The organism is Psychrobacillus soli (assembly GCF_006861775.1).
GTDB lineage: Bacteria > Bacillota > Bacilli > Bacillales_A > Planococcaceae > Psychrobacillus > Psychrobacillus soli.
Genome location: NZ_VDGG01000013.1, coordinates 1 through 57,671 on the forward strand (window position 1 = coordinate 1; position 57,671 = coordinate 57,671).

Annotated in this window: 52 protein-coding genes, 2 tRNA genes, 1 pseudogene, 1 riboswitch and 1 other annotated feature (1 of these 57 running past the window's edge); of the genes and pseudogenes, 4 read left to right on the forward strand and 51 right to left on the reverse strand. The window is 37.0% G+C overall.

The genetic code is table 11. The annotated features are described in order from the left end of the window. Window positions 1-151: 151 nt before the first annotated feature. From FG383_RS07480 to FG383_RS07605, 25 genes are all read right to left on the reverse strand, one after another. A complete protein-coding gene (locus tag FG383_RS07480) occupies window positions 152-2,794 on the reverse strand; it encodes a valine--tRNA ligase (protein WP_142606506.1) in 2,643 nt (880 codons plus the stop codon). 163 nt (window positions 2,795-2,957) lie between these two features. Continuing rightward, window positions 2,958-3,184 (reverse strand) — a binding site (T-box leader). 227 nt (window positions 3,185-3,411) lie between these two features. Next, the gene (locus FG383_RS07490) at window positions 3,412-4,050 is read right to left on the reverse strand and encodes a hypothetical protein (RefSeq protein WP_142606510.1); all 639 of its coding nucleotides are present in this window, start codon (window positions 4,048-4,050) and stop codon (window positions 3,412-3,414) included. A 60-nt stretch (window positions 4,051-4,110) separates the two neighbouring features. After that, complete coding sequence (locus tag FG383_RS07495; protein WP_142606512.1) at window positions 4,111-4,686, reverse strand: 5' nucleotidase, NT5C type; 576 nt, start codon at window positions 4,684-4,686, stop codon at window positions 4,111-4,113. Beyond that, window positions 4,683-5,789 (reverse strand): bifunctional diaminohydroxyphosphoribosylaminopyrimidine deaminase/5-amino-6-(5-phosphoribosylamino)uracil reductase RibD, encoded by a 1,107-nt coding sequence (ribD, locus tag FG383_RS07500; RefSeq protein ID WP_142606514.1) that lies wholly within the window; start codon window positions 5,787-5,789, stop codon window positions 4,683-4,685. The genes FG383_RS07495 and ribD overlap by 4 nt, the downstream gene beginning before the upstream one ends. Beyond that, complete coding sequence (locus tag FG383_RS07505) at window positions 5,782-6,540, reverse strand: GTP cyclohydrolase II (RefSeq protein WP_142606516.1); 759 nt, start codon at window positions 6,538-6,540, stop codon at window positions 5,782-5,784. The genes ribD and FG383_RS07505 overlap by 8 nt, the downstream gene beginning before the upstream one ends. A gap of 266 nt (window positions 6,541-6,806) precedes the next feature. Beyond that, window positions 6,807-8,099 carry a glutamate-1-semialdehyde 2,1-aminomutase gene (gene hemL, locus FG383_RS07510; RefSeq protein ID WP_142606518.1) on the reverse strand — a complete coding sequence of 431 codons (1,293 nt, stop codon included), beginning with the start codon at window positions 8,097-8,099 and terminating at the stop codon, window positions 6,807-6,809. After that, window positions 8,099-9,082: a porphobilinogen synthase gene (gene hemB, locus FG383_RS07515; protein ID WP_142606520.1), complete on the reverse strand. Its 984-nt coding sequence runs from the start codon at window positions 9,080-9,082 to the stop codon at window positions 8,099-8,101. The genes hemL and hemB overlap by 1 nt, the downstream gene beginning before the upstream one ends. Next, the gene (locus FG383_RS07520) at window positions 9,079-9,843 is read right to left on the reverse strand and encodes a uroporphyrinogen-III synthase (RefSeq protein ID WP_142606522.1); all 765 of its coding nucleotides are present in this window, start codon (window positions 9,841-9,843) and stop codon (window positions 9,079-9,081) included. The genes hemB and FG383_RS07520 overlap by 4 nt, the downstream gene beginning before the upstream one ends. Beyond that, window positions 9,836-10,765, reverse strand: coding sequence for a hydroxymethylbilane synthase (gene hemC / locus FG383_RS07525; protein ID WP_142606525.1), 930 nt, complete (start codon window positions 10,763-10,765; stop codon window positions 9,836-9,838). Before hemC ends, FG383_RS07520 begins: the two co-directional genes overlap by 8 nt. A 17-nt stretch (window positions 10,766-10,782) precedes the next feature. Continuing rightward, window positions 10,783-11,613: a cytochrome C assembly family protein gene (locus tag FG383_RS07530; protein WP_142606527.1), complete on the reverse strand. Its 831-nt coding sequence runs from the start codon at window positions 11,611-11,613 to the stop codon at window positions 10,783-10,785. A gap of 86 nt (window positions 11,614-11,699) precedes the next feature. Further along, window positions 11,700-13,064: a glutamyl-tRNA reductase gene (gene hemA, locus FG383_RS07535; protein WP_142606529.1), complete on the reverse strand. Its 1,365-nt coding sequence runs from the start codon at window positions 13,062-13,064 to the stop codon at window positions 11,700-11,702. A 390-nt stretch (window positions 13,065-13,454) separates the two neighbouring features. Further along, a complete protein-coding gene (gene yihA / locus FG383_RS07540; protein ID WP_142606531.1) occupies window positions 13,455-14,036 on the reverse strand; it encodes a ribosome biogenesis GTP-binding protein YihA/YsxC in 582 nt (193 codons plus the stop codon). Beyond that, on the reverse strand, window positions 14,033-16,357 hold the full coding sequence (gene lon, locus FG383_RS07545) for an endopeptidase La (RefSeq protein WP_142606533.1): 2,325 nt from the start codon (window positions 16,355-16,357) through the stop codon (window positions 14,033-14,035). Before lon ends, yihA begins: the two co-directional genes overlap by 4 nt. A gap of 174 nt (window positions 16,358-16,531) precedes the next feature. Then, the gene (gene clpX / locus FG383_RS07550; protein ID WP_142606534.1) at window positions 16,532-17,800 is read right to left on the reverse strand and encodes an ATP-dependent protease ATP-binding subunit ClpX; all 1,269 of its coding nucleotides are present in this window, start codon (window positions 17,798-17,800) and stop codon (window positions 16,532-16,534) included. Between the two features lie 158 nt (window positions 17,801-17,958). Then, entirely contained in the window at window positions 17,959-19,239 is a 1,281-nt protein-coding gene (gene tig / locus FG383_RS07555) for a trigger factor (protein ID WP_142606536.1), read from the reverse strand. Window positions 19,240-19,362: 123 nt separating this feature from the next. Continuing rightward, window positions 19,363-20,367, reverse strand: a complete 1,005-nt coding sequence (locus tag FG383_RS07560) for a hypothetical protein (RefSeq protein ID WP_142606538.1) — start codon at window positions 20,365-20,367, stop codon at window positions 19,363-19,365. 175 nt (window positions 20,368-20,542) lie between these two features. Further along, window positions 20,543-21,100, reverse strand: a complete 558-nt coding sequence (locus FG383_RS07565) for an integrase (RefSeq protein ID WP_142606540.1) — start codon at window positions 21,098-21,100, stop codon at window positions 20,543-20,545. Between the two features lie 626 nt (window positions 21,101-21,726). Then, entirely contained in the window at window positions 21,727-22,023 is a 297-nt protein-coding gene (locus tag FG383_RS07570) for a KGG domain-containing protein (protein WP_142606542.1), read from the reverse strand. Window positions 22,024-22,124: 101 nt separating this feature from the next. Further along, window positions 22,125-22,598 carry a VOC family protein gene (locus FG383_RS07575; protein ID WP_142606544.1) on the reverse strand — a complete coding sequence of 158 codons (474 nt, stop codon included), beginning with the start codon at window positions 22,596-22,598 and terminating at the stop codon, window positions 22,125-22,127. 541 nt (window positions 22,599-23,139) lie between these two features. Next, on the reverse strand, window positions 23,140-24,630 hold the full coding sequence (locus FG383_RS07580) for an aldehyde dehydrogenase family protein (RefSeq protein ID WP_142606546.1): 1,491 nt from the start codon (window positions 24,628-24,630) through the stop codon (window positions 23,140-23,142). A gap of 26 nt (window positions 24,631-24,656) precedes the next feature. Then, the gene (locus FG383_RS07585) at window positions 24,657-25,622 is read right to left on the reverse strand and encodes a PDR/VanB family oxidoreductase (protein WP_142606548.1); all 966 of its coding nucleotides are present in this window, start codon (window positions 25,620-25,622) and stop codon (window positions 24,657-24,659) included. A gap of 5 nt (window positions 25,623-25,627) precedes the next feature. Beyond that, window positions 25,628-26,143: a hypothetical protein gene (locus FG383_RS07590; RefSeq protein ID WP_142606550.1), complete on the reverse strand. Its 516-nt coding sequence runs from the start codon at window positions 26,141-26,143 to the stop codon at window positions 25,628-25,630. Between the two features lie 14 nt (window positions 26,144-26,157). Then, entirely contained in the window at window positions 26,158-27,147 is a 990-nt protein-coding gene (locus FG383_RS07595; protein WP_142606552.1) for a heme-dependent oxidative N-demethylase family protein, read from the reverse strand. A gap of 21 nt (window positions 27,148-27,168) precedes the next feature. Next, window positions 27,169-28,599 carry a purine-cytosine permease family protein gene (locus FG383_RS07600; protein WP_185907873.1) on the reverse strand — a complete coding sequence of 477 codons (1,431 nt, stop codon included), beginning with the start codon at window positions 28,597-28,599 and terminating at the stop codon, window positions 27,169-27,171. 69 nt (window positions 28,600-28,668) lie between these two features. Beyond that, window positions 28,669-28,872 carry a hypothetical protein gene (locus FG383_RS07605; RefSeq protein ID WP_142606556.1) on the reverse strand — a complete coding sequence of 68 codons (204 nt, stop codon included), beginning with the start codon at window positions 28,870-28,872 and terminating at the stop codon, window positions 28,669-28,671. A 175-nt stretch (window positions 28,873-29,047) separates the two neighbouring features. Between FG383_RS07605 and FG383_RS07610 the strand changes: the two genes are divergently transcribed. Continuing rightward, window positions 29,048-30,850: a sigma 54-interacting transcriptional regulator gene (locus FG383_RS07610; protein ID WP_142606558.1), complete on the forward strand. Its 1,803-nt coding sequence runs from the start codon at window positions 29,048-29,050 to the stop codon at window positions 30,848-30,850. An 84-nt stretch (window positions 30,851-30,934) separates the two neighbouring features. On the opposite strand, the pseudogene FG383_RS07615 reads toward FG383_RS07610, so the two are convergent. The 3 genes and pseudogenes from FG383_RS07615 to FG383_RS07625 form a co-directional block, all read right to left on the reverse strand. Further along, window positions 30,935-31,430 (reverse strand): annotated as a pseudogene (locus FG383_RS07615) (hypothetical protein); the annotation flags it as partial. Further along, a complete protein-coding gene (locus FG383_RS07620) occupies window positions 31,403-32,842 on the reverse strand; it encodes an aldehyde dehydrogenase family protein (protein ID WP_185907874.1) in 1,440 nt (479 codons plus the stop codon). The pseudogene FG383_RS07615 and the gene FG383_RS07620, both read right to left, overlap by 28 nt. A 19-nt stretch (window positions 32,843-32,861) precedes the next feature. Further along, window positions 32,862-34,181 (reverse strand): aminotransferase family protein, encoded by a 1,320-nt coding sequence (locus FG383_RS07625; protein WP_425467636.1) that lies wholly within the window; start codon window positions 34,179-34,181, stop codon window positions 32,862-32,864. A gap of 196 nt (window positions 34,182-34,377) precedes the next feature. Between FG383_RS07625 and FG383_RS07630 the strand changes: the two genes are divergently transcribed. After that, complete coding sequence (locus FG383_RS07630) at window positions 34,378-35,775, forward strand: sigma-54 interaction domain-containing protein (RefSeq protein ID WP_142606562.1); 1,398 nt, start codon at window positions 34,378-34,380, stop codon at window positions 35,773-35,775. A gap of 63 nt (window positions 35,776-35,838) precedes the next feature. On the opposite strand, the gene FG383_RS07635 is transcribed toward FG383_RS07630, so the two are convergent. Continuing rightward, window positions 35,839-36,060, reverse strand: coding sequence for a tyrosine-type recombinase/integrase (locus FG383_RS07635; protein ID WP_246096903.1), 222 nt, complete (start codon window positions 36,058-36,060; stop codon window positions 35,839-35,841). 131 nt (window positions 36,061-36,191) lie between these two features. Between FG383_RS07635 and FG383_RS07640 the strand changes: the two genes are divergently transcribed. Continuing rightward, window positions 36,192-36,265, forward strand: a tRNA-Arg gene (locus tag FG383_RS07640). 358 nt (window positions 36,266-36,623) lie between these two features. Here FG383_RS07640 and FG383_RS07645 read toward each other — a convergent pair. From FG383_RS07645 to FG383_RS07700, 12 genes are all read right to left on the reverse strand, one after another. Then, window positions 36,624-37,949: a hypothetical protein gene (locus tag FG383_RS07645; RefSeq protein WP_221887515.1), complete on the reverse strand. Its 1,326-nt coding sequence runs from the start codon at window positions 37,947-37,949 to the stop codon at window positions 36,624-36,626. A gap of 635 nt (window positions 37,950-38,584) precedes the next feature. After that, window positions 38,585-38,658: transfer RNA gene (locus tag FG383_RS07650), tRNA-Arg, on the reverse strand. Between the two features lie 74 nt (window positions 38,659-38,732). Continuing rightward, window positions 38,733-39,236, reverse strand: a complete 504-nt coding sequence (locus FG383_RS07655) for a metallophosphoesterase family protein (protein WP_142606564.1) — start codon at window positions 39,234-39,236, stop codon at window positions 38,733-38,735. 8 nt (window positions 39,237-39,244) lie between these two features. After that, window positions 39,245-39,847, reverse strand: coding sequence for an XTP/dITP diphosphatase (locus FG383_RS07660; protein ID WP_142606566.1), 603 nt, complete (start codon window positions 39,845-39,847; stop codon window positions 39,245-39,247). Beyond that, window positions 39,844-40,605, reverse strand: a complete 762-nt coding sequence (gene rph, locus FG383_RS07665; protein ID WP_142606568.1) for a ribonuclease PH — start codon at window positions 40,603-40,605, stop codon at window positions 39,844-39,846. The genes FG383_RS07660 and rph overlap by 4 nt, the downstream gene beginning before the upstream one ends. Before the next feature lie 72 nt (window positions 40,606-40,677). Continuing rightward, window positions 40,678-41,475 (reverse strand): glutamate racemase, encoded by a 798-nt coding sequence (gene racE, locus FG383_RS07670; protein ID WP_142606570.1) that lies wholly within the window; start codon window positions 41,473-41,475, stop codon window positions 40,678-40,680. A gap of 9 nt (window positions 41,476-41,484) precedes the next feature. Further along, a complete protein-coding gene (locus tag FG383_RS07675) occupies window positions 41,485-41,943 on the reverse strand; it encodes a MarR family winged helix-turn-helix transcriptional regulator (protein ID WP_142606572.1) in 459 nt (152 codons plus the stop codon). Between the two features lie 77 nt (window positions 41,944-42,020). Then, window positions 42,021-42,245 carry a helix-turn-helix domain-containing protein gene (locus FG383_RS07680; RefSeq protein ID WP_142606574.1) on the reverse strand — a complete coding sequence of 75 codons (225 nt, stop codon included), beginning with the start codon at window positions 42,243-42,245 and terminating at the stop codon, window positions 42,021-42,023. Window positions 42,246-42,310: 65 nt separating this feature from the next. After that, window positions 42,311-42,760 carry an acyl-CoA thioesterase gene (locus FG383_RS07685; RefSeq protein WP_142606576.1) on the reverse strand — a complete coding sequence of 150 codons (450 nt, stop codon included), beginning with the start codon at window positions 42,758-42,760 and terminating at the stop codon, window positions 42,311-42,313. A 101-nt stretch (window positions 42,761-42,861) separates the two neighbouring features. Continuing rightward, window positions 42,862-43,638 carry a succinate dehydrogenase iron-sulfur subunit gene (gene sdhB, locus FG383_RS07690; RefSeq protein ID WP_142606578.1) on the reverse strand — a complete coding sequence of 259 codons (777 nt, stop codon included), beginning with the start codon at window positions 43,636-43,638 and terminating at the stop codon, window positions 42,862-42,864. 2 nt (window positions 43,639-43,640) lie between these two features. Then, entirely contained in the window at window positions 43,641-45,398 is a 1,758-nt protein-coding gene (gene sdhA, locus FG383_RS07695) for a succinate dehydrogenase flavoprotein subunit (protein ID WP_142606580.1), read from the reverse strand. A 48-nt stretch (window positions 45,399-45,446) separates the two neighbouring features. Beyond that, window positions 45,447-46,058: a succinate dehydrogenase cytochrome b558 subunit gene (locus FG383_RS07700; RefSeq protein WP_142606582.1), complete on the reverse strand. Its 612-nt coding sequence runs from the start codon at window positions 46,056-46,058 to the stop codon at window positions 45,447-45,449. A gap of 291 nt (window positions 46,059-46,349) precedes the next feature. On the opposite strand from FG383_RS07700, the gene FG383_RS07705 reads away from it, so the two are divergent. Beyond that, window positions 46,350-46,763 (forward strand): YslB family protein, encoded by a 414-nt coding sequence (locus FG383_RS07705; RefSeq protein ID WP_142606584.1) that lies wholly within the window; start codon window positions 46,350-46,352, stop codon window positions 46,761-46,763. A 658-nt stretch (window positions 46,764-47,421) separates the two neighbouring features. Here FG383_RS07705 and FG383_RS07710 read toward each other — a convergent pair. The 10 genes from FG383_RS07710 to FG383_RS07755 form a co-directional block, all read right to left on the reverse strand. After that, window positions 47,422-48,642, reverse strand: a complete 1,221-nt coding sequence (locus tag FG383_RS07710) for an aspartate kinase (RefSeq protein WP_142606586.1) — start codon at window positions 48,640-48,642, stop codon at window positions 47,422-47,424. Between the two features lie 92 nt (window positions 48,643-48,734). Beyond that, window positions 48,735-48,914: riboswitch (Lysine riboswitch) on the reverse strand. A gap of 57 nt (window positions 48,915-48,971) precedes the next feature. Continuing rightward, window positions 48,972-50,747, reverse strand: a complete 1,776-nt coding sequence (gene uvrC / locus FG383_RS07715) for an excinuclease ABC subunit UvrC (RefSeq protein WP_142606588.1) — start codon at window positions 50,745-50,747, stop codon at window positions 48,972-48,974. Window positions 50,748-50,797: 50 nt separating this feature from the next. Next, a complete protein-coding gene (trxA, locus tag FG383_RS07720) occupies window positions 50,798-51,112 on the reverse strand; it encodes a thioredoxin (RefSeq protein ID WP_093266742.1) in 315 nt (104 codons plus the stop codon). Window positions 51,113-51,225: 113 nt separating this feature from the next. Next, complete coding sequence (locus FG383_RS07725; protein ID WP_142606589.1) at window positions 51,226-52,203, reverse strand: electron transfer flavoprotein subunit alpha/FixB family protein; 978 nt, start codon at window positions 52,201-52,203, stop codon at window positions 51,226-51,228. A gap of 198 nt (window positions 52,204-52,401) precedes the next feature. Then, window positions 52,402-53,175: an electron transfer flavoprotein subunit beta/FixA family protein gene (locus FG383_RS07730; protein ID WP_142606591.1), complete on the reverse strand. Its 774-nt coding sequence runs from the start codon at window positions 53,173-53,175 to the stop codon at window positions 52,402-52,404. Window positions 53,176-53,201: 26 nt separating this feature from the next. Further along, window positions 53,202-53,975 (reverse strand): enoyl-CoA hydratase, encoded by a 774-nt coding sequence (locus tag FG383_RS07735; protein ID WP_142606593.1) that lies wholly within the window; start codon window positions 53,973-53,975, stop codon window positions 53,202-53,204. Window positions 53,976-53,993: 18 nt separating this feature from the next. Continuing rightward, entirely contained in the window at window positions 53,994-54,575 is a 582-nt protein-coding gene (locus tag FG383_RS07740) for a fatty acid metabolism transcriptional regulator FadR (protein ID WP_142606595.1), read from the reverse strand. A gap of 178 nt (window positions 54,576-54,753) precedes the next feature. After that, window positions 54,754-56,466, reverse strand: coding sequence for a long-chain-fatty-acid--CoA ligase (locus tag FG383_RS07745; RefSeq protein ID WP_142606597.1), 1,713 nt, complete (start codon window positions 56,464-56,466; stop codon window positions 54,754-54,756). A gap of 440 nt (window positions 56,467-56,906) precedes the next feature. After that, window positions 56,907-57,320 carry a DUF350 domain-containing protein gene (locus FG383_RS07750; protein WP_142606598.1) on the reverse strand — a complete coding sequence of 138 codons (414 nt, stop codon included), beginning with the start codon at window positions 57,318-57,320 and terminating at the stop codon, window positions 56,907-56,909. A gap of 68 nt (window positions 57,321-57,388) precedes the next feature. Further along, window positions 57,389-57,671 carry the end of an endonuclease MutS2 gene (locus tag FG383_RS07755; protein ID WP_142606600.1) on the reverse strand. It continues 2,081 nt past the right edge of the window, so the window shows 283 of its 2,364 coding nt (coding positions 2,082-2,364); the start codon falls outside the window, past its right edge; it ends in the stop codon at window positions 57,389-57,391.

Here is a 57,671-nt window from a genome sequence, read left to right on the forward strand (position 1 = left end):
ACAACTCAGAACGAAAGCAATGGGATTTAAAAAAGATGGCTCCGGAAGCATACCGAAACCATCTCATCGCAGCCTAAACTGCAAACTCTCTTTTTATTAAACTGTCTACTTTAAAGGGCTCAGTTCACTCATCTCCACTCACTCTTTTTTCTTACAAGTTTTTCAATTCTTCTAAACGTTTTAATACTGTTGCATGTTTTTCTAAATAATCTTGTTCTTTTGCACGTTCTTCCGCAACTACTGCTTCTGGAGCTTTGGATACGAAGCGTTCATTTGATAGTTTTCCTTGAACTAGCTTCACTTCTTTTGCCCATTTCTCTAGTTCTTTTTCTAAACGAGCTTTTTCTGCATCAATATCGATTAATCCTTGTAGTGGAAGATATAAAACTGCTCCAGTTACAACTGCTGACATCGATTGACCAGGTGCATCTAAATCTTGACCGATTACAAGAGGTTCTGGGTTACAGAAACGCTCTAAATATTTTGCGTTTGCTTCTAGTACAGCTAACGTTTCTGTATCTTTTACAGATATATATAATGGTACTTTTTTGCTCATTGGTGTTTGTACTTCTGAGCGAATATTACGTACAGAACGAATGATTTCTGCAAGTAATTTCATGCTAGCTGCTTCTTCTTTATTGGAAAGGGCTTCGTTCACGGTTGGCCAAGCGGCTACTGTAATAGACTCCCCTTCATGCGGAAGGTTTTGCCAAATTTCTTCTGTGATGAATGGCATAAACGGATGTAATAGTCTCATTGTCTGATCAAGAACATATGCTAATACAGAACGAGTTATTTTCTTCGCTTCTTCGTCGTCTCCGTTAAGCGGAAGTTTGGACATTTCAATATACCAGTCACAGAAATCATCCCAGATGAAGTTATAAAGAGCGCGCCCAACTTCACCAAACTCATATTTGTCTGAAAGTCTTGTTACTTGCTCGATTGTTTCGTTTAGACGAGTTAAAATCCATGCATCGGCAACTGATTTTTTACCATCTAGATTAATCTCTTCAAATTTCAAGCCATCCATATTCATCAATGCAAAACGAGATGCATTCCAAATTTTATTGGCAAAGTTCCAAACAGCTTCTACTTTTTCCGTCGAGAAACGTAAATCTTGCCCAGGTGATGAACCAGTACTTAAGAAATAACGTAGAGAATCGGCACCGTATTGGTCGATTACGTCCATTGGGTCAATACCGTTTCCAAGTGATTTAGACATTTTACGCCCATCTTCTGCCCGAACAAGTCCATGGATTAATACATCTTCAAATGGACGAGTTCCTGTAAATTCGATTCCTTGGAAAATCATACGAGAAACCCAGAAGAATATAATATCATAACCAGTTACAAGTGCATTCGTTGGATAATACTTTTTCCACTCTTCGTCTTCAGCATTCGGCCAACCAAGTGTTGAAAATGGCCATAGTGCTGAGGAGAACCAAGTATCTAGCACGTCTTCGTCTTGTTGCCAATTCTCAGCGTCCGCTGGAGCGTCGTGTCCAACGTATACTTCGCCTGTTTCTTTATGGTACCAAGCAGGAATTCGATGTCCCCACCATAATTGGCGAGAAATACACCAATCATGTATATTTTCCATCCAATTTAAATATGTTTTTTCAAAGCGATCAGGTACGAAGTTTACTTTTTCTTCTGCTTGTTGTAACTTAACTGCTTCTTCTGCAAGCGGCTGCATTTTAACGAACCATTGTAATGAAAGATATGGTTCAACAACTGCTCCACTACGCTCTGAATGCCCTACTGAATGTAAATGTTCTTCAATTTTGAATAACACACCTGCATCTTGTAAATCTTTTACGATTTGTTTACGACAAGCAAAACGATCCATACCGTCATAAGATGCTGCGTTTTTATTCATCGTACCGTCTTCATTCATAACTAAAATTCGTTCTAAATTGTGGCGGTTACCGATTTCAAAGTCATTCGGGTCATGCGCAGGTGTAATTTTCACTGCTCCACTACCGAATTCCATATCTACGTAATCATCCCCAACGATTGGAATTTCGCGACCAACGATTGGTAGTTTAACTGTTTTTCCGATTAAATGTTTATATCGGTCATCTTCAGGATGTACGGCAACTGCTGTATCTCCAAGCATCGTTTCCGGTCGAGTCGTCGCAACGTCGATGGAACCAGTACCATCTGTCAGTGGGTAATGCATATGATAGAATGCACCCTGTACATCTTTGTGTATTACTTCGATATCGGAAAGCGCCGTTTTAGTTGCAGGATCCCAGTTAATAATGTATTCACCGCGATAAATTAGTCCTTTATTGTAAAGCTTAACGAATACTTCTTTTACCGCATTCGATAAGCCTTCGTCTAATGTGAAACGCTCACGTGAGTAGTCTAGACCAAGACCAAGTTTTGCCCATTGTGCACGGATATGGCCAGCATACTCTTCTTTCCATTTCCATGTTTCTTCGACAAACTTTTCGCGACCTAGATCATAGCGAGAAATATTTTCCGAACGCAGCTTTTCTTCTACTTTTGCTTGTGTAGCAATACCTGCATGGTCCATACCAGGTAACCAAAGTGCATCGTACCCTTGCATACGTTTCATACGTGTCAGAATATCTTGTAAAGTAGTGTCCCAAGCGTGACCTAAATGTAATTTCCCAGTTACGTTTGGTGGTGGTATTACGATTGTATACGGTTTTTTGTCACTTTCAGGGTGGGCTTCGAAGAATTTCCCTTCCAGCCACCACTCATATCGACCTTTTTCAATCGATTGAGGATCGTACTTAGTTGGCATCGTCGTCTCATTTGTCATATTTTTTCCTCCTAAAAAAAGAATATCAATTACGCCTCGGTGTAATTGCGTCCAGATTTTGAATCGAGCTTGCTCGATTAACTCCTTTCAAAATCTGCGACATCCGCCGGAGGCTTTATATTCATTCAACTCGTGAATGAATATAAAAAAACTCCAGTCGTCACTAAAGGACGAAGGAGTTTGTTCGCGGTACCACCTTTATTCGCAGATGCAAAAATGCACATCACGCTCTCAATTAGATAACGGCTTCAAACCGGCAATTGCTACTATAAGTTCACAAATGCTGCTCATGGGCTACCTTCAAATGGTGATTAACAGAAACATTTCAGCAAGTTGTTTCCTTTCTTTTGATAACCAAGTCATTTTACTCTTCCCATTCATTGCATCCATATTCAATTGTTTGTTCATATTGTACCTAATCTTATGATATGTCGTCAAGTCAAGTCTCGTGAAAGGAGAATATTATGAAAAGAAAAGGCTATAACCCATATTTATTACCTGATTGGCTGCGTAGAACGCGTTTTTACTGTAAAGGTGTTATTATTCCTATTTGCGGTTTTCAAGTAATACGTGTTTTAATTGTCCCAACCACTTGGGACATTTTAATACTTGTTTTATTACTGTTCCTCTGTTTTTTGTTTTACAGAGACATAATTTGATGGATATGAAATTTTGGAGTAGCCATCATCCAAATCCAAAATGAATTGAAGTTCTGACTCTTCTTTATTTGTACTCTCTAATTTAGTTGTGTTCTCTAGTTTATTTGTTTCTTTCGTGTCTCTTTCATCCGATATGGGTTCCAGTTCTATTTTCTTTTCAATCTCAATTTCGAATTCTACTTCTTGCTCATTGGGACCTTCAAATTGGCAATGAACAGACCATGCAATTTCAATCGCTGCATGCTCTGTTGTCTTCGCATTCACATGTTGAACGTTCAAAGTAGGTGAGCTGCCTGCCCGTATTTTATCCTTGGCAATTTCTACACTCATTGGAACAGCGTATTCAAAATAACCTACTTCACCTTGTACATCTAAATCCTCAATTTGTGTTGCTTCACTCGTAGCATGATGTGCATGTTCACCTTTTTCGAACTCAACATGACAGGTAATATGGTAAATCCCCACAATTTGGATCGATTCTGCTGTTTCACTTTGTTCAAATTGTGGAGTAACTGCCACCGTTCTTATTTCTTTTGGCACACCAAAGCTTGCAGGAAAAAGAAATTGTTCTTTTACATCCCAATTTTTCGCTTGCATTTGTCATCCTCCTTCATATAGGACAACTTATGAAAAATTAGGTAAGAATAGAACCGCGTTTTACTTGTGGTTCTGTTCCTTTCCGAGTTGCTTCCATTCCGACCAATCTGAAAATCTTGGAATTGTTAGATGCTTGTTATAGGATTGTGTTTTAACATATACTTTCGTTTTGCAATCAGTTAATGTGTTTAACACATCCGGCTTGTCATCAAAATAATAATCTAACTGCAACTTTTGAATTATAGTTACTTTTTCTTGATCTTTCATTCCACAATAGAAATTTTCGTCTTTTACTGGAAAGCCTTGTTGTATTAACCAAGCTTTTGTTCGGTCCCCATGTTCTGTTGGCCTAGCAGTTATATAAAAAACTTCATGCCCTTCATCCGTCAATTGTTGCAATATTTCTACTGCATTTGGGTAAGCTGGGCAATTCGTATAATATATTTCCTCCAAAGAGTCATTCCACATTTGTGAACCTTCCACAGCAGTCATTCCAAAAGGCTCATGAATTTCCACTTTTTCTAAAGTGTGAAAAATTTCAAGCGGAATCGTTTGATTCAACTTTTTATTGTAAAGTTGAAAAGCATGTTCACGAAGATTAATCAATGTGTCGTCAATATCAAATCCAAATCTCATTCCATGATCCCTCTTTTATATACTGGATATCCGACGAACTTAAAATCTTTCCCGATTTTAACAATGTCTGTATCCTCTAGTTCCACTGCGTCGTCCATACTTTCAATTCCAGTGCCTGCCATAAACGAAGGTGCATGTTTTCCACCGATTAATTTTGGCGCGATATAAATAATTGCTTTATCGATTAATTGGTTTTCTAAAAATGCTGCGTTAATCGTGCCTCCACCTTCTATTAATAAAGAAGAGATCGATTTTTCTCCTAAAATGGTTACTACTTCAACCGGATCTACATGTTTTGGAGCAGTAGTATGGAAAACAGAAATACCTAGTTTCTCTAAAGCGACTTTCTTTTCTTCGTTGTAGTTTGCACTTGTAAAAATCCATGTATCCGCTAGCTTATCTGTGACTAATTTCGATTCGAGCGGTATTTTTAAAGTCGAATCTAGGACAACCCGAAGCGGATTTCGTCCATTTGGAATTCGAGTCGTTAACTCGGGATTGTCTGCAATCACCGTATTAACTCCTACTAATATCGCCATATGTTCATTTCGTAAATGATGCACATCGAGTCTTGCGTCTTCCGATGTAATCCATTTACTATGACCTGTATGAGAAGCAATTTTTCCATCAAGCGTAATGCCTGATTTCATTGTCACAAATGGTTTATTTTCCACTATGAATTTATTAAACACTTCATTCATCTTACGAGATGCTTCTTCTTCCACACCTACAATTACCCCAATACCTGCATCTTCTAAGATTTTGACTCCTCGTCCCGATACGACAGGATTAGGGTCTAGCGTCGCAATAACAACCGTTTGAATGCCAGCTTTCACGATAGCTTCTGCACATGGGCCTGTTCTGCCGTGATGAGAACAAGGCTCAAGCGTCACATAAATCGTAGCCCCTTTTGCTTTGTCCCCTGCCATACTTAGCGCATGAATCTCCGCATGAGGTTCTCCTGCTTTCATATGAGCACCTATTCCAACAATACGATTATCATTCACGATCACTGATCCAACGAGTGGATTTGGATCTGTTTGTCCTTTCATCGCTTGCGCATTTTGAAGGGCAAGATCCATATAAAATGCATGATTAGTCATGTAGAAATGTACCTTCTTCCTCCAAATGTCCTGAGCGGTTGATCTTCGTTTGTAAATAGCTTTCATTATATTCAGAGACATCGCCCCATAGAGGCGTGCGACCTGACACAGACAATCCAGCATCTTTCAATGCTTTTAGCTTTTTCGGATTGTTCGTTATTAACGTTACAGGTTTTGAGCGTAATGCTTTTAGTACTTCAATTGCATCACTATAATTTCTAGAATCATCGACAAAACCTAATTTTTCGTTTGCTTCTACTGTATCTGAACCGTTTTCTTGCAAGATGTAAGCCATTGCTTTACTGAATAAACCAATCCCTCTACCTTCGTGATTTGCTAAGTAAAATAGAGCACCCGAACCATTTTCTACGATCATTTGCATGGACTGTTTCAACTGGAAACCACAGTCGCATCGTTTGCTTCCAAAAATATCACCTGTATGGCAAATAGAATGCATACGGATTAACGCTTCTTCATCCTGATGAAAATCACCATAAACGAGTACACTCGATTGTTGATACTCAGCCAAATTAGCAGAAGATAAATTGTCAATGATTTGCCCGATATCCTCTGTTTCTTCTTTGCTATTTAACCAGCAATACCATTGGAAAACGACTGTTTCTCCGTGTAAATTAACAGGAAGTCGGACAGGACCAACTAAATAGATAGAACCTTCTTCAGCTTTCAGTATTTGTATTTTATCTTTTAAAACATTAATGGCGTCATTTGTAGCAGTTTGTATATTAACCATGCTATATTCCTCTTTTCTTGTAACTAAATTGCGTTTTCATCTATATTATTCGTTATAGATTACTTTTCGTAAGCAATTATATTTTAGTAATCTAATTATGTCAAATATGTTGGACTAAATGACCCTCACGTATTATAGGGATACTGCGTGGTAAAAGAGCTATTAGGTGACGCATTACCACGCAGTATCTCTATATGATGACGTACCATCTACTTCATATTCCTCTTAAGATAAAAAGAGCCTTGCATGTACAAGGCTCTTCGTTATTACTTGGCTAGTTTTTCAAATACAGTGTGGAATGCTTGTATTGTTTTTTCGATATGCGCTTCTGTATGTGCACTGGATAAGAACAAGCCTTCATATTGAGAAGGTGGTAAATAAATACCCTCTTCTGCCATTAGACGGAAATACTTCGCGAATAGTTCCAAATCCGACGTTTTCGCTGTATCAAAATTAATTACGTCTTCATTTGTTAGGAAAAATCCAATCATCGACCCAGCACGATTCACCGTATGTGGAATATTATATTTTGTTGCTGCTTCACGGAAACCTTTTTCTAGTTGGTCACCTAGTTTAATGAAATATTCATATGACTCTTCATTTAAACGAGAAAGCGTTTCATATCCCGCCGTCATTGCAAGTGGATTCCCTGAAAGTGTTCCAGCTTGATAAACAGGACCACTTGGAGCGATCATCTCCATTATTTCACGTTTCCCACCGAAAGCACCAACAGGTAGACCGCCACCGATTACTTTTCCAAGACAAGTTAAATCTGGTGTAATCCCAAAATAACCTTGTGCACAATTGTACCCAACACGGAATCCTGTCATTACTTCGTCAAAGATTAAAACAGTTCCATTTTGCTCGGTTAACGCGCGTAATCCTTCTAAAAAGCCTTCTACTGGTGGAACAACACCCATATTTCCTGCTACTGGTTCCACAATAACAGCTGCTAAATCATCACCAAAGTTCTCAAACACATGGCGTACGCTTTCTAAATCATTATAAGGTACCGCAATCGTGTTCTTCGCAATTGACTCAGGAACACCAGGACTATCCGGTAAACCTAGCGTAGCGACTCCAGAACCCGCTTTAATAAGCAAGCTATCCCCATGACCGTGATAACTACCTTCAAATTTCAATATTTTATTTCTTCCTGTATACCCACGCGCTAAACGAAGTGCACTCATTGTCGCTTCCGTACCAGAAGATACCATACGAACCATTTCGATAGATGGAACTCGTTCCATTACGAGTTTGGCAAGTTTGTTCTCGATTAATGTCGAAGCCCCAAAACTTGTACCAGTTTCCGCTACTGTTTGAATCGCTTTCACTACATTTGGCTCCGTATGTCCTAAAATAAGTGGACCCCAAGATAATACATAGTCGATGTATTCATTGCCATCGATATCCGTTAAAATAGCACCTTTACCACTTGCCATGAATATCGGATCCATATCCACTGATTTAAATGCACGAACTGGACTATTTACGCCACCTGGCATTAATTCTTTTGCTTCTGTAAAAGCTTGTTTAGATAAGTCATATGATTTTGTCATTATTTCTCCTCCAACCAACGTGCTACGTCTTTTGCATGATACGTTAAAATAATATCTGCTCCAGCACGTTTCATTCCTGTTAACGTTTCTAGTACCGTTTCTTTTTCGTTAATCCAGCCGTTAATCGCAGCTGCTTTTACCATAGCATATTCCCCACTTACGTTATAAGCAACGATTGGTGCATCAAAGTTATTTTTCACATCGCGAATAATATCTAAGTAAGCAAGTGCTGGTTTCACGATTAGCATATCCGCACCTTCTTCGATATCAGAAGTTGCTTCACGGATTGCTTCTGAACGATTCGAATAATCCATTTGATACGTTTTACGGTCTCCAAATTTTGGTGCTCCATCTGCCGCTTCACGGAATGGACCATAATACGCAGAAGCATATTTCACCGCATAAGACATAATGGGCACATCTGCAAATCCTGCTGCATCTAAACCATGACGGATAGCAGTAACAAAGCCGTCCATCATATTTGAAGGGGCAATAATATCTGCACCTGCTTCCGCTTGGCTTATTGCCGTTTTAGCTAATAAATCAAGGGACGGATCATTTAAAATTCGCTCATCTGCATCCACTACACCGCAATGCCCATGATCTGTGAATTCGCATAGACAAGTATCTGCAATGACTACTAACCCGGGATGACGTTCTTTTATAAAACGAATTGCTTGTTGAACAATGCCGTGATCATGATATGCTTGCGTGCCAACTGCATCTTTCTCTGCAGGAAGTCCAAATAAAATAACAGAAGGGATTCCTAGTGATACAACTTCATCTATCTCTTCTCTTAAACGGTCTAAAGAAAATTGAAATACACCAGGCATAGAAGCTACTGGGTTTTTAATATTTTCCCCATCTATGACGAAAATCGGATAGATTAAATCTTCTTTATGTAAATATGTTTCTTTGACCATTGCTCTAATACCAGCTGTTTTTCTTAATCTACGGTGACGTTGAAATACTAACTCTGTCATTGTACTCTTCCTTTCCAATCCGCTAATTTATTCACTACATCTAATAATGTATATGTGTCTGGCATGACTTGAACGGTCGCACCTAATAATTCCAAATAGTTTTTCGTAATATGTCCAATCGTACAAATGGTAAATCGATCATAACCTGTATGAACGCCTATACTTCGATGAAATACATTCGCAGTAGAAGGACTTGTGAAAATGAGCGAGCAGCTTTCTCCACTTTCTAGAAGTGCTCGAACTTGTTCCGTATTCTCATCTACTTCAACTGTTTCGTATATAGTCCATGTATCGATCACATTTGGTAATCCATCAACAATAGTATTTTTTGCAAGATTCCCTTTGAAAAATAGACAACTTTCGTGTGCAGCTGAAAATGTTGGAAACTCTTTCACAAATACATCTGCACTAAAAATAGTAGGAGTGAAACTGACGTGAAGACCTAAACTTTCTATTGCACATGCAGTTTTCGAACCAACCGCAGCAATTTTAGCTTTAATAGTAGATACGTCTATTTCATGTGTTTCTATTTTCGAAAAAAATGCATGTACGCTACTTTGACTCGTAAAAATAAGCCAATCGTATTCGTAACAAGCAAGTAGTTTCTGTTTATCTTCTAGTGAAACAATTTCTTGCGTCGTTATTAGAGGAGCAATTACAGGAATACCCCCTAGTCGTAAAGTGAGATCCACCGCGGCGGATGATCGTAGTATTCCAGTAAAAATGACGTGCTCATCTTGTAAAGGATGCTGATTAGACATTTAAATCTGCCTTTACTTGTTGGATTAAATCATATGCTCCTTGCTCTGTAACAAGTCGTGCTACTTCTTTTCCTACTGCTTCCGCATCTGTCCCTGTTACTACTTCTTTAAATACGACAGATGCATCCGGAGCTGCAACTAACCCCGTCATGGTAATTTCTTCGCCATTCATAACCGCATATCCAGCTATAGGAACTTGACATCCGCCATCCATTGCAGCTAAAAACGCACGTTCTGCATGTACAGTATCCCAAGTTTCTTTATCCGAAAGCTTCGCAAGCTCTGCCAGTAATTCAGCATCATCTTCGCGACATTCAATCGCTAAAGACCCTTGCCCTACTGCTGGCACACAATCTTCCGTAGATAAATATTCCGTTACTACTTCATCACTCCAGCCAAGGCGTTTAAGTCCTGCTGCAGCTAAAATAATCGCATCATATTCGCCATTTTGAAGCTTTTGAAGTCTCGTATCCACATTTCCTCGAATCCACTTAATCTCGATATCCGAACGCATTAATAGCAGTTGAGCACTTCTTCGTAAACTACTCGTTCCAACTATTGCTCCCTTTGGTAGATCCGCAAACTTTACATGGCCTGTTGAGATAAATGCATCGCGCTCATCCACTCGTTTAGGCGTACATCCCATTACTAAACCTGGAGGCATGACAGAAGGCATATCTTTCATACTATGTACCGCAAAATCGATTTCTTTGTCGTATAATGCTTGTTCAATTTCTTTAACAAAAAGACCTTTTCCGCCAACTTTAGATAATGTCACATCTAAAATTTGATCCCCTTTTGTAACGATTTCTTTTACTTCAAACTCAAAAGGTGCACCCATATCTTTCATTTGTTGTATAAACCAATTAGTTTGTGTTAAAGCTAACTTACTTCTTCTTGAACCTACAATAATTTTACGCATAACTTCGCTACCTTTCTTTAATACCATAGATGGAATTGTGAGAATTGACTACCTAATAGAAAATTGATCAATACAAATAAAAATGCATATATATGAACCCAAGCATAGTTTGTCCCTATAAATCTTGCTCGTTTTTTGATTACTAAGACGACAATATACATAACTAATAAGAAGAAAGAACTAACTATTTTAAAATCAGCAATAGAAAATACCTCTAAGGATACATACGCCCATTCTAACCCAAGAACTAAACTTACAAACAATAGCGGGACTCCTACTAAAATAGATAATGTCATCCCAGTTTCTGCTTGTTTTAAAGAAGGCAATCTAGAAAATTGCTTCGTCCATTTTTTCTTTTTAAGTACACGATATAAGATTAAGTATAATGTCGAAAAAACAAATGATAAAGAAAAAGCTACATATGCTAATAGAGCAAACGTAATATGAATAAATAGTAACTCCGATCGCAGTGTATCACCAACTGCAGACTGTTCAATCTGATTTGGCGCAAAGGTATGAATTGTCATAAAGATAAATCCAATCACATTCAAAAAGAATGCGGGTAAATCTAAGCGAAATATAATTTGCAAAACTAAAGACAATATGATGATCAACCATGCATAAAAATAGATTCCCTCAAACAAAGAGAGTATTGGAAATCGCTTCGTTTCGACTATATATAACACTAAAAACACCGTTTGCAATAACCAAACAATGGAGAGCAGCCGAACGGCAATTCGGTGTGCATGACGATCTTTATTCAAATAATCGATAAAATAAAAAACAAGACTAACGGATTGGAGGACGACCATTATCTCGTGCAGCCGTGTCATCGTCAAATCAGCCATATCTAATCTCCCTCTACATAATAAAAAGGCGTTTTATATATCTATTAGTTTCCACACAGATATAAAAAACACCTCCTTTTTCTTTGTTAAAACGACAAATTTCCTTTTAAATTTTGAGACTCCATTAAAGAATGTTTTAGACTGATTTTTGCTTTTTGAGCTTGATCAACTATTTCATTTTGTACATCTTCTTCAATTCCAAAAATTTGTTGGAATAGTTGAAGTTGTTCAACCGAGTCTTTTGCTGTGGATAATTCTTTCACTTGCAAAATAGGCTCTTTTAAAAGCTGATTGATAATGGATTTTGTATGTTTGTTTAAAATTTTTCGTTCACGTTCTGTTAAATCTGGCATTTTATTTTCAATGGAAGCCATTGTTTCACTTTGTATTTTGTTTGCTTTTTCGCGAAGTGCTGAAATAATTGGCACTACTCCAAGTGTTGTTAACCAATCATTAAATTGTTCAATTTCAGTTCCAATCATTTGGTTAATTTGACTAGCTGCTCGTTCTCGCTCCACTAAGTTCGCTTCGACAATTCCTTGCAAATCATCGATATCATATAAAAACACATTTGGTAAATCACCAATCCGTGGATCTAAATCACGTGGTACAGCGATATCTACCATAAATAGCGGTTTTCCTTTACGTAAACGTTCTACTAACTGCATTAACTCATAATCAATGACGAATTCTGTCGAACCTGTTGAACTGATTAAAATGTCCGCTTCCAATAAGGCACATTGTAGCTCGTCCATTGGTTTTGCATTTCCATCAAACTTCTCTGCAAGCTCTTTCGCTTTTACATATGTCCGGTTAATAACCGTCACTTTTTCTGCACCACTACCGTGCAAGTTTTGAATGGCAAGTTCTCCCATTTTTCCAGCACCTAAGATGACTACATGTTTATGTTTTAACGCACCGAAAATTTTCTTTCCTAGCTCTACTGCTGCATAGGAAACAGAAACTGCATTTTCACCAATAGCCGTCTCTGAATGTGCACGTTTGGCGAATGTAACCGCTTGTTTAAATAATTGATTGAAAACAGTACCGGTTGTTCCATTTTCTTGCCCGTTTAGAAAGCTTTTTCTCACTTGACCTAATATTTGTGTCTCACCAAGTACCATCGAATCTATCCCTGCTGTAACTCGAAATAAATATTTATTCGCTTCATTATCCTCATGGATAAATAAATAGCTAGATAAGTCTTCTAATGGTATATCAAACCAATTTGCTAAAAATTGCTTCACATAATATTTGCCTGTATGCAACTGATCAACAGTCGCATAAATTTCTGTTCGGTTACAAGTAGATACAATGACATTTTCTAGTATGCTTTTTTGCCCTTGTAATGCTCGCATTGCGTTCGGAAGCTCTGTTTCGACAAATGATAGCTTTTCTCGAATTTCAACTGGAGCAGTACGGTAATTGACACCTACCACGATTGTATGCATGGAATCATGTCTCCCTTTCACGTTCATTTCATATGTCCAATTATAACATAGCTTCCCCTAAGGTTCTTACCCATTTGTGAACAAGCTATGAAATCTTAATTAGAATGATTATAAAATAATATTAACAAACAACCTGACCTATTACAAGGCAATAGCTTGAATGCGAAATATGCAGAAAATTAGCAATAAAAAGCGTGAACTTGTTGTTTTACGAAACTTTCCGCTTGCTTTCTGAGCAAGAGTTTGAGCGGCCACTTCTCCATTCAGTACAAAACGCCCCCTTATATTATACAGACTTTTATTTACTGCACAAAAAAAAGATTATGTAGCGTTATATTACCCTACATAATCTTTTTTAATCAACTAAGCAACCTGGTTGCTAAAAAATGGTTACATTCTACTTTCAATCTCAGCCCAAGCTGCGTCGAAGCCGAGTCCTTTTTCAGAGGAGAATACGACTAGCGGGTCACCTTTTTCCATTTGTAATTCATCTGAAACAATTTTTTTGTGTTTATCCCATTTACCTTTTGGAATTTTATCTGCCTTTGTTGCAATTACGATACAAGGGATATTATAATGCTTTAAAAAATCATACATCATGCAATCATCTGCTGTCGGCGGATGTCTTAAATCGACGATTAATATTACCGCCTTTAGCACCTCACGTGAGGTAAAATAAGTTTCAATCATTTTCCCCCACGCCGCACGTTCTGTTTTAGATACTTTCGCATAACCATATCCAGGTACATCCACAAACAGTAAATCTTCTTCTAATTTATAAAAATTTAACGTTTGTGTTTTCCCTGGCTTAGATGAAATACGCGCCATGCTTTTTCGACCAATCATTTTATTGATGAAAGACGATTTCCCAACATTCGAACGTCCAGCTAACGCGAATTCTGGTAAGTCCCCTTCTGGATATTGCGCTGGTCTTACAGCACTTATAAGTAGCTCTACGTTGTTAATTTTCATTTTTTTGTCTCCTCCAATGCTAATTGAAGCACCTCTTGAGCATCGGAAACAAAATGAAACGTTAATACTTCTCGAACACTTTCTGGAATATCTTCAATATCGCGCTCATTGTCTTGTGGACAAATAATAGTTGTTAACCCAGCGCGATGTGCACTTAATGTTTTTTCTTTTAATCCACCAATTGGTAATACTCTTCCTCTTAACGTTACTTCACCAGTCATTCCAATTTCTCGTTTGATCGGACGTTTGGACAAAGCGGATACAAGAGCCGTAACAATTGTAATTCCCGCAGATGGTCCATCTTTCGGAACTGCACCTTCTGGTACATGGATATGAATATCTTTGTTTTCATAAAATGATGCATCTAATCCAAATTCCTCTGCTTTCGAACGGACATATGATAATGCAGTTTGTGCAGATTCTTTCATCACATCCCCGAGCTTCCCAGTTAGTTGAAGTTTTCCAGTTCCTGCTGATAAAGATACTTCAATTTGCAATGTATCGCCACCAACCGTTGTATAAGCTAGTCCTGTCGCTACACCTATTTGGTTTTCTGTTTCTGCTAAACCGAATCTGAATTTCCGTTTACCAATTGTATCTTCTAAATTTTTCGTTGAAATAGTTATCCGCTTTTTGTCGCCAGAAACAATTTGGAGTGCCGCTTTTCGGCAAACATTTGCTAATACACGATTTAACCCACGTACCCCTGCTTCTCGCGTAAAATGGCGGATAATATCAATAATCGCATCATCTTTCAATTGAAGCTGAGATTTTGTTAAGCCATGCTCTTTAATTTGCTTTGGTAGTAAATGATTTTTAGCAATTGAAAGCTTTTCCATTTCCGTATATCCAGCAAGAGAAATAATCTCCATGCGATCTCGTAATGGACCAGGAATCGTACTTAAATCGTTCGCAGTAGCAATAAATAATACATTAGATAAATCATATGTTTCTTCAATATAATGGTCACTAAATGTATTATTTTGCTCTGGATCCAATACTTCTAGCATAGCAGCAGAAGGATCTCCTCTGAAGTCATTCGACATTTTATCGATTTCGTCCAGTAAAAATAGCGGGTTTATCGTCCCTGCTTTTTTCATCCCTTGTATAATGCGCCCCGGCATTGCACCTACGTATGTTCGACGATGCCCGCGAATTTCGGACTCATCGCGCACCCCACCTAATGAAATACGAACAAAATTACGGCCCAATGATTCAGCAATAGATTTCGCAAGAGAAGTTTTCCCAACCCCAGGAGGTCCTGCTAAACAAAGGATTGGTCCACGTAAGGATTTCGTCAATTGGCGAACGGCTAAATATTCTAAAATCCGTTCCTTCACAGACTCTAATCCTTCATGGTCTCGATTTAATATTTGTTCCGAACGTTTAATATCTAATTGATCTTCTGTTGATTTCGACCAAGGAATGGACACAATCCAATCGATATAATTCCGAATAACGCCACTTTCTGGCGCCTGGGATGGTAATTTTTCATATCGATTTAATTCTTTTAATACATTTTTTTTAGTTGTTTCTGGTAGACCTGCTTCTTCAATTCGCTTTTTTAACTCTGCTACTTCCCCAGTTTTACCTTCTTTTTCTCCAAGCTCGGTTTGAATCGCTTTCATTTGCTCACGCAGGTAAAATTCTTTTTGTGTTCGTTCCATTGCGTGTTTGACACGCGTGTTAATCTTTTGCTCTAAATTGAGTATTTCCTGTTCATTGTATAATCGTGCGATTAACACTTCTAATCGCTCTTTTACATCCATTATTTCTAAAATTTCTTGTTTACCAGCAATTTTAAGAGGTAAATGGGACGCAATCATATCTGCTAATCGACCAGGTTCCTCAATATCAACTACGGAGTTATATGTTTCTTCTGATACACTTTTAGATACCTTTGAATACTTTTCAAAATTATGTAGTAACGTGCGCATGAGCGCTTCGTCTTCCTGATCTGCTTTTTCTGGTTCAATATATGCAGATACAGTTACTTCATCAAATGTATCAGTTTTTCTATAATCGTCCCAAATTGCGCGCTGCACTCCTTCTACTAAGACACGCATTGTCCCGTTTGGCAGCTTCACCATTTGCTTTACAGTTGCAATAACCCCGACATCATATACATCTTCCATTACCGGTTGTTCCAAAGCCATATCTCTTTGTGCAGTTAAAAACAACTTTTCTTCACGCAACATAGCTTCATTTAACGCTGCAATTGAACGCTCACGACCAATATCGACGTGAAGAATCATTGTAGGAAATACTAATAACCCTCTAAGGGGTAATACTGGATAGTATGTCATATTTTCGTTTGCCATTTCGGGAAGTCACCTCCAACTTATTCTGTCCGAATCATATGAGAAAATACAATTCAATCTTGCTATAACCGCTCTTCCCTATTTTCTCCAAGAGGAAACGTAAGAAGAAAAAGCTGACATCCTTGCTTGCGCTAAGCACGCGCAGATTGGAAGCCAGCTTATATCAACATCCGGTTACGCAGATGTTTTCTCGTTATCTTTTTCTACTTCAGTGCCGTCTTCTAACAATAGTCTTGGACGTGCTTTTTCTGTAATAGCTTCTTTCGTAATTACACACTCTACAATATCTTCGCGTGATGGCAACTCGTACATCACATCTAACATAATGTTTTCAATAATTGATCGAAGACCACGAGCACCGGTTTTACGCTCAATCGCTTCTTTCGCAATTTCAATTAAAGCGTCATCTTCAAATGTGAGCTTCACATTATCCAATTCAATCATTTTTTGATATTGCTTCACAAGTGCGTTTTTAGGTTCCGTTAAAATTTGGACAAGCGCTTCATTGTCTAACTGCTCTAAGCTTGCAAGCACTGGTAAACGACCGATAAACTCTGGAATTAACCCAAATTTCAATAAATCTTCTGGGATTAACTGACCAAGCACAGAACCTGCTTCGATTTCCACTTTGTTTGGATCTGCACCGAAACCAATTACTTTTTCACCTAGACGGCGTTTAATAATTTGTTCGATTCCGTCAAATGCACCACCAACGATAAATAAAATATTCGTTGTATCAATTTGAATGAACTCTTGGTGTGGGTGCTTACGACCACCTTGTGGTGGAACACTAGCAACGGTACCTTCTAATATTTTAAGCAGTGCCTGTTGCACACCTTCACCTGATACGTCTCTTGTAATTGAAGGGTTTTCAGATTTACGTGCTACTTTATCTATTTCATCGATATAAATAATCCCTTTTTCTGCCTTTTCAATATCATAGTCCGCAGACTGAATCAGTTTCAAAAGAATGTTTTCTACATCTTCTCCAACATAGCCCGCTTCTGTTAAGGAAGTAGCATCTGCAATAGCAAATGGCACATTCAAAATACGTGCTAATGTTTGAGCTAGTAATGTTTTCCCACTACCAGTAGGTCCAATCAGTACTATATTCGATTTAGATAATTCTACTTCGTCGATTACGCTATTTGAATTAATGCGTTTGTAATGGTTGTAAACAGCAACTGCAAGTGATTTTTTTGCTCTTTCCTGGCCAATTACATACTCATCTAAAATAGTTAAAATTTCTTTTGGTTTTGGAACTTCTTTAAACTCTACTTCTTCTTCGATACCAAGCTCTTCTTCTACAATTTCAGAACATAAATCGATACATTCATCACAAATATAGACACCTGGTCCTGCAACTAGCTTACGAACTTGTTCTTGTGGTTTTCCACAAAAAGAACATTTTAAGTTCCCTTTTTCATCATTGAATTTGAACAAAATATTCACCCCTATTCAAGCAATTATCTTACAAGATTCTCATTAAGTAATCAAATAATACGTTTATGTTTTATATCCTAATAACCTATGTATGGTATAAAACAAGGCACAGACAATTTGCTGTACCTTGTTTTATATTATAACGCTTTTTTCAACTATTATGAAATTTTAGCGTTTTCTACTAAGAACTCAACTGTTTTTTGGAAACGAATATCGTTTTCAAGTACTGCTGTACCACCAAGTGCTTTTTTAATGTCTTCAGCAGCCATATTGAATTGTGCAGCCATTTTTTCAAGTTCTGCATTTACATCTTCTTCTGTAGATTCCAAACCTTCTTTTTCAGCAATTGCTTCAAGTGTTAATGAAACTTTTACGCGGCTGTTTGCATCTTCTGCCATTTGTGTGCGTAAAGCTGCTTCATCTTGACCAGAGAACTGATAATAAAGATCTAGGTTCATCCCTTGTTGCTCTAAACGTTGACCAAATTCTTGAAGCATACGATCAGTTTCTGACTCAATCATTGCTTCTGGAATGTCGATTGTTGCATTAGCTGCAGCAGCTTCTACTAAGTTGTCGCGAAGCGTTTGTGCTGATAGTTGTTTTTTCTCTTCAGCAGTTGTTTCTTTTAATTTTGCACGTAATGCGTCAATGCCTTCTACTTCAGCATCTACTTCTTTTGCAAAATCGTCGTTTAGTTCAGGAAGTTCTTTTCCTTTAACTTCCTTCACTGTTACTTTGAAGATCGCTTGTTTACCAGCTAGTTCAGCAGCATGGTATTCTTCTGGGAAAGTTACTTCAACGTCTTTTGAATCCCCAGTTTTTACACCTACTAATTGCTCTTCAAAACCTGGAATGAAAGAGTTAGAACCAATTTCTAGTGGGTAGTCAGTTCCTGCTCCACCTTCAAATGCAACTTCGTCTACGAAACCTTCAAAGTCGATTACAGCAGTATCGCCTTCAACGATTGCATCTTCTTTTACAACTAACTCAGCTAAACGAGTTTGTTGGCTTTTTAGTTGCTCATCGATTTCTTCGTCTGTTACAGTTTCGTCTAATTTACTTACTTCTAAACCTTTGTAGTCCCCTAAAGTTACTTCTGGTTTTACAACAACTTTTGCAGTAAATACTAAAGGTTGTCCTTTTTCCATTGTAACGATGTCGATTTCTGGTTGATCTACTGGATTAATATCCGCTTCTTCAACAGCAGCTGAATAAGCATGTGGAAGAATGAAATCTAATGCATCTTGGTATAAAGACTCTACACCGTACATTTTTTCGAACATTTGACGTGGCATTTTCCCTTTACGGAAACCAGGTACATTAATTTGTTTTACTACTTTTTTAAACGCTTGGTCTAAACCATTAGCTACTACATCTGCAGCAACCTCAATTGTTAATAAACCATTGTTACCTTCTTGTTTTTCCCATTTAACTGACATATATTCTACCTCCAAAAAATAAATTACAATATTTTAGCAGCCTGTATAAAGTGACAGGACAGGTTTTACACTAATTATATTGACAACTTGTATATTATAGCATAGTTGAATAGACTTTCAACATTATTCATGCCCTATTGCTTCTGTCGACGCTTCCAATAAACTAATCAACTCATACAACTCGTTCGATTGCACACTTTCGTTTCCAAATAATGTATCAATAAAGTTTACATATGCTTGTGCTACCGCTTCGTCGCTATATCCTGCCCAATCGAATGGAAATAATGCATACGCATGGCTATGTACTAATCCTACTGTTAACTGCAATTTAGAAGGATCTTTTTCTAATATGTCTTGGATATATCTATTGACCAACTCTATTCGATCAATTGCATTAGGTCTAGGTGGTGAAACTGGATTCACCATTTGTTTAAAACCAAATTTTTCAATTTGTATCTCTGTTGACTCACCATTAGCACTTAATAGTAATAAGGCGAGCGTTTGTATAGCAGGAGATACTTTTTTGCTTTGAACAATTTCAATAATATTAAGTATTGCTTCGCTTACATCTTGATGAAAAGCTTCTTGTAACAATGCTTCTTGCTCTAGTAAGTTTAATTTCACAAACTCATCCAGTACAAATCTTTCTTTATCGACGCTGGGAATGATTTCATTGTCTTCGGCAAGAAAGCTATCCTGTTCTCTTGCAAGTCGCCCACTTAGTTCTTTTAATTGTAAGAAGTTTTTCTTTCGTTCATTAGTAAACCTTTTATCCACGAGTAATTTGTTTAATACACTATCAACTTCATGATAAGCTTTTAGGTCTAGTAAAATAGTTAAGTAAAGTTCCACGATTTGTTCGAACAAAGATGATCTTTTCTTCAATAAATCCTCACATATTACTTTCGCTTCTTGTTGACGCTGAGTTTCTAACAGAGAGAGTATGTATACAATTAATATCGTGTCGTCTAGCTCAATATGTTCTTTTGCTTGATCGAAGCATTTTGCTGCTTCTATATGATTATTTTGTTCCGCAAAGGCTAATCCATCCGCAATCAGCTTTTCAACCATCCCTGGAAAATAAATAATATTTTCTTTCGTTCTTGGAACATGTTGTTTTTTTTTCATTTTATTCGCCTGCCTTTACCTTCAATATATACCTATATACTATATCATGTTGTATATTTTTTCTATATCTTATTAACTTTTTCTTCTGAAAATTTACACATTGAACCTAAAAACAACTGGATAAACAGAATCCAGCTGTCGATTTATATCATATAAAGTGGAGAGATAGAAGCGTTTAGGCTATTTGTACATGTTGTGAAGCCATAAGTTCTTCATATAAGTGCAAATCTTCTTTATATAAATTCATATATGTTGAAAGGCTATGTGCTTTCACAATTTCAAAACTTCTCTCATCCACAATTCTGAATTTTTTATTAAGTGTTTCGGCATTTTCCCAAGCAGTTTCTTCAAAAATAATATTCATCTCATGCTCTTCCATAAGCATAGCAAGTAAATCTAAATTATTATAAAGCTCATACAAAGAATGATTATTCTTTGTGTTAAAAATCTCCAACGTCCGTGTTAATGAATCTAATAATGCGTGACGGTCCATTGCATGCCCTAATTCATGTATAGTAATTATTTTAATATATAATTCAAGAGAAATCAGTGTTTGCATTTCATTACTTACTTCTAGTAAACGGTTCACATCAAATCCAACATAATTACCAATGAAATTATAACTCATATTTATGCCAGAATTATCTTGTTTCAATTCAACATTCATCCCGACAGCTTGCATAGTGGAATTGATCAACTGGTGAATATACGTCTCTGTGAATTTATTTTGCATTATTTATTCTGCTTCTCCTCGCTCTTGGTGTTAAAAACTTTATCTAGTATATGGTAAAACCCAAAATATGATTTAGTAAAATTTCCGACAAGAGTTACTATATAATAATATTAATTTGAATTCAAGAGAGACGTCCCGAGTATTAAAAAGCATTGTACTTACGAAGAAGTTACCACCTAGATTTCCGCTGTAGGGCGGACGCTTTTTAGCGGGTGAGCAATGATCCTTCACCGCCCTTTCGCTCCAATCAAAAGAAATCGCTAACTTATCAGGAACGACTCGCTAAAACCAAATATTATGCATTTTTCTACATGTGTAAACCAGAAAATGGCTTAGGGCAACTAACCGGTAATGGAAAGCAATCTATTCTTTTCGAAAAGCAACCATTTCAACCCGAGAGCAACCAAATTATTGGTGAAAGCAACCAATTCCTAAAATAACAAGTTCCCTTGAACTGATACGTTAATGATTGCAACGCATTATCCGTAAAAGGTGACCTACATTATGTTAGGGAGAGAAATTTATAATTACTAAAGGACCAAAAACACTCTTTAGTCGCTACTACGACTAAAGAGTGTTTCCTTTAAATTCTATTTAATTGTAAATCTTCATTTTATCTTGTCATTTTAATTGTTTTTATTGTTACGTTGTCTACTACGAGCTTCTCCGCCCTTAGATCCAATTTCTTCATAAAAGTCTCTGTCATGATTTTCAGAAGTAGCTTCTCCACCTTTACGACCGATTTCCTCGTTAAAGTCCCGGTCATGATTTTCAGAAGTAGCTTCTCCACCTTTACGTCCAATTTCCTCGTAAAACTCACGATCATGATTATTAGAGGTAGCTTCTCCGCCCTTACGTCCCGCTTCTTCGACAGTCATGTTTTCATCATTGTTTCTGTTGCGATTGTTCTGTTTGTTAGCCATTAATAAATTCCTCCTCTAAATTTTTTCGAGCTTGTAATCAAGCTTACTCTTTATGTTCCCACCAGAAATAGAAATAAACATATTAATTTCATATGTTCAAATCAATCTTTATTAGCATACATAGTTTCCGTACTATGATTATAGAGTTCAATAATATTTCCATATGGATCTTCACAATAAACCAAGTAATAAGGCTTGCCTTCCCAAACGTTCCATATATCACTTCGTCTTTTCCCACCAAAACTCTCTATTTTTTCCGCTAATCGCTCTATATCGTCCGCAATTAAACAAATATGAAAGTAGCCTTTATAATCCTTCATATTTCTATTTTTTATACTCGGTTCTTGAAATTCAAACAACTCAATTCCAACTTGATTACCCGCCATCATATGGGGATTTCTCATTTTTATAATGTTATCGCCAAGTAGATCATTCGTCATATTATCCTTGCTTTCATTCCTTGAGTTAAACGAATAAGGACCTGCTATTAACTTAAAATCCAATATTTCTTCGTACCATTTAATAGCTCTCTCAATATCTGGCACCGATAAACCTATATGTGTAATTGCTATCATTTGTATCCCTCCTACATAACTGTTCCCTTTCTTAATGGAATGATAAACAATTACATTGGGCAGATACTCAAACTACAAAACTTCCCTATAAACAAAAAACGCTTCAAATCCTTACTAAATAAGGATTTGAAGCGTTTTATTGTCGGTTTTAAGTAAGTTTTTAGTACGTTTAAACCCTTCTATATCAACTCTCTTCTAGAATTATCTAGTAGTGGTGTCCCCTGGAACTCAATGTATTTTACGTTAGTAGTCTATGGATATTAATAATAGAAAATATCCACTCGTAACTGTAGTGTAGTAACTTTAATATAAAAAAGACTAAAAGAGGACTGCCTTAAAAATCATTTTTATGATTCTTGAGACAGTCCTTAAGCAATAATATATAAACGCTTCCATCTGTGTAGATTTCAATTGACAGAAATCTCGCGAAAATCCCCTGACCAAGCATATAGACTAAACGCGAAGTAGTAGCGTATAGAAAAGTTAATTCAAAATGGCTTCAGAGTAGATCTATCCCTTGACTCAATAATAAGCTCTTATTTTAGCTAGGGAACCAGCCTACCGGTTCTACGTTTAGTCGCGTATTAATTTGCTTAATTTCTTGGAAATCCTCTATTCCATACTTTCCTAGACTTCGACCAATTCCACTTTGTTTGTACCCACCCCACGGAGCCTCTACATAAGTTGGGTGATAATCATTAATCCAGGTAATGCCGGCACGAATTTTCTTGATAACGCGAAGAGCTTTTGCCCCATCATTTGAGAAAACACCGCCAGCAAGACCAAAGTCCGAATCATTCGCCAATCGAATTGCTTCTTCTTCTGTACTAAATTTTTGAATTGTGACAACTGGACCAAAAATCTCTTCTCGAACAATACTCATATCATTTGTAACATCTGTAAAAACGGTAGGTTTAATAAAAAAGCCTTTATCTAAACCATTTTCAGTTAAACGGTAGCCGCCTGCTGCTAATGTTGCACCTTCTTCTTTACCTATTTCAATGTATTTTAATATACTATTCAACTGTGCTTCACTAACAATTGCACCTACATCATTACCTTCTTCCAAACCGGGACCTACTTTAATTTTATTTGCACGTTCTACGTACCGCTTAACATACTCATCATAAATACTTTCTTCTACTAAAATACGACTTCCAGAGGAACAAACTTGACCCGCTCCGTAGAAAATACCAAATAATCCATAATCAACTGCTATTTCAAAGTCTGCATCTGCAAAAATAATATTAGGAGATTTACCACCTAGTTCAAGCGATATTTTCTTTAAATTCCCAGCTGCTGCACGCATTATTTCACGCCCCACCTCTGTACTTCCAGTGAATGAAACGACATCTACATCTTTACTTTCTGCTATTGTTTGACCAACAATCGAACCACGACCTAGCACCATATTCGCAACACCTTTAGGAACCCCTACTTCTTCCATAATTTCGAATAACTTCATCGCAGTTACAGGTGTTACTTCCGCTGGTTTATAGACAATCGTATTTCCAGCTGCAAGTGCTGGTGCAATTTTCCAAACACTCATTAAAAGTGGGAAATTCCATGGAACAATCAAGCCTGCCACGCCTACTGGTTCTTTTACAACAATTGCTTGCACGTTATCGGGTACCTGATATGTTTCACCATCTGGATGTAAAATTATCCCCGCATAGTAACGAAAGCATGTCGCTGCATCAGCAATATCAAATACTGCTTCTGCCTTACGCTTTCCGTTATCCATTGTCTCTAAAATCGTTAGTTCTTCTGCACGCTCTTCGATTTTATCGGCAATCGCGTTTAATATAGCTGCACGTTCATGCGTCGTTTTACCAGACCAAATCCCACTCTCAAATGCTTCACGCGCAACACTAATTGCCTCTTCTGTTTCTTCTTTACTAGAGCGCGGTGCATGCGCAATCACTTCCTGGTTCGCTGGATTAATGACAACACTTATATCTCCCGAAGCTGCTGATCTCCACTCACCATTAATATAATTTTTTAGTTCTAATACGTTTGTTAATACTGTCATTTCTATTCCCCCTAAATAATTTGATATTAAATTTTAATAGCAATTTTTTCAGATTTAGCTCTTGAACAACAAGTTAAAATAGAATTACGTTTTTTACGATCTTCCGCTGTTAAAAATACATCGCGATGATGAATTTCACCTTCAGCCACATCTAATTCACAACTGCCACATCCCCCTATTTTGCAAGCATGTGGTGCATCAATACCAGCGTTTAATAATGCTTCTAATAGTGATTCATTCTCACTTACACGAATCGTTTTGTTACTATCTACAAGCTCTACAGTGAACGCATTTTTTGGTTGATCATCTTTACCAGCAGAAAACAATTCAAAATGAATTGCTTTTGAAGGATACCCATATGATACTGCCGCATTCCGGTAGTCTTGAACCATTTTTATCGGACCACAGAAATATACATGTGTACCAATACGATGAGTCACCATAGAAGTCGGAAACATCTTTTTTGGATCATCTCCACGAGAAAAGTAGAAGTGACATCGATCGCCATACTCATCTTTTAGCTGTTCATAAAACGCACATTGCTCAGCAGTTCTAGCAGCATAGTGAAGTTCAAACGTTTGCCACTCTTGTAAATCTTTCATCATTGTTAGAAATGGTGTTATACCTATACCTGCTGCATAAAAAACATGATGCTTTGCTTGGTAGCTTAATGGGAAATGGTTCTTTGGAAAACTGATATCAAGTGTAGTACCAACAGTAATTTCCTTGTGCCAGTAAATAGAACCTCCTGTGGAGTAGTCATCTTGTCTAATTGCAATTTCATAGAAATTCCGTTCTGTCGGTAAGCTCACAAGAGAATATGTTCTCTCTAAAATATCGTCATCTTTATGGAGAAAAGTTTTTATATGAGCTCCACCCGTGAAAGCTGGCAATGGTAGTTTGTCTATTGGACTAAATCGAAATCGTTTTACAAATTCTGTTTCTTGTATAATTTCATCAACTTTGACTGGAATATTCCCAACAACTCTCATCTTAATCAACTCCCTACTTTTTGCCGTTGCACGACTGGTATAAATGGATAGCCAATATAACCTTTTCTGACTACTGAAAAGAATGATCCTACTTCTAAATGAGTACCACAACTACACTTTACAGTTTGCTCATCCAATGAAATTTCAGATGCATTAAAGCACTTCATACAGTAGACATAGCGCTTTTTCTCATCCGTTATGAACGTTTGGATTTCTTCTTCTGAGGCACCTTCTTCAACTGACATTGAAAAAATCTTGCATGCAGTATCCCATTTGGCAGCGATATATATTTGCGTACCTATTTTTTGAGAGCTAATAAATTCACGAATTGTTTCATCCTGCAGCCACTCTGTAACTAATAGTGAACTAGTTGGTAGATTATTGACTTCTTTAAGAAATGCTTCCGCTTGTAGTTTTCCACTTTCATCGAACATTACAGCAATTTTCGAACGCTCTTGAAGTAGTGAAAACTCCTTGACCAATGACGTGGATTGGTCAAATAATACGGGGCGGTTATACATCAAAATTCTCTCCTTTACGCTTTATTTTCTACTGCCTTTAATTTTTCTTTTTCTCGACGTAAATATTCCACAGATTGCGGTAAGTAAGGGGCAATTCCTTTATACTCAGCCATTTCTTTTGGGATATCCTGAAGTACGCTATACGTTAAGTCGAACCATTCTTGTCGTAATTTCAAATCTTCTAATGGTAAAAATTGTGTATTTAAAACAAATAAGATGGCATTACTTCTAGGCATACGATAGAACTTTTGCTCCTCTACTCGAAGACGAACAAGCTCACCCGCATTTTCTGGAGTGATTAAATCTCTTTCCGGTCCCCATACATCCATCGTTTCGTAGTTAACATCCCAACGATTCGCCATTAAGTTCCAATTTATTCGTGTCCATGGTTCACCTGGCTCAACGGAGAGCAGAAATCTACGAATGCGATCCGCAAGTTGATCTCCTTTTCGTGAAACAAATGGAACAGGCCCATGAATCTCATTAAAAGACATCCCTTTATTCCAATGTGCTGAAAATAATGCTGCATAAGACACTTGTCCAACTTCTAAGTAAAAGTTGTCATCACGATGAACCATCAGAACAAAATCATTATGAAAATGACGCCCAATATAATCAAAAGGCTCTAATTCTAATGTGGATGAATCACCAAATATAAAAGAATCCACTTCACCTAAAATATTGTTTTTAAAGGTCCAATTTTGACCATCCTTAATAACTTCAAAATGTTGAGGATAACGACTAACCGCCATATCAACAAGCATTTCAAGCACTTCCCATTGCATCTCATGGGTATGGGGGTAGGACTGGTAACGCACTTCTGGTTGTTCTTCTAATAGACGCCTCTTCGTACGTACTTGCAGTTCATATTCCGGTGTAATTTCTACACAGTTAATATTTTGTAATTTGCGTAAATCATTTGAATAACGATAATTACCTGTAGTGAAGGGAAACGGAAATGTCTCTAAATCAGTTGTTTTAAAATCTAGTTTCTGTGTAAACATATTAATTTGCTCCTTTCGGGATTAAAGTGCTTTATTTTTAAGATCTTCAGATGATAATGCAATTGGTTCACTAATCTGATCAACTTCATATTTAAATACATATTTGGCTGAAATATAGTAGGAAATCAATGCTGCAAAATAAGTTGGAATACCTGCTGACATATATAAAAACAGCCCACTCGACTCAAACGTAAGCGGGTTGTACAACCCCCAGTAAACAATTACTCCTACAATAATTGCGACAATGGCAGAAGGATTTATTCCTTTCCAGTACGTATAAGATCCTTGTGTATCATAAAGCTGCCTAAGAGAAATGTTTTGCTTCTTAACGAAGAAATAATCCGCAATAATAATCCCGCCAAGACTCGCCATCGTGAAGGAAATAATGGACATGAATGATCCAAAGGCATTATAGAATGTGGAACTTAGTAATAGGAATACAGTTGGAATAGTTGTTGACATTGAAAAAAGCCATGTTTTTTTAGAAAACAAAGTTTTAAAGCTCACCGCTTGAGAATACATAAGAAAAATAGTTGCCCCTACATTAGCGACTGTTAATAAAATCAAACCAATTAAACCGCCGTATGTACCTGCAATAGCCATCATCCAACTTGCTGGATCTAAGGAACCTACAACTAACGCAGCAAAGGCACCTACAACTGCTGCTAAACAAACAATGACACCATAACTATAAAAGCTAGCTTTAAATGCACTACTTTCTTTCTTAGCTAGCCTACTATATTGCCCTAAATAAGGTAGCCATGAAAATCCTAAACCAATATTAATCTCAAGGGCAGTTACAAACGAGCGTGAACTTGTCTCAAATGGTTCTGCAGGAAGAAGAGTATTTAAAGCAGGAATATGTTTACCAAACAAAATAATCCCTAATAGCCCAACTAAAAAGAGAATAAAAGCCGGTACCGCAAAAAGATTAAATTTTCGAATTGCAGCTGGTCCGCGAGCTGTTATTACAAACGCAATTCCAAAGAGTAAAATAGCAAAAAACGGTGCACCTGTAGTCTGATTACTAAAGAAAGACGGTGTATTAAGCCACGCTGCAATTTCCACCACTGCTTGACCTGCCATAAACAAAGCAATCGACATATAACCAAGTGTTAAAATTAAAAAAATAAAGAAAAAAGCATTAGCACCTTTATAGCCAAGTGAACTACGGAACCCAACAAATGTATCAATACCATACCTTGCAAAGTAAAGAACGATGGGCGCAATTAAAAACATTGGAAATGCATTACCAAAAAATATAGCTGCAAGGGATTCTTGTGGCCCTAGCATAGTACCCGTATAGGCACCTGTTAAAAGACCGAATGCAGATAACCCAATCACAACTTGTACAAGCATCAAATCCCAAAAACTGAAAATACGTTCTTTTTTATCAGTTGGTAAAAATCCAAATGCAATATCTTGTGTAACAGAAGAACTCTGTTTTGACATAAAATCCTCCTCTAATATCATTCTTATCGCCAGTGTTGGAAAAATACTTTCCGCATGGTATTCTAAAAGTTATAGAATCGTTAGGATTAGTAATGTTGTGATCAAGCCCATTATTAAAGTTACTCCACTAAGGTCTCTCAAATTAATATGTGCTGTTTTATCCTCTTGGTTCCTTTCGAAATATTGAATTCGTTCTTCTAAATCTTCGTACATGCCACGAATAAATGGATCCTTAGATTGTAGATTCTTATCGATTTTAGTAACCGCTTTCATTTTCTCCCCCCTTTATTAAAATATTAATAAAATTTTCTGTCTTATACTAATCTATTGCAAGTATCATGCCAACTATGAAATAGTCATAAATCTTAATTTAAATCCAAAAATACAAGATTTAATATTCAAAAATGAAATTAATTTTCAATTCTGAAATTTTGACAGGGGTGATTTTATGATAGAACATTCTATTTTACTTCAGATTTACGATCAACTAATTTTTACAACGACTGACGGAGTAATTTGTCATATTGTTGGAAATCATTCAGAACTATTTGAAACGCCATCTACTAATAAAACAAAAACAATTAAGGACTTAGAAACCCAGTTATTTACGGAAAGTATATTTTCACAGATAGAAACGAATCCAAAAAAACAAATTTTCCTCCAAACAGCATGGGTAGGACTCGAAATACTCACAACTATTTACAAGGATAAAAATCATTTTATTTTTGCGTATAAGATTCTTAATTCTACCTATAGAGAAATAGGTGAATCTCAACAAGTTGATTTCAAATATTTTCCCTTTATTGTTAACAGTAGAGAGATGGAAGATGTAGCTTTTAAATTACAGAAGATAGCTACTGTTGGAGCAACAGTACTTTTACTTGGTGAATCAGGAGTAGGTAAGGGAATGGCAGCAAAAGCGATTCATAAGATAGGCGCTCGTCAAAACAAGCCATTTATCTCTATTAATTGTGGGGCAATACCAGAGAACTTAATTGAGAGTGAATTATTTGGATTTGTAGACGGCGCGTTTACAGGAGCCAAAAAAGGTGGCATGGAGGGAAAATTCCGCCAAGCACATACTGGTATTTTATTTTTAGATGAAATTGGCGAACTATCACTTACGTTGCAAGTCAAGTTATTACGAGCAATTGAAGAACGTGTAATTACCCCTATTGGAAGCACTATTTCTTATCCAGTAGATATACAAATTATTGCAGCTACAAACCAGCTTCTTGAAGAAGCAGTAGCAAAAGGTGAGTTTCGTGCAGATTTATATTATCGATTAAACGTTATTCCTGTTAATATTCCACCTTTACGTGATCGGGTAGAAGAGATTCCATCTCTTATCCATCATTTCACGCTAAAATACAATAAGCTTTACCAAAAACAAGTTAAGTTTTCTCCAGATGCAATTGATTATTTATGTATTCAACCGTGGCCAGGAAATATTAGGGAGTTAGAAAACATGGTGGATCGTCTAATTGTATTATCTAATACATCCGTTATTACAAGCCCAATAATAGAAGCGATAGTTCCTCCAAAACCTATAATTAGAGCTAACCGACCTATAATTAATCATTTAATGCCGCTTCAAGAAGCTGTAGAAATGATAGAAGAAGAATTGATAACAATGGCTATGGAACAATACAAATCTGTGAAATTAGCTTCCAATGTACTAGGAATTAGCCAACCAACCATGAGTAGGAAATTTAAAAAAATTAGGGAGTTACAAACAAAAGATGGTAGCTTAATGAGTAAACGAAGGATTTTAGAAGAGCAATTAAACAAACAGTTACGCTCCATTACTATAGTTACAGCAGTTACAATTTTACCTGAAGAAGTAAGAATGGCTATGAAAGATACATCTAATGCAGCACTTCGTGCACCTTTAGTCCAAAAGTTCACGGCGATTTATCAACAAGAAGGCGGAATCAAATGGGTGTTTATTTTTCAGATGCTACCTGATGGGAGAATCATTCAAATAGCTTCAAGTGATGATTTCGTAATAAAACCCGGCGAAGAATATATTGGTCCACCAGAAATGATGAAAGTTATTTATGATGCATTTAAAGGCAAGGACGGTGTGACTCCTTTATATGAAGATAAATACGGGGAATGGAAAACAAGTTTTGCTCCATTGTATGATGAATTAGGAGAAATCATTGCAATCATTGGCTATGATTACAGTAAAGAGTATATTAATAGCGAATTACAACGCCTCAGCAGGCAACTTAATGTAACAATTTAATTCTCTCTAAAAATTCACGGCAAAAATAAGGTAAAAGATTACTTTCTCTACCAATCTTTTACCTTATTTTTATTTCAATTAATTCTATTTTGCTACCAACTTCTTGGTTATATCTGATGCCAATTCTACTTGAAGATCCGTATATGGTAGTGCAGCTTGGCGATAGCCTTTATTAGCAATTTGCAAGCCGTACGGAACAGTTACATTCGACAAACCTATAGTTGATGTACGCGCAACAGCACCTGGCATATTTGCCCACTGCGTAATGTACAACACCATATACTTCATAAGTAGGATTACTATGGGTAGTAATTCAATCAATTGTTTCAATGGAATCACCCTGATCTACCGCTACATCCACTACAACAGATCCCTTTTGCATCGTTTGTATCATTTCTTTTGAAACTAATTGTGGCGCACGAGCACCTGGAATTAGCACAGCACCAATTAACAAATCTGCTGTTTTAACTGCCTCAGCTATATTGTAGGTATTTGATGCACGTGTACGAACACGTCCTTGGAACAAATCATCTACCCCACTCATTCTTATAACTAGTTTTGATTTATTACTACCAGCTTCATTTCTGTCATTTCCTCAATTGCATATTTTAGACCTTCTCTACCCATACCACTTTCCTTCACGCCACCATAAGGTAAATGATCTAAACGGAATGTTGGTATATCATTTACAATGACACCTCCTACGTGAAGTTTTTGCGTTGCCTGTAAAGCAACATGGATATTATCTGTATAAATACCTGCTTGCAACCCGTATCTTGAGTCATTTACTTGATTAAATGCTTCTTGAATAGATGTGAACTTCATAATAGATACTATTGGTGCGAATACCTCCTGACAGGAAACCTTATGCGCCGACTTTACATTTAATAGTACAGTAGGTTGTAATATATTCCCTTCGGATTCACCACCAGTTGCAACAATTGCCCCTTGTTCTTTTGCTTCTTCAATCCAACTTAAAGCACGTTTTACATCTTGTGGACTAATTAGGGCCGAAACATCTGTTGCGGGATCAAGCGGATCACCTAGCTTCAATTCTTTTGTAGCTGCTATAAATTTATCTACAAACAAATCGTACATTTTTTCGTGAACATATATTCGCTGTACTGAAATACATACCTGTCCTTGGAATGCAAATGCCCCGGATACAACACGTGGGATTAATTTATCGATATTAACATTTTCATCAATAATAACGGCCGCATTAGAACCCAATTCAAGCGTTACTTTCTTTAAACCTGCCTGATTGCGTATGCCAATACCTACAGTTGGACTACCTGTGAACGAAATCTTTTTCACTCGCTCATCCGTTACTAGTTTATTTCCAATCAAGGAACCTGCACCTGTAACGATATTTAACACACCCTTTGGCAATCCTGCCTCAGCTAATAATTCACCAATAAAATAGGAAGTTAATGGTGTTTGACTTGCAGGCTTTAATACAATTGAGTTACCAGATGCTATTGCAGGTCCTAATTTATGCGCTACTAAATTCATCGGGAAATTAAATGGCGTAATAGCTGCAACAATACCTAATGGTTCACGAACTGTATAAGCAATGCGCCCTTCTCCTCCTGGCGCAGCATCTACTGGAATTGTTTCCCCATGTATACGCTTTGCTTCTTCAGCAGCAAATTTATATGTTTGAATAGTACGTAGAACTTCCACTTTTGCGGTTGAAATAGGCTTCGCTGCCTCCAGTGCTATAAGCTCTGCCGCTTCCTCCACACGTTGTTCTAATAAAGCAGATAATTTTTCAAGAATAACCGCACGCTTATAAGCAGGCATGCTTGCCATCGTTTCACGAGCAGCATCGGCAGCAACTAAAGCCGCTTCTACTTCCTCCACTGTTGCCTTCGGTATTTCTGCAATGACTTCACCACTATACGGTGAACGTAATTCTGTATACTCTGTCGCTTCTACCCATTCTCCATTTATAAATAAATCTTTCTTTATGATTGTTTTCTTCAACATTATCACCCCACCTTTCTAGTTACAGCGTAGTTGCTGTTATCTTATTCTCAACTTCTTGAATCGCTTTATCTAAAAGATTTAATAAATCTTTTAATTCTGCTTGGCTTATTGATAAAGGCGGTGAAAATACAACAACATCCTGACCATCAAGTACAACCGCACGGCATATTAAGCCTACCTTAGCTGCCTCCAAAACTATTTGTGGGGCTAGTAGACTTCCTTCAGAGAAGACTTCAAGACCTGCCATTAAACCTAAGCCTCTTGCGTTCACAATAAATGGATACTTCGCTTGTAATGCTTTTAACCCTTCTAAAAGCTCTTGACCACGAGCGGCTGAATTTGCTACTAAATTTTCTTTTTCAATAATCTCAATATTTTTCAATCCAACTGCGCAAGCCATTGGATGTCCACTATACGTATATCCATGCAATATTGTTCCTACTGATAGTTCAGAAAATTCTCTGTGTATTTTCTCAGAAATCATTACGCCACCCAATTGTGCATATCCACTAGTAACACCTTTTGCAAAGCACATCATATCTGGTACCACGTTATAATGTTCCATAGCAAAAAACTTACCTGTTCTACCAAAACCAGTAATAACTTCATCAGTTATCATCAATATTCCATACTCATCGCAAATTTCACGAATTTCTTTGAAGTAATTTTCCGGGGCAACATGCACACCCCCAGCACCTTGTACTGGCTCCGTTATGAAAGCAGCAATTGTTTCAGGTCCTTCAGTTTCAATTAAGTCACGTAATGCTTTTGTTGAGAAATGATCTACGTATAAAAAATCCGGTGCATTTGAATTGGTAAAATCACGAAATGCTTTTAAACCCGTGGCACTTGTAGCACCGATTGCTACGCCGTGATAAGATTTTGACCTTGAAATTATTTTCTTACGAGATACTTCCCCTTTTAATATCCAATAATGACGAGCCAATTTATAGGCACTATCATTGGATTCAGAACCACCAGAAGTAAAAAACGTTGTACTTAAGTCACCCGGTGCTAGTCCTGCTAACTTTTCTGCTAATAGAATGGCAGGTTCATTACTAAACGTTGCAAAACAAGAGCTGAAGGCTAGTTTATCCATTTGCTCTTTTGCTACTTCACCAAGTTCTGTTCTGCCATGGCCGATATTCACATTCCAAAGTGATGACATACCGTCAATTACTTTTTTGCCAGTAATATCATACAGATAAACCCCTTTTCCTTCTGTAAAAATGAATGCTGGTCCATTTTCCGTCTTTACCGGTGAAGTAGGGTGTAGAAAATGCTTTTGATCTAACGCTCTAAGTTCTTCAATAGAATAATTTCTTTTCATAAGATACATCCTCTCAGTTAATTGTTATGGAACTATACACATAAGTAATATGCAAGAAGCGTGCCAACTATTAAAATACGACTTACTTGTATTTCGAATATGAGTTGATTTAATTTTAAATTAATTCTTAATTTTAAGTTGATTTAATTCTTAATCTTAATTAAGATATTGATTAAGATTATTCAATATCTAAGGGGTTCATGGGATGGAAGACTTAATTTTAAATAAGATTATTGAAACATCAAATAATAATATTACAGTTATTGATAGTGAGGGAATAATTGTCCATTCTAATCCAGAGCATTGGGTGAACTATGGTATGAAGCCTGGAACATATAAAGGTACATCCATTTATGATCTTGAAAAGGAAGGTTTATTAGCTCCATCTATTGGAGCAATTGTATTAAATGAAAAAATAAAAAAAACCATTTTACAACATACCAAAACTGATCGAGTAATCATGTCTACAGGTTACCCTGTCTTTGATGAAAAAGAAGAATTATTATTCGTCGTAAGTTATAGTCATGATCAGACTGAAATACTAGAGTTACAGCAACAATATGAAAAAATGGAAAGGAAAGTGAAAGGTTATCAAACCGAGGTTGAAGAATTGCGTGAAAAGGAATTTGAACAAAATGGTATTATCGCCCGGAGTAGTGCAGCACAGCATATTTTAAAAACAATCTATAACATTTCCAAGACTGATGCAACAGTGCTCCTTTTAGGTCCATCAGGTGTTGGAAAAAGTACATTTGCACGTATTTTGCATAGCCATAGCAATCGTAAAAAGGAGCAATTTATTGAAGTGAACTGCAGTACGATTCCTGAGGGGCTATTTGAATCTGAAATTTTCGGCTATGAAACTGGAGCTTTTACCGGTGCGAATAAACAAGGAAGCGAGGGATTAATTGAACAGGCGGATGGCGGAACATTATTTTTAGATGAAATCGGGGAACTACCATTATCTATGCAAGCGAAATTATTAAAAGTATTACAAGAAAAAAAAATAAAACGGCTTGGTGGTAAAAAAGAACGCACAATCAATTTCCGTTTAGTTACGGCGACAAATCAGGATTTAGAAAAAATGGTACAAGAAGGACGATTTCGTTTAGATTTATACTATCGTCTAAATGTCATTCCATTACAAATTCCCTCTTTAGAAGAACGAAAAGAAGATATTTCTTATTTGGTTCAAGATTGTCTTCAAAAATTCAACAGTGCCTATAATGTAAAAAAAAGAATTCATCCATCAACGTATGATGTCTTCACCAACTATAACTGGCCAGGTAATATCCGAGAGTTAGAGAACTTGATGGAGCGCCTTATCCTTACTATTGAAGATGAAGTCATATATCCTACTCATCTACCTGCAAACTTTAACACTTTCCAAACAAATAGTAGTTTCTCTTTAGATAATATAGAACAACCATTAAAAGTAACAAATAATTTAAAGGAAATATTAGAAAATACGGAAATCCAAATCATTCTTAAAGCTTTAAAAAAATGCAAAACAACTTATGAGATGGCCACTTATTTAGGCATTAGTCAGCCTACCGTTATTTATAAGTTGAAAAAATATAAAAATAAACTTGATCACTCTTAGGCCAATTCAAACCATGGAAATAACATTAAAAAACAACCACAATTAAGTGATTGCTTTTAGTAATTACAAATAGTTTCTCAATGAAACAACTACTTCGTCAGTACTAATATCCAAATACTGAGTTGTGGTAGCCAAATTAAAATGTCCCAATACTTTAGAGACTAGGGCAATGTTAGCACACTTATCATATAAACTCTTTGAGTACGCTCGCCGTATTGCGTGAGCGTTGATATTAAGTAAATCAGATCTTTTAGAATACTTGCCTCCGTTGTTTAGAAATAGCATTGTTGGTAGAGTTGGTATTTATAGTGGTTCTTTAAAAAGTTTATTTTAAGGGTTGATTTATGAAAAATTTCCTTTATAATAAAAAAGAAGCTAATTTTGGTCATTAAACTAAATGCTTCTACAATACATAGGTCTCAGTAGCTCAGCTGGATAGAGCAACGCCCTTCTAAGGCGTCGGTCGGGAGTTCGAATCTCTCCTGGGACGTAATAATAACTTAGAGCAACTTAATAGTATCAACGGTTTGCTAATTGTAGGTATTTCTAACGGTATTCTAACCTGTATGAAATATCCCCAATAAATCGTTGCAATCAACTTCCAATTACTAATAATTGGAGGTTTTTTGTTTTGATCAAGAAAAAAGGAGTCTTTGATGCCTAGTGTAACTTGCGTTTTTAAGTGTGTTTAAACCCTTATATAGCAATGATTCAGTGTATCTAATATGTGTAAAGGCTTATCTGATAGCCCTTTATTCTCTATATGTATCATAGAAAAAAAATAAAAAACAGATCAACTGACATAGAAAAGCAGATACACACTCGTATCTGCCATTGTAATATCGTAATTACAAGTCAATGCCGTGCCATTTTTTCAAATGCTCTGCATGAGTTGATAAATAAGAGTTTTCTCCAAATAACTTATCATAATAATCCAAATCAAGATGGTGTGATTGTAAATACATTAATGAATACACGGAAGGTATGGTAGCTGGAAATTTACCAAAAGTCTTATAGATATATTCTGCTTGTATGGTCATAAGTTCTATAAACTCTTCATCGTGAACTTGTGCGTTCCCTCTAACTTTTTCTGTATCTTTCCACACACCTTTTGTTTTACTATGAAAAGGCCCCCCTTCGCCAAACTTTCGTTCCACTAATGCTTCAACGGCATCACGCATCGTAGGAAAATGTGGCGGCGTAAATGAAGTAAATACTCCTTCGAGTCCAGTCGGATTCGGCATTGCCCAACGTTCATCTGTATCATAACGAAAACCTAGCCCTGGAACATCCGGATCACCACTTGCTCCTAGCACAGTTAGCCGATCAATTCCATCAAACATCCAACCACCTAGACCAATCGCTTGTTGCAAAAGCATACCTGAATACGTAGCTGTTGCTAATTCGGCAGACAGTTCAGCAAGAGAATACTGATCAAGGAAGCTAAGTGGAACTGGATTATCTACGTCAACTAGGTGACTATACTTCTCCACTCCCGGAATTTTACGTTTATTAATATCGTCATAAATTACGAGTCCATTTTGAATATAGAAAGCTAAATTTAATAGTGTATGCTGCGCCAAGTCTCCGACAGGAAAAGCTAAAAAAGTACCTGGTTTATTAGCTACCCAAGAGTTATGACCTTCCATATACGGTTCGTAATTAGGTATATGAATTCGATTATCAGATATTTTTTCAATTCGTTTTTGGTGAGCTAGTAAAAGTTCTTTTGTAGATAATTTTCCGTCATCATTTCGCCTAGTTTCAGGAGCAAAATCACGCGTTCGGAAGATGTATGTCCCTGTATCATCTGTAAAAAATACTTCCGAAGTATGGAATCCGGCAGCCGATGGATGGGTTCTTCCTGATGCGGATCCAGAATAATTGGATAAGTTAGGCTTATATCGGTCATGTCTAGTAATTGAATGATGCCATCCAGTCACACCACTTATCCCTAGCAAAACAAGCAATTTTTCTACATTGTTTAGAGGTATTGGCTCATGCTTAGATTTGTAAGCAAGCGGACCATCGGGAACTTCTGCACCAAGAAAAAAACGTCGAGATCGTCGTCCAAATAAGGCATCCAAAAGTGGAAATTCCGAAAGTTCCCTTAATAAGTCTTCATTTAAATCTTCCTCTGAAATTCCCAATCCAATTGTTTTTGTTTTAGGCATTAAAACTCCCCCAATCATTTTTTAGACTTAATAATAATTGATTATTTTTCTGAATAATCAATTATATTAAACCTATTAAATAACTAAGTTATAGAAATTAGAATAGTTTGTCAACTAATTAAAATAAATCTGTACAGAAGAAACTATACCTTAAATCACTAAAGTTGCGTAAATTTCCAGTAAGGGTTTTAATAACATTTTTTCTAAAAAGGTAAACACCCTAATATTGGCAGCACTGTCCATTTAAAGAACAGTTCAATTGCATTCTGCGGGAACGAAAAATTTCGATGATTTCATTAGCGGAAATATCGAATCGCATTGTAATTAAGTACATTGTCTTTTCTTTATTATCTAATACACCTACGATTCGGCAGACATTGTCCATCGATCCATTGTAGACCAAATTGTCTGCCAACACGCGCTGTTATCTTAGGAAAGACCGAATTCCTCAACTACAAGAAAAACTGCATTTTTATCTTGAGCAATTGATAGCATGTATTTAGTGGATAATTTGAGTATAACGGTTCCACTTTCACTCGTTTTCTAACGTATTCTCACAAAACAAAAAAGCGCTACAAACGTTTATATTACACCGTTTGTAGCACTTTCTTAATTTCTTCAAAAAGTCTTAATTACGTCCCAGGAGAGATTCGAACTCCCGACCGACGCCTTAGAAGGGCGTTGCTCTATCCAGCTGAGCTACTGAGACAAGTACTCCCCCACCACACAGATAGGAAAGACAAGACTTAGTATATAACTTTATTCAAATATAGTCAACACTATTTAATAAATTTTAAAAATTATTTTTTCTATTATTACATGCTTGGAAGAAAAAAATAATACATTCCAAGCATTTTCCAGTTTTTCAATAATTGCATAACTTTTCTCTTTACGTCCACGCGGCTTATGTAAGCTTCCCGGATTAATATACAAAGTGCCATTCTGTAATTCCGCACCAAGTAAATGCGAATGACCGAAACAAACTATCGTAGCATCTACTTCTTCTGCACGATATTTGAGTGGCATTAGCGTCGTTTTTACTTGATGCTTATGGCCATGCACGATTAATATTGTTTCATTTTCCAGCTCTAAAATTACTTCTTCAGAAAAACCTTCATCAAAGTCACAATTCCCTCGAACAATATGTACAGATTTACTATCGAAATACGAAGCAGCTAATTCACTATCTCCACAATGAATGACCGCATTCACATCCGTGCAATGCTCCATCACTCGTTCCATTGTCTCTATATCACGATGCGTATCACTCATCACTAATATTTTCATTGATGTATTTACGCTTTTCCGAGTAAATCATCTAGATTTGCAGCAAGTAAATTGATCGCATTTCCACGATGAGAAATGGCACCTTTTTCTTCCGCAGATAGTTCCGCCATCATTTTGTTTTCGGAAGGAACAAAAAAGATCGGATCGTATCCAAATCCATTCGTACCTTTTCTTTCTTGTGCAATAATGCCTTCACATGTGCCTCTTACAGTAAATGGCTCTCTCGTCGGTGAAGCTACGGCTATCGCGCAAACGAATCTCGCACTTCTTTCTGATTCTTTGACGTCTTTAAGCTCTTCTAGCACTTTATCGATATTTGCCTCATCACTTTTCTCTTCCCCCGCATACCTAGCAGAATAGATGCCTGGGCGACCGTCTAGTGCATCAATTTCAAGTCCGCTATCATCTGCAATGACCATTGTTTGTAAATGATTAGCAAGTGCAGTAGCTTTTAATACAGCATTTTCTTCAAAAGTTGCTCCTGTTTCTTCTACATCCATATCATCCGCTACATCTTGGAGCGTTAGTACCTCATATCCAAGTGGGCCAAATAGTGCTTCAAAATCTTTTGCTTTTCCTTTATTTTTCGTTGCAATAATTATTTTTTTCATACAGTTTCAGGACCTCCCTCGCCAATTTTAGTTGCTAATTCGCCTAATGCTGCATGTTGTACATCCATTAATTGTTTAATTCCTATATCACCGAAATCTAATAGCTCTAATAATTGTTTCTTAGAGAAGGTCGCTTCTTCCCCTGTACCTTGAAGCTCTACGTACTCTCCACCGCTCGTTTGTACAATATTCATATCGACAGCCGCTGCGGAATCCTCTTCATAATTTAAATCCAATACGACTCCACCGTCTTCCAGTATTCCTACACTCGTTGCAGCTAAATATTCCCGCACCGGAAAATGGGATAATTGTTTTCGATCATATAATTTTCCGAGCGCAATCGTTAATGCCACAAATGCTCCCGTAATACTTGCAGTTCGTGTACCTCCATCAGCCTGAATAACATCACAATCGATCCAAATCGTTTTTTCTCCGATTACTTCTAAATCGACAACGGAGCGAAGTGCTCGTCCAATTAGACGTTGAATTTCCATCGTACGCCCAGTTACTTTTCCTTTAGATGATTCTCTTTGTGTGCGGGATTCGGTTGCGCGTGGCAACATAGAATACTCTGCGGTAATCCATCCTTTACCTTGTCCTCTTAAAAACGGCGGTACGCGATCTTCAATCGTCGCATTACAAATAACCTTCGTTTGTCCAACTGTTATTAATACAGAGCCTTCCGGATGGATTAAATAATCCGTTTCTATTTTTACATCTCTTAGTTGGTTTACTTTTCTTCCATCAGTTCTAATCATAAATTTCTCCTTTTAACTATTTAATCATGCAAAAGAAGACCCCGTTATTTAATGTTTCTTAAGCTAACAGGGTCATTTGAATGAAATTGTTCGTACATCTGCATTCGGTAACTCTAACCATTTTCCCACAATTGTTTTAAAGATTGGCACAGAGCCAGTCGTATAAAAAATAGGTGTTTTTTTCGCTTTTATCGGATGGTGCATTTCATGATAATTTAAATACTCGATTACATCTTGGGCTGTTTCTTCAGCAGAGGAAAGTACTTTTACATTTTCTCCTACTGCCTCTTCAATATACTTTTGTAATAATGGATAATGTGTACATCCGAGAATGACTGTATCAAATTGTTCGTTTTTTAATGGTAATAATGTTTCCATTACCATATTTCTTGCAAATTCGCCTTCATATTCATTACTTTCAACAAGTGGAACGAACGTCGGGCAAGCAAGCGGAATAACTTTACTCGACGTATTTAAAGCGGCAATCGCTTTTTCGTATGCTCCACTGTTAATCGTACCGCTTGTACCTAGCACTACGATTTCATTTTTCTTTGTAGCTTTTATCGCAGCCCTTGCTCCTGGAAAAACAACACCAATTACAGGGAAAGGCATTTTTTTGTTTAATGAATTAAGTGCTACTGCAGTTGCTGTATTACAAGCAATAACAAGCATTTTTATATTCATTTTAGCAAGCGTCGTTGCGAGTTGCCACGTAAATTTCCGCACTTCTTCGCTTGACCTTGGCCCGTAAGGACATCTAGCTGTGTCTCCAATATAAATAATTTCTTCATTAGGTAAATGTCGCATAATTTCTTTTGCAACTGTCAATCCACCTACTCCAGAGTCTATAACACCGATTGGGGCTTTCACGTTAATTCCTCAGTTCTTTTTCATCTCTTGATGTAATTTTTCTAATAAAATCGATAAATTTTCTACTTGTATTTCGTCAAATTGACCGAGGATTTCTTTTAAATATTGTTGTCTTTTATCAATAACCTCTTCAATAATACGTTCACCTTCTGCTAATAAATGAATACGCACAACGCGTCGATCTTGCTCATCTCTAATTCGTTGAACAAGTTCACTTCTTTCCATACGATCGATTAAATCAGTCGTTGTACTAAAAGCTAAATACATTTTATTGGAAAGATCACCGATTGTCATGTCTCCAAGCTCTAGAAGCCACTGTAGGGCCACAAACTGCGGTGGTGTTATTGTATAGGCATTTAAAATTTGACGGCCTCTTTGTTTGATTATACCCGATATATGTCGGAGTTCTTTTTCTAAAAAAGCAACATCTTCTTGATTATGTTCTATACTTCTTATTTCATCTGCCATGTAATCCTTCACTCCTCAAAACAATTCTTCTTATTTATTATTGTGACGTGTTCTGAGGAAAATGGCAAGGATTCAAGTTAATTCAACGATAATTCACCTAGTCTTAATAGTTCCACAATTGCTTGTGATCGGCCAGATACTCCCAATTTTTGTATCGTATTAGATATGTGATTTCTTACTGTTTTTTCACTAATAGATAACTGAATTGAAATTTCTTTTGTAGAATTATCTTCTACTAATAACTGAAAAATTTGACGTTCTCTGTTCGTCAATATTGATCGATGCGAATTGTTATCGTACAATGCCTTAGCCCCCTATCCACTCTCCTACTAACGTATGTAGCACCGGGATGGTAGGTGACGGCTAGTTAGCACTGTTTTTGAAAAACTTCTCGTTCTTCCTCATTCCATTTGGAGGCTTTCCCTGTTTTTTTGTCAATTTGCACGACAGAACCCCTACCAGTAAAGACAATTTCGCCTTTTTCGTTCTTAGCCATGTAATGCATATCTACGGACGAAGAACCGATCGTACTCGCTTTTACATAAATCCGTAGCTTTTCGTCAAAGAAGACTTGTTTTATATAATCGCATTGTAAATCCGCGACTACTGGAATTTTTTCGCCTCTTGGATTCAGCCAGTCATTCATGAGTTTGATATGTTTAAAATACTCGATACGTGCATATTCAAAATAAGCAAAGGTTACTGTGTTATTCAAATGTCCATACATATCCGTTTCCGAAAAACGTACACTTACTTCCGAATAAAATGAAAATCCTTGTTCCCAACTCGCAGCATCTTCTATGTAACTAGCTCGCATAAAAAACATTCCCCCTAAATGAATATTTATTCATTTATTGTAACAGAGAAACAAAAAATCTGCATAGAACATTAAATTCTACGCAGATTTTTTTCATTTTATTAGTCAACCATATGGTCGCTTCCGAAGAAGTTTTTGAACATTTGAACTGTTGTATCACGGTTTAATGCAGCAATAGAAGTTGTTAACGGAATACCTTTTGGACATGCAACAACACAGTTTTGTGCGTTACCGCAGTTTGCAAGGCCTCCGTCTCCCATAATTGCGTTTAAACGTTCATCTTTATTCATCGAACCAGTTGGATGCGCGTTAAATAGACGTACTTGTGAAAGTGGAGCAGGTCCCATGAAGGATGCGCCGCTATTTACGTTTGGACATGCTTCCAAACAAACACCACAAGTCATACATTTAGATAATTCATAAGCCCATTGGCGTTTACGTTCTGGCATACGTGGTCCTTCACCAAGATCGTATGATCCATCGATCGGAACCCATGCTTTAACTTTTTTCAATGAGTCAAACATACGAGTTCTGTCTACTTGAAGGTCACGAACTACAGGGAAAGTTCTCATTGGTGCTAATTGAATTGGTTGCGTCAATTGATCAATTAATGCAGAACAAGATTGACGTGGTTTACCATTAATAACCATCGAACAAGCTCCACACACTTCTTCTAAACAACTCATATCCCATGCTACTGGAGTCGTCGCTTTTCCGTCTGCATTGACAGGATTTTGACGAATTTCCATTAGCGCTGAAATAACGTTCATATTAGGACGATAATTTACTTCGAACTTTTCCCAATATGGAGTAGATTCTGGTGTATCTTGACGAAAAATTTCAATTTGTACTTTTTTTGTTTCGGTTGCAGTTACCATGATTAGTTTTCTCCTTTCGTAGAATAATCACGTTTACGAGGCGGAACAAGCGATACATCGATTTCTTCGTAATGAATGATTGGAGCTCCAGTTGCTGTATCAAATTTCGCCATTGTTGTTTTCATGAATTCTTCATCATTACGCTCTGGGAAATCTGGTTTGTAATGCGCTCCACGGCTTTCGTTACGTTGAAGTGCACCTATAGTAATAACACGCGCTAAATATAACATATTTTTTAATTGACGAGTAAACGATGCGCCTTGGTTAGACCATTTTTGCGTATCATCCATATTAATGTTTTCATATCTCTCAAGTAACTCTTGAATTTTCTTATCCGTAGCTTCAAGTCTATCGTTATAACGAACTACAGTTACGTTATCCGTCATTAACTCACCTAGTTCTTTATGAATTAAGTAAGCATTTTCAGTACCCTTCATCGCGAGCGTCTTGTCCCACTTCTCTTGCTCAAGTTTCACTTCAGCTTCAAAGATAGCATCGTCCATATCAATCGCATGAGTTTTTAAATGACTCATATATTTAACTGCATTTGGACCAGAAACGCTTCCGCCGAATACAGCAGAAAGTAATGAGTTTGCCCCTAAACGGTTCGCACCATGTTGAGAGTAATCACATTCACCTGCTGCAAATAATCCAGGGATGTTCGTCATTTGATCTTCATCAACCCAAAGTCCGCCCATTGAATAGTGAACAGCCGGGAAAATTTTCATCGGAACTTTACGAGGATCATCTCCAGTAAACTTCTCATAAATTTCAATAATTCCACCAAGTTTAATGTCCAGTTCATGCGGATCTTTGTGAGAAAGATCAAGATACACCATGTTTTCTCCATTAATACCAAGTTTTTGGTTAACACATACGTCGAAAATTTCACGCGTTGCAATATCACGTGGAACTAAGTTACCGTATGCAGGATATTTTTCTTCTAGGAAGTACCAAGGTTTTCCGTCTTTGTATGTCCAAATACGTCCACCTTCACCACGCGCTGATTCTGACATTAAGCGTAATTTATCGTCACCAGGTATTGCAGTTGGGTGAATTTGAATAAATTCTCCATTTGCATAATATGCACCTTGTTGATAAACGATAGAAGCCGCGGAACCAGTATTAATAATCGAGTTAGTCGTTTTTCCGAAAATAATTCCAGGTCCACCAGTAGCCATAATTACTGCATCCCCACGGAAAGCACGAATTTCCATTGTTTTAAGGTTTTGTGCTTTAATACCGCGACAAACACCTTCACTATCTTTTATTATTCCAAGGAATTCCCATCCTTCGAATTTCGTTACAAGACCATCTACTTCAAAACGACGCACTTGTTCGTCCAAAGCATATAGAAGTTGTTGACCAGTCGTCGCACCAGAAAATGCTGTACGGTGCATTAATGTACCACCGAAACGACGGAAATCTAATAATCCTTCTGGTGTACGGTTGAACATAACACCCATACGGTCAAACAAGCTAATAATTCCAGGAGCAGCATCAGTCATTGCTTTTACTGGTTTCTGGTTTGCTAAGAAGTCTCCACCATATACAGTATCATCTAAGTGAACTGCCGGTGAGTCGCCTTCCCCTTTTGTATTTACAGCCCCGTTAATACCGCCTTGTGCACAAACAGAGTGTGAGCGTTTTACAGGAACTAATGAAAATAGATCTACGTGCGTGCCATCTTCGGCTGCTTTCATTGTTGCCATCAATCCAGCTAAACCGCCGCCGACAACAATAAGTTTACTTTTTGCCATGCTATTCTCACTCCTCGATTTTATGGTAGTTGAATGTATTAAAAGTTCTTATACGAATGCTAAAAGAGCTTGTACACCAACTACAGATAATGCTAAGAAGATTACTAATGTTACATATGTAGCAATTCGTTGTGATTGTGGAGATTGTGTAATTCCCCAACTAACTAAGAATGACCAAATACCGTTAGCTAAGTGGAATGTTGCCGCAATAACCCCAACGATGTAAAAACCTAACATCCACGGATTTGATAAAATCTCAGCCATCATGTTAAAATTAACTTCTTTCGCACCAATCGCAGCTTGAAACCTTGTCTCAAAAACATGCCATACGATGAATACGACAAGAAAAATCCCAGTAAATCGTTGTAAAATGAATAAATAGTTTCGTAGTGTTCCAAAATTCTTTGGATTGTTTTTAGCGGTAAATGCAATATATATACCGTAAAAAGCATGGAACATTAAAGGTAAAAAAATGATGAAAATCTCAAGTAAAATAACAAATGGAAGACTTGCCATGAAACCAGACGCTTTATTAAAAGCTTCTTCTCCTCTAGTAGCAAAATGGTTTACTACTAAGTGTTGCGCCAAAAACAAACCTACCGGAATAATTCCCAAAAGAGAATGTAAGCGGCGCCAATAAAATTCGCGTTCTTTCGACAAAACAGTTACCCCCCTCAAATTTACATTTGCTTGATATGAAAACTATTGTAAAAGAATAAAGAATTCATATCTAGTTTACATCATCATGTTACAAATTTATGACATATCCATTGTACTCTCATCATTTTAGAGCGTCAAGGTATCTTTAGACTTTTCAATAATCTTCTAGGTTCATTTTCAAATAATGATTCGTTTATTTTTTCACAAACTATTCCAATACCAACAAGAAAATATTTATGATAAAATAGACGAGGACAAACGATATTTACTTTTTGAAAGAAGGGTTGCTACTTGAATGATAAGGAACATTCACATGTAACTTCCTTTGGATATGAATTACTAAGAGACCACGTGCTTGCTTCTATTCTCGGAAAACATGAAAAAGATATTTTATATTGGGCTGGAAAAGACCTCGCCCGTAAGTTTCCACTTTACTCAATGGAAGAAGCCGTTACTTTCTTCCAAGAAGCGGGCTGGGGAACACTTGAATTAGAGAAAACAACAAAAGATTCTGCATTTTATACTTTACATACGTTCAATTTACCGCAAAGCGGGATATCGAGAAGCCACCGATTAGAAGCAGGCTTTTTAGCCGAGCAACAACAGAAAATTGGCGGTTACTTATCCGAGTGTTATGATGAACAAACGAAAAAAAATGGAATTATTTCGTTTCATGTTAAATGGGATGTAAAAGCTACAAAGTAAGCATTGTATGGCTGTTAAAGCCGTTCAATGTTTTTTTATTGTTCTAAATACGATTTACAATGAATGCTGATAAGCAATGTGCGTAGAATACGCTCTATGTGCAATATTCTAGTGCATTAATAGTACATGGATTATACGGCACATTACAGGGATACTGCGCATTACGGAGTATCCGCTTTATTTATCTAGAGTAGGATGTCAATTAATAATTGCACAACATATCAAGCGTTACTCGCAACATTGCGGTTCAATTGCGCAACATTCATACATAATGCTTCGCAATCATTGGTGTTTCAATTCAAGTAAACTTGTTATTTTAAGAAATGGTTGCTTTCACTAGTAATTTGGTTGCTCTCGGATTTGATTTGATTGCTTTCCGAGTTGAACTNCCCTAATCCATTTACTGGATTCACATATTCGAAAAAACTGTATAAAATTTTGTTTTTAGCGAGTCGATGCTGATTAAATAGCAATTTTCTTTGATTTTCGGTGCAGGCGGCGGGGATGGCTCATCGCTCACCCGGTGGAAAGCGTCCGATTGTAGCGAAAATAACAGCGGTCATCTGATAAAGCTTTGTACAACGCATTATTCCCATTTTGCCCAACTTAAACAAGGGACATAACAGTGTTACGACCCTTGTTTTAATTGCTTGTTCAGTTATTGCTTAATTGCCAAGTCAAATTCATCATGTAATGCATTGGCAGCTGGAATCATGTCAGCTTGAGGGATAACAACCGAGACTTTTATCTCAGATGTACTTACCATTTTCACTGGAATATTTTCTTTACGTAGTCGATCGAACATTTGTGCAGCAACGCCAGGATTAGAAACCATACCTGAACCAACAATGGAAACTTTCGCTAATCCTACCTCAAAATCCGCAAAAGTAAAACCGAGCGTTTTTTTATGCGTTTCTAAAACCGTAATCGCTTCTGCTAATGATTCTTTTTTTATAGAGAACGAAACAGCAGGTCTTACGCCATCCACAATGGATTGAACAATAATATCTACATTGATATGGTTGTTTGCTAGAGTTGTAAAAATCGATGCCAATGATCCATTAAACGGCACATCATACTCAATTGTTAATCGCACTATATCCGATTCAAATGCTACTCCACGTACTACTAAATTATTTTCCACATCTACTTCCTCCTTCAAAATCGTTCCTTCATTTTCTACATAACTTGAACGTACTCTAAGTGGGATTTTATAGTTTTTTGCGAACTCTACTGCTCGGGGATGAAGTATTCCAGCTCCCAAATTAGCAAGTTCAAGCATTTCATCGTATTCCAATTGCTCTAGCTTACGAGCGTTTGTTACGTACCTTGGATCTGAGGTAAATACGCCTTCTACATCCGTGTATATATCACAAATATCCGCTTCGATTGCTACGGCAATTGCAACAGCAGTCGTATCCGAACCACCTCTACCTAAAGTTGTGATTTCCCCACTGTTTGAAATTCCTTGGAAACCAGCGACTATAACGACTTTATCCTCGTTTAATAAATTACTAATGTTTGAACCATCCAATTTCTCCACTCTTGCATTTTTATGTACATTATCTGTCACTAGGCCAGCCTGCCAACCCGTAAGAGAAACTGCGTTTAATCCTAATGCATTTAATTGAATGGCTAGTAACGCCATTGTCACTTGTTCTCCGGTTGATAGTAGCATGTCCATTTCACGTTTGGATGGATTTTCCGTTATTTCATTTGCCAAATTGACCAATTCATCCGTCGCTTTTCCCATCGCTGAGACGACAACTACGATATCATGTCCTTTTTCTTTTTCCCTACTGATTCTTTTTGCTACGTTTGCAATTTTTTCGGTAGTCCCTACAGAAGTACCGCCGAACTTCATCACAATTTTACTCATGCATATCTGCTCCCTTGTTTGTCTGTTAGGATAAAAAAATGCTTTTCACATATTGTGAAAAGCATTGTCTCATACACGGTCAATAAATGTCCATGTGAGATAGCCCTCCAGAATACTGAATTCTGACAATCCTACATTTATTCAATGCAGAACCAACCTAGAATAGGAAAAGCTATTCTACGTTTCGGCGAATGACCCTTTCCATTAGCGATAATCGGATCTTTTCACCCTGTCGCTAAGTACTCTTGTCAGTTCGCACCTCTATCTTCACTTTGTAATAGTGAATATTAAATTGTTATTACCATAACACAAGAAGATTCAGAAGACAATTACTTTTTCTGAAAATGGTCCATCATTAAGTCCGCTAACTTACTAGAAAGCCCTGCTTCTATAAATTCTTCCTTCGTCGCAGCTTGCATTTTCTTAATTGATCCGAAATGCTTTAGTAATAATTTTTTCCGCTTTGGACCGATTCCTTCTACCCCGTCTAAAGAAGAAGCAATCGTATGTTTACCTCTTTGTTGGCGATGGAATGTAATAGCAAATCGGTGGACTTCATCTTGAATACGCTGCAACAAGTAAAAAGCTTCACTCGTTCGTTTCATCGGAATTACTTCGATTGGATTTCCATATAAAAGTTGAGACGTTTGATGCTTCCCATCTTTTGCAAGACCAGCAATCGGTATATCTAAACCTAACTCATCTTCTAAAATTTCGCGAGCTGCTTCTATCTGTCCTTTTCCTCCATCAATAATGATTAAATCTGGTAAAGGTAGATTTTCTTTTAATGCACGTGTGTACCTTCTGCGGACAACTTCCCGCATTGCACCATAATCATCATGTTTGGCAGCAGTTTTCGTTTTATATTTTCGGTAATCTTTTTTAAATGCTTTTCCATCCACAAAAACAACCATAGCAGAAACCGCGTCTGTTCCATGGATATGGGAGTTATCAAAAGCTTCCATGCGACTTGGTGTTGCGATGCCCATTAAATTTCCTAATTCTTCAACAGCGCCGATTGTACGCTCTTCTTGTCTTTCGATTAAATGGAATTTTTCACTTAGTGCCAGCACTGCATTTTTTTCGGCAAGTTCGACTAAGTTTTTTTTCAATCCTCTTTGTGGTGTAATTACTTTCATTTCCAATAATTCGGACGCTAACTCGAGGTCTGTATTTGGTGGAACGTACACTTCTTTTGGCTTAATATGTTCCTGTTTTGCATAAAACTGCCCTAAAAACGTTAAAAACTCTTCTTCAGGATCACGGTATAAAGGAAACAAAGAGACATCTCTTTCGATTAGTTTTCCTTGTCTGATAAAGAAAACTTGGACACACATCCAACCTTTATCCACGGTATAACCAAATATATCTCGGCTCGTAAAATCATTAATCGTAATTTTTTGTTTTTCCATGATCATTTCGATATTCGAAATTTGATCTCGATATTCTTTTGCCCGTTCAAATTCTAGATCCGCTGCGGCCTCTTGCATTTTCTGAGATAAGTCTTTTTTTACTTGGGCATAACCACCGTTTAAAAAACTTGTAATTTCGTCGGTCATTTTTTTATACGTGGAATCTTCAATTTCCTTTACACAAGGAGCAAGACATTGCCCTAAATGATAATACAAGCATACGCGATCTGGTAATTTCCCACATTTTCTTAGTGGGTAAATTCGATCTAATAATTTTTTCGTTTCATTCGCTGCATGAGCATTTGGGTATGGACCAAAATATTTTCCTTTGTCTTTTTTTACTTGTCTTGTAATGATTAACTTTGGATTTTTTTCGGCTGTAATTTTAATGTATGGATACGTTTTATCGTCTTTTAACATGATATTGTATTTGGGGTCATGTTTTTTTATGAGATGCAGCTCCAGAATAAGCGCTTCTATTTCGGACGATGTAACGATATATTCAAAATCAACTATTTCTTGCACTAATCTTTGCGTTTTCCCATCGTGTGATCCTGTAAAATAGGAACGAACACGATTTTTTAATATTTTCGCTTTGCCAACATAAATAATCGTTCCTTGTCGATCTTTCATCAAATAGCAACCAGGATCCTCTGGTAAGATTGCACACTTTCGCTCTATCAAATCATTCATGTTATCACCTGTTTAAAAAAACCGGGCACCCTAGCGGACCCGGTTTTATATTATGCGTTTTTTTCTACAAATTGTACTAATGCTTCTTTTGGTTGGAAACCAACAGCTTTGTCTACTGGTTGACCATCCTTAAATAATACTAGCGTTGGGATAGACATAATACCAAATTGACTAGCAGTTGCTTGGTTTTCATCTACATCTACTTTTACGATTTTTACTTTATCGCTCATTTCAGCGTCCATTTCTTCTAGTACAGGAGCAATCATTTTACAAGGACCACACCATGTTGCCCAAAAATCTACTAATACTAATCCTTCCTCAATTTCTTGTGAGAAAGTCTGATCTGTTCCGTGAACTATTGCCATTAAAAAATTCCTCCTTTGGTTAACTATAACTAGATTATAGCAGACTCATAATGCTACATCTACATATTAGCTTACAAGTAAAAGCTCGGCTCTAAAAATGAGCCGAGTCCTTGTTAGGCATTTACTTTTAGTTGTTTAAATTCTTCCGTAAGCAGTGGGATAACTTCAAATAAATCCCCAACGATTCCGTAGTCTGCCACTTTGAAAATATTTGCTTCTGGATCTTTGTTGATCGCTACAATAATTTTCGAGTTCGACATACCAGCTAAATGTTGAATCGCTCCGGAAATACCTGCTGCAATATAAAGATCTGGCGTTACAACTTTACCAGTTTGTCCAATTTGAAGAGAATAATCACAGTAATCAGCATCACATGCACCACGAGAAGCTCCAACCGCTCCACCTAATACGTCCGCAAGCTCTTTTAAAGGAGCAAAACCTTCTTCACTTTTCACACCACGACCACCAGCGATAACTACTTTTGCTTCAGATAAATCTACACCTTCAGAAGATTTACGAACTACTTCTTTAATAATTGTGCGAAGGTTTGTAATATCTACTGATAGTGAAGAGACATCCGCAACTTTACTTGCCTCTTTTGCAAGTGGTGCGATATTGTTTGGGCGAATCGTTATGAATTCAATACCATCTTTTACTTTCACTTTTTCGAAAGCTTTACCAGAGTAAATTGGGCGGATGTAAACTGCCGCCTCGCCTTCTCCTTCAATAGATGTTACATCAGATACTAGTCCAATCTGTAATTTACTTGCAATTTTTGGTGAAATATCTTTCCCTAAAGCGGTATGTCCGAATACGATTGCTTCTGGATCCTCTTGTTCAATTACAGCAAGCAATGCTTGTCCATAACCGTCGGATGTATATTGTTTTAAATGTGGATGCTCAACCGTAATTACACGATCTGCACCATATTTTCCAAGTTCCGATGCTAGATCTTTCACTGAATCTCCTAATAGAACGCTAACTACTTCTCCGCCATTTGAAATTTGTTTTCCAGCAGCGATTGCTTCATAAGAGACATTACGTAGAGCACCTTCACGCGCCTCCGCAAGTACTAATACTTTTTTAGACATATTCTTTTCCCCCTAGTTTAAGTTAATATTCGAATCAATTACGCCTCGGCGTAATTGCGTCCAGATTTTGAATTGCGCTTGCGCAATTAACTCCCTTCAAAATCTGTGACATCCGCCGGAGGCTTAATTTGAATCAGCGGTTATTATTTGCGACGAGCTTGCGCAGGTGCAGTGAGTTTGTACTTCCTCTGATTCAAGTTAAACGACTTTTGCTTCCGAATGTAGTAAGTGAACTAACTCTTTCACTTGATCAGCTAGCTCGCCTTCTAATACTTTTCCCGCTTCCTTTTTAGGAGGTAAATAAATTTCTAGTGTTTCTATTTTCGCTTCTACATCATCTTCATCTATATCTAAATCATCTAGTTCAACTTCATCTAATGGTTTTTTCTTTGCTTTCATAATGCCAGGTAGAGAAGGGTAGCGTGGTTCATTTAACCCTTGTTGTGCTGTAACTAAAAGTGGTAAAGATGTTTCAAGGATTTCCGTATCCCCTTCCACGTCACGTTTGATCGTTACAGTTGTTCCATCAATTTCAAGATTTGTAATTGTAGTAACGTAATTAATGCCTAAAGCTTCCGCAACGCGTGGTCCAACTTGTCCAGATCCACCATCAATTGCAACATTACCAGCCAATATTAAATCAGCATTTTTATCTTTTAAGTATTCCGAAATGATATAAGCAGCTGTAAACTGATCCATTTCCTCTACATCATCTTCTATATTAATAAGTACGGCTTTGTCAGCTCCCATTGCAAGTGCTGTACGAAGTTGTTTTTCCGCATCTTCCCCGCCCATTGTAAGAACTGTTACTTCTCCACCTTGTGCGTCGCGAACTTGAATTGCTTCCTCAATCGCATATTCGTCGTAAGGATTGATGATGAATTCTGCTCCATCTTCTTGGATTTTACCGCCACTTACTACGATTTTTTCTTCTGTATCAAATGTGCGTTTCACTAAAACATAAATGTTCATTTAGTTATCCTCCCCTAGCTTAATAATTACTTGCCTTTAAAAACAGGTTCTCTTTTTTCTAAAAATGCAGAAATTCCTTCTTTTGCATCGTCTGAAACAAAAACGCTTCCAAAAATATTTGCTTCTGCTCGAACACCTTCATAATAAGAGGCTGGTTTTATATATTGGAGCATTTCTAAGGCTGCTTTTACAGCAATCGGGCTTTTCTTTGCAATCTTAACTGCAAGTTCTTGTGCACGACTAAATAACTCTTCTTCCGGATATGCGTGATTGGCTAGGCCAATTTTAGCTGCTTCTGTTCCACTGATTGGATCGCTCGTTAACAGCAATTCTGCCGCTTTCGCAAATCCAACATACCGCGGAAGTCGCTGAGTTCCAGCAAAACCAGGTATTAAACCTAATTGTAGTTCTGGAAGCCCCAGTTTAGCATTTTCCGAAACAAGACGTATATGACAGCTCATCGCTAATTCTAGACCGCCACCAAGTGCAGCTCCATGAATTGCAGCGATAACCGGTTTCGGAAATCGTTCCAGTCTTTCGAAAATCACTTGTCCACTTTCTGCCAATTCAGAAAATTCTTCCCCTGTAGAAACGGAAGTAAATTCTTTAATATCTGCACCAGCAGAAAAGAATCTTCCTTCTCCTTTAAGTAACAGAACACGAACAGCATCATCATTTTCAAATGCATCTAAAAGATCATTAATCTCTAAAATTACCCCTCTTGCAAGCGCATTTGCTGGTGGACGATTTAGTGTAACAGTAGCTACACCACCTTCAATTTCCCATGACAAAAATCCCATTCAATCACTTCCCCTTTGTTATGCTTTTATAGCATTCAATAATAGACGATGTACTTTTGGGGTCAAGTCTACAAGATTATATTTATACTCGTTCATGACCCAAGTAGTTGTCGTCTCATCTATTGTACCAAAAATCATTTGTCTTGCTAAACGAATATCTATTATTTGCTCAAATTCTCCATTTTCAATACCTTCCCTTAAAATGGAATCTAGTAATATTAAGTAATTTTTTAATATGGTATTAATACGGAGACGTAGGGCCAAATTTGACTGTCTCAATTCTAACTGAGTAACAGTTGCTAAATGATGGTCACTTGCCAGTACACTAAAATGATTTTCGATCATTTTAAATAATTTCTCAGAAGCGCTAGCATCTATTTCAATTATTTGTTGTAAATTTTCTACGAAAACCTCCATTTTTTCTTCAAATACGGAGATTAAAATGTCTTCTTTGTTTTTAAAATACAAATAAATTGTTCCATCTGCTACGCCAGCCTGTTTCGCAATTTTAGAAACTTGTGACTGATGATAACCATTTTCTGCAATTACAATAATGGCTGCATCTATAATTTGCTTATATTTTGGTTTGTCCTTTTTCAATGAATTCACCACCAATTAATCAAGTACGCGAAAGGCCCTTACTAATTCAACTTAAGCTTGTAACTATGGTTGAACAAAGTAAAAATATGAATGACTATTCATTCATATTTTTATATTATATTTAATTTTCAGTATTGTCAACATACAAATTAATTCTATCATAACAACACTAGGAAGTTTAACCTTGCGCTACTTTTTTTAGCTTCTCTTTCTCTTTCTCTTTCTCTTTCTCTTCTTCTATTAAAGTTCTTCTTAAAATTTTCCCGACGGCTGTTTTTGGCAGCTCTTTTCTAAATTCATAAATTCTTGGTACTTTAAAAGCAGCTAAATTTTCACGACAGAACTTGTTTAACTCTTCTTCTGTCACTTCAAATCCCTCTTTTAATACGATATATGCCTTTACTGTTTCTCCACGATATACATCTGGGACTCCCGCTACGACACATTCTTGAATCGCGGGATGTTCGTAAAGCACTTCTTCCACATCTCGTGGATAAATATTATACCCACCTGCGATAATCATATCTTTTTTCCGGTCTACAACATAAAAGTAACCGCTTTCATCCATGTATCCTAAATCACCTGTAAGTAACCATCCGTCACGCATCGTCATTTCTGTTTCTTCCGGACGATTCCAGTAGCCTTTCATGACTTGAGGACCTTTCACTACTATTTCTCCAATCTCCCCCGGAGGAAGTGGAGTTGTTGACTCCAAACTAAAAATAGCTGCATCCGTATCTGGCCAAGGAATACCAACAGATCCCTTCACACGGTTGTCACTATAGATTAAATTTGCAAGCGCTACAGGGGAAGTTTCCGTCAATCCATACCCTTCTACTAATCTACCACCTGTGACTTGTTCAAACTTTTCCTGCACTTCTACAGGTAGCGCAGCTGATCCGCTTAAACAAGCTACGATAGAAGACAAATCATATTTTTTTACATCTGGATGATTTAATATGCCAATGTAGATGGTTGGTGCACCAGGAAATAGTGTTGGCTTTTGCTTATCAATCGTTTTCAGTGCTGTTTCTATATCAAACTTTGGCAATAATATCATTCTATTCCCTAACATGACAGCTAGTATTAATACGGTTGTCATCCCATACACATGGAAAAACGGCAAAATCCCGAGTATACTTTCTTCACCTTTTTTACATTTATATAGCCATGCATCGCACATAGATGCATTCGATATTAAGTTTTTATGCGTGAGCATAACCCCTTTTGGAAATCCTGTAGTTCCGCCTGTATATTGTAAAAGTGCAATATCTTCTTCAAAATCAAAAGGCATTTCTATCGGATTTGCTTTTGCTACTTTCATAATTTCAGGAAATAAATGATTCATGCCACGATGTTCTACCTTCACACTGAATCCATATTGTTTCTTTTGGATGAAAGGATACACTAAGTTTTTAGGAAAAGGTAAATAATCTTTAATGCCCGTCAGAATAATATTTTCAAGCTGCGTCTCTTTTATTACTTTAGAAATACGTGGATATAAAATATCTAATGCTAAAATTACTTTCGCACCAGAATCTTTCATTTGATAAGAGATTTCTCGTTCTGTATATAATGGATTTGTTTGCACTACTATTGCCCCAGCATATAAAGCTCCGTAATATCCAATAACTCCTTGTGGACAGTTTGGTAGCATGATCGCCACTCTGTCACCTTTTTGAACGCCAACCATTTGTAAATAATTAGCGAATTTTAAGGAAGATTCATAGAGTTCTTTGTACGTTACATCTCTTCCCATGAAATGTATGGCTATTTTTTCTGGGAACTTGTTATATGTTCTTGTTAAATATTCTTGTACTGGAATAGATTCATAGGAAAGCATATGTGGGATTTCAGGTGGATATTGAGAAAGCCAAACTTTTTCTGTCAATTTTTTTACCCCCTACCTTCATAATAGTTAGAACATTCACACTTTCATTATAAAGAAAGATGAATGACAATTCAATTTATTTAATCTAATGCGCCTTGGCGTATTTGCGCCCGGATTTTTATCGAGTTCGCTCGATAAATTCCTCTAAAAAATCTGTGGCATCCGCCGGAGGCTTAACTTTATTCAGCAGGGGTTTGTGGACCCCGCTCAATTGTATGCATGCGTGCATTCATCTCACCACTTATAGAAGTGGCAGACTTCTGCTGAATGAAGTTAAATATAAAAAAAGAGACTGTTGTGATTTACTTTTTCTCAACAGTCTCTAAAATGAGCTGTTCACTCATTCTATTAAATCGTAACTATATATATTATTCCGATAAGGACAAAAAGTATGCCTACAGCAATTAAAACTTTTGACAATTTTTCCATTACAATCGCTCCTATGAAATACTTGCACCTATAACAAATGATAAGCCCACGGAAATAATAAGGGAAATAAATCCGACAGAGCGATTATCTTTTTCTATCTCCTGATCCACATTAAAACTTGGCGTTAAAAATTCAAATAGCCAATACGCTATGATGAGTAGAGTAAAGCCGAATAATCCCCAACCAATCATTTGGAATAAGGAATTATTATGTTCTATGGAATATTTAAAAATATTACTTACCCCAAAAATCTTTCCACCAGTGGCCATAGCAACAGCGACATTGCCTTTTTTAATTTCTTCCCAGTTTTTATACTTCGTGACAAGTTCAAATATAACCATGGAAACAACTAAACATAATATAACTACACTAAAATAACCAGCTGACTCCACAAGTGGGTTTGCCCAAAAACTAGAAAGCAACATGCTAAAAACCCCTTTAAATTTTTCTTACTATACGTGCGACTAGATAAAAAGTTTCAAATTCTTTTTACCTATTTTAGTTCGACAACCGTAACACCGTGACCGCCTTCTCCTGCTTCGCCAAAACGGAAGTTTTTCACACGAGAATGGTTTTTCAAATACTGCTGAATCGCTTGTCTTAATACGCCTGTTCCTTTTCCGTGAATGATAGAAACGCGTGGATAGTTTGCTAAGATAGCGTCGTCTAAATATTTTTCTGTTCGAATTAGCGCATCTTCGTATCGCTCTCCGCGAAGGTCAAGTTCTAGCTTCACATGAGAATCCCTGCCGCGAACTGCATTGACCGAAACGGTT

What these genes read in the sequence shown, in the direction of transcription:
- FG383_RS07630 (WP_142606562.1), top strand. Translation starts at nt 34,378, where the DNA reads ATGGAAGACTTAATTTTAAATAAGATTATTGAAACATCAAATAATAAT.
- FG383_RS07675 (WP_142606572.1), bottom strand. Translation starts at nt 41,943, where the DNA reads ATGGCAGATGAAATAAGAAGTATAGAACATAATCAAGAAGATGTTGCT.
- FG383_RS07585 (WP_142606548.1), bottom strand. Translation starts at nt 25,622, where the DNA reads ATGAGAGTTGTTGGGAATATTCCAGTCAAAGTTGATGAAATTATACAA.
- FG383_RS07590 (WP_142606550.1), bottom strand. Translation starts at nt 26,143, where the DNA reads ATGTATAACCGCCCCGTATTATTTGACCAATCCACGTCATTGGTCAAG.
- tig (WP_142606536.1), bottom strand. Translation starts at nt 19,239, where the DNA reads ATGTCAGTTAAATGGGAAAAACAAGAAGGTAACAATGGTTTATTAACA.
- hemL (WP_142606518.1), bottom strand. Translation starts at nt 8,099, where the DNA reads ATGACAAAATCATATGACTTATCTAAACAAGCTTTTACAGAAGCAAAA.
- FG383_RS07750 (WP_142606598.1), bottom strand. Translation starts at nt 57,320, where the DNA reads ATGTTGCTTTCTAGTTTTTGGGCAAACCCACTTGTGGAGTCAGCTGGT.
- lon (WP_142606533.1), bottom strand. Translation starts at nt 16,357, where the DNA reads ATGGCAAACGAAAATATGACATACTATCCAGTATTACCCCTTAGAGGG.
- hemC (WP_142606525.1), bottom strand. Translation starts at nt 10,765, where the DNA reads ATGCGTAAAATTATTGTAGGTTCAAGAAGAAGTAAGTTAGCTTTAACA.
- FG383_RS07580 (WP_142606546.1), bottom strand. Translation starts at nt 24,630, where the DNA reads ATGACAGTATTAACAAACGTATTAGAACTAAAAAATTATATTAATGGT.
- trxA (WP_093266742.1), bottom strand. Translation starts at nt 51,112, where the DNA reads ATGGCAATAGTTCACGGAACAGATCAGACTTTCTCACAAGAAATTGAG.
- FG383_RS07530 (WP_142606527.1), bottom strand. Translation starts at nt 11,613, where the DNA reads ATGGCTGATTTGACGATGACACGGCTGCACGAGATAATGGTCGTCCTC.
- hemB (WP_142606520.1), bottom strand. Translation starts at nt 9,082, where the DNA reads ATGACAGAGTTAGTATTTCAACGTCACCGTAGATTAAGAAAAACAGCT.
- FG383_RS07625 (WP_425467636.1), bottom strand. Translation starts at nt 34,181, where the DNA reads ATGTATCTTATGAAAAGAAATTATTCTATTGAAGAACTTAGAGCGTTA.
- FG383_RS07725 (WP_142606589.1), bottom strand. Translation starts at nt 52,203, where the DNA reads ATGTCTAAAAAAGTATTAGTACTTGCGGAGGCGCGTGAAGGTGCTCTA.
- FG383_RS07520 (WP_142606522.1), bottom strand. Translation starts at nt 9,843, where the DNA reads ATGTCTAATCAGCATCCTTTACAAGATGAGCACGTCATTTTTACTGGA.
- yihA (WP_142606531.1), bottom strand. Translation starts at nt 14,036, where the DNA reads ATGAAAATTAACAACGTAGAGCTACTTATAAGTGCTGTAAGACCAGCG.
- FG383_RS07505 (WP_142606516.1), bottom strand. Translation starts at nt 6,540, where the DNA reads ATGGTTAATATACAAACTGCTACAAATGACGCCATTAATGTTTTAAAA.
- ribD (WP_142606514.1), bottom strand. Translation starts at nt 5,789, where the DNA reads ATGACTAATCATGCATTTTATATGGATCTTGCCCTTCAAAATGCGCAA.
- FG383_RS07605 (WP_142606556.1), bottom strand. Translation starts at nt 28,872, where the DNA reads ATGAAAGCGGTTACTAAAATCGATAAGAATCTACAATCTAAGGATCCA.
- FG383_RS07710 (WP_142606586.1), bottom strand. Translation starts at nt 48,642, where the DNA reads ATGAGTAAAATTGTGATGAAGTTCGGCGGTACTTCTGTAGGGACTACC.
- FG383_RS07570 (WP_142606542.1), bottom strand. Translation starts at nt 22,023, where the DNA reads ATGGCTAACAAACAGAACAATCGCAACAGAAACAATGATGAAAACATG.
- FG383_RS07565 (WP_142606540.1), bottom strand. Translation starts at nt 21,100, where the DNA reads ATGCAAAATAAATTCACAGAGACGTATATTCACCAGTTGATCAATTCC.
- sdhA (WP_142606580.1), bottom strand. Translation starts at nt 45,398, where the DNA reads ATGGCAAAAAGTAAACTTATTGTTGTCGGCGGCGGTTTAGCTGGATTG.
- FG383_RS07620 (WP_185907874.1), bottom strand. Translation starts at nt 32,842, where the DNA reads ATGTTGAAGAAAACAATCATAAAGAAAGATTTATTTATAAATGGAGAA.
- FG383_RS07655 (WP_142606564.1), bottom strand. Translation starts at nt 39,236, where the DNA reads ATGAAAATATTAGTGATGAGTGATACGCATCGTGATATAGAGACAATG.
- FG383_RS07560 (WP_142606538.1), bottom strand. Translation starts at nt 20,367, where the DNA reads ATGAAAAAAAAACAACATGTTCCAAGAACGAAAGAAAATATTATTTAT.
- FG383_RS07730 (WP_142606591.1), bottom strand. Translation starts at nt 53,175, where the DNA reads ATGAACATTTATGTTTTAGTGAAACGCACATTTGATACAGAAGAAAAA.
- uvrC (WP_142606588.1), bottom strand. Translation starts at nt 50,747, where the DNA reads ATGAATGATTTGATAGAGCGAAAGTGTGCAATCTTACCAGAGGATCCT.
- FG383_RS07595 (WP_142606552.1), bottom strand. Translation starts at nt 27,147, where the DNA reads ATGTTTACACAGAAACTAGATTTTAAAACAACTGATTTAGAGACATTT.
- FG383_RS07600 (WP_185907873.1), bottom strand. Translation starts at nt 28,599, where the DNA reads ATGTCAAAACAGAGTTCTTCTGTTACACAAGATATTGCATTTGGATTT.
- FG383_RS07490 (WP_142606510.1), bottom strand. Translation starts at nt 4,050, where the DNA reads ATGCAAGCGAAAAATTGGGATGTAAAAGAACAATTTCTTTTTCCTGCA.
- FG383_RS07575 (WP_142606544.1), bottom strand. Translation starts at nt 22,598, where the DNA reads ATGATAGCAATTACACATATAGGTTTATCGGTGCCAGATATTGAGAGA.
- FG383_RS07645 (WP_221887515.1), bottom strand. Translation starts at nt 37,949, where the DNA reads ATGCCTAAAACAAAAACAATTGGATTGGGAATTTCAGAGGAAGATTTA.
- FG383_RS07610 (WP_142606558.1), top strand. Translation starts at nt 29,048, where the DNA reads ATGATAGAACATTCTATTTTACTTCAGATTTACGATCAACTAATTTTT.
- FG383_RS07735 (WP_142606593.1), bottom strand. Translation starts at nt 53,975, where the DNA reads ATGGGATTTTTGTCATGGGAAATTGAAGGTGGTGTAGCTACTGTTACA.
- hemA (WP_142606529.1), bottom strand. Translation starts at nt 13,064, where the DNA reads ATGCATACAATCGTGGTAGGTGTCAATTACCGTACTGCTCCAGTTGAA.
- FG383_RS07660 (WP_142606566.1), bottom strand. Translation starts at nt 39,847, where the DNA reads ATGAAAAAAATAATTATTGCAACGAAAAATAAAGGAAAAGCAAAAGAT.
- FG383_RS07685 (WP_142606576.1), bottom strand. Translation starts at nt 42,760, where the DNA reads ATGCGAGCTAGTTACATAGAAGATGCTGCGAGTTGGGAACAAGGATTT.
- FG383_RS07635 (WP_246096903.1), bottom strand. Translation starts at nt 36,060, where the DNA reads ATGCTATTTCTAAACAACGGAGGCAAGTATTCTAAAAGATCTGATTTA.
- sdhB (WP_142606578.1), bottom strand. Translation starts at nt 43,638, where the DNA reads ATGGTAACTGCAACCGAAACAAAAAAAGTACAAATTGAAATTTTTCGT.
- FG383_RS07495 (WP_142606512.1), bottom strand. Translation starts at nt 4,686, where the DNA reads ATGAGATTTGGATTTGATATTGACGACACATTGATTAATCTTCGTGAA.
- rph (WP_142606568.1), bottom strand. Translation starts at nt 40,605, where the DNA reads ATGATTAGAACTGATGGAAGAAAAGTAAACCAACTAAGAGATGTAAAA.
- FG383_RS07480 (WP_142606506.1), bottom strand. Translation starts at nt 2,794, where the DNA reads ATGACAAATGAGACGACGATGCCAACTAAGTACGATCCTCAATCGATT.